Source organism: Paraburkholderia sp. RL17-347-BIC-D (genome assembly GCF_046027915.1).
In the GTDB taxonomy this organism is placed as follows: domain Bacteria; phylum Pseudomonadota; class Gammaproteobacteria; order Burkholderiales; family Burkholderiaceae; genus Paraburkholderia.
The window spans coordinates 112,591-170,261 of sequence record NZ_JARESS010000016.1; the positions used below are offsets into that span (position 1 = coordinate 112,591).

46 protein-coding genes (2 of these 46 only partly in view) are annotated in these 57,671 nt (G+C 64.0%); 23 read left to right on the forward strand and 23 right to left on the reverse strand.

Going from position 1 to position 57,671, the window contains the following annotated elements; all coding sequences use genetic code 11:
* A protein-coding gene (gene msbA, locus P0D96_RS22425; protein WP_408315333.1) for a lipid A export permease/ATP-binding protein MsbA crosses the window boundary here: on the reverse strand, positions 1-1,635 show its 5' portion. It extends 159 nt beyond the left edge of the window; only the first 1,635 of its 1,794 coding nucleotides appear in the window; it begins with the start codon at positions 1,633-1,635; the stop codon falls past the left edge of the window.
* Positions 1,636-1,835: 200 nt separating this feature from the next.
* Here msbA and P0D96_RS22430 point away from each other — a divergent pair, with 200 nt between their 5' ends.
* Entirely contained in the window at positions 1,836-2,597 is a 762-nt protein-coding gene (locus P0D96_RS22430; RefSeq protein WP_408315335.1) for a glycosyltransferase family 2 protein, read from the forward strand.
* 173 nt (positions 2,598-2,770) lie between these two features.
* On the opposite strand, the gene dnaE is transcribed toward P0D96_RS22430, so the two are convergent.
* Entirely contained in the window at positions 2,771-6,340 is a 3,570-nt protein-coding gene (gene dnaE / locus P0D96_RS22435) for a DNA polymerase III subunit alpha (protein ID WP_408315337.1), read from the reverse strand.
* A gap of 332 nt (positions 6,341-6,672) precedes the next feature.
* Between dnaE and P0D96_RS22440 the strand changes: the two genes are divergently transcribed.
* On the forward strand, positions 6,673-7,536 hold the full coding sequence (locus tag P0D96_RS22440) for a sulfurtransferase (RefSeq protein ID WP_408315339.1): 864 nt from the start codon (positions 6,673-6,675) through the stop codon (positions 7,534-7,536).
* Positions 7,537-7,567: 31 nt separating this feature from the next.
* Entirely contained in the window at positions 7,568-8,458 is an 891-nt protein-coding gene (gene gluQRS / locus P0D96_RS22445; RefSeq protein WP_408315340.1) for a tRNA glutamyl-Q(34) synthetase GluQRS, read from the forward strand.
* 203 nt (positions 8,459-8,661) lie between these two features.
* Here gluQRS and P0D96_RS22450 read toward each other — a convergent pair whose 3' ends face one another.
* The 6 genes from P0D96_RS22450 to purT form a co-directional block, all read right to left on the reverse strand.
* The gene (locus P0D96_RS22450) at positions 8,662-10,131 is read right to left on the reverse strand and encodes a DEAD/DEAH box helicase (protein WP_408177982.1); all 1,470 of its coding nucleotides are present in this window, start codon (positions 10,129-10,131) and stop codon (positions 8,662-8,664) included.
* Between the two features lie 430 nt (positions 10,132-10,561).
* A complete protein-coding gene (locus tag P0D96_RS22455) occupies positions 10,562-11,998 on the reverse strand; it encodes an aldehyde dehydrogenase family protein (RefSeq protein WP_408315342.1) in 1,437 nt (478 codons plus the stop codon).
* A 31-nt stretch (positions 11,999-12,029) separates the two neighbouring features.
* Positions 12,030-13,682, reverse strand: a complete 1,653-nt coding sequence (locus P0D96_RS22460) for an acetolactate synthase large subunit (RefSeq protein WP_408315344.1) — start codon at positions 13,680-13,682, stop codon at positions 12,030-12,032.
* 258 nt (positions 13,683-13,940) lie between these two features.
* Positions 13,941-14,309 carry an MliC family protein gene (locus P0D96_RS22465; protein ID WP_132375359.1) on the reverse strand — a complete coding sequence of 123 codons (369 nt, stop codon included), beginning with the start codon at positions 14,307-14,309 and terminating at the stop codon, positions 13,941-13,943.
* 93 nt (positions 14,310-14,402) lie between these two features.
* Entirely contained in the window at positions 14,403-14,615 is a 213-nt protein-coding gene (locus tag P0D96_RS22470; protein ID WP_408177979.1) for a DUF6726 family protein, read from the reverse strand.
* Between the two features lie 137 nt (positions 14,616-14,752).
* A complete protein-coding gene (gene purT / locus P0D96_RS22475; protein ID WP_408177978.1) occupies positions 14,753-15,967 on the reverse strand; it encodes a formate-dependent phosphoribosylglycinamide formyltransferase in 1,215 nt (404 codons plus the stop codon).
* Between the two features lie 252 nt (positions 15,968-16,219).
* Between purT and P0D96_RS22480 the strand changes: the two genes are divergently transcribed.
* Together P0D96_RS22480 and P0D96_RS22485 are read left to right on the forward strand one after the other, a co-directional pair.
* Positions 16,220-16,759, forward strand: coding sequence for an META domain-containing protein (locus P0D96_RS22480; RefSeq protein ID WP_408177977.1), 540 nt, complete (start codon positions 16,220-16,222; stop codon positions 16,757-16,759).
* A 263-nt stretch (positions 16,760-17,022) separates the two neighbouring features.
* Complete coding sequence (locus P0D96_RS22485; RefSeq protein ID WP_408315347.1) at positions 17,023-21,294, forward strand: FtsK/SpoIIIE family DNA translocase; 4,272 nt, start codon at positions 17,023-17,025, stop codon at positions 21,292-21,294.
* Positions 21,295-21,412: 118 nt separating this feature from the next.
* Here the strand turns inward: P0D96_RS22485 and P0D96_RS22490 are convergent, their stop codons facing one another.
* Positions 21,413-22,708, reverse strand: coding sequence for a lactonase family protein (locus P0D96_RS22490; protein WP_408287308.1), 1,296 nt, complete (start codon positions 22,706-22,708; stop codon positions 21,413-21,415).
* Between the two features lie 231 nt (positions 22,709-22,939).
* On the opposite strand from P0D96_RS22490, the gene P0D96_RS22495 reads away from it, so the two are divergent.
* On the forward strand, positions 22,940-23,092 hold the full coding sequence (locus P0D96_RS22495) for a DUF3096 domain-containing protein (RefSeq protein ID WP_007175701.1): 153 nt from the start codon (positions 22,940-22,942) through the stop codon (positions 23,090-23,092).
* Positions 23,093-23,335: 243 nt separating this feature from the next.
* On the opposite strand, the gene P0D96_RS22500 is transcribed toward P0D96_RS22495, so the two are convergent.
* Complete coding sequence (locus P0D96_RS22500; RefSeq protein ID WP_132375371.1) at positions 23,336-23,581, reverse strand: hypothetical protein; 246 nt, start codon at positions 23,579-23,581, stop codon at positions 23,336-23,338.
* A 252-nt stretch (positions 23,582-23,833) separates the two neighbouring features.
* On the opposite strand from P0D96_RS22500, the gene P0D96_RS22505 reads away from it, so the two are divergent.
* Positions 23,834-25,714 (forward strand): glycoside hydrolase family 15 protein, encoded by a 1,881-nt coding sequence (locus P0D96_RS22505; protein WP_408315349.1) that lies wholly within the window; start codon positions 23,834-23,836, stop codon positions 25,712-25,714.
* Between the two features lie 180 nt (positions 25,715-25,894).
* Positions 25,895-27,172, forward strand: coding sequence for a polyhydroxyalkanoate depolymerase (locus P0D96_RS22510; protein WP_132375373.1), 1,278 nt, complete (start codon positions 25,895-25,897; stop codon positions 27,170-27,172).
* Positions 27,173-27,266: 94 nt separating this feature from the next.
* Here P0D96_RS22510 and P0D96_RS22515 read toward each other — a convergent pair whose 3' ends face one another.
* Complete coding sequence (locus tag P0D96_RS22515) at positions 27,267-27,899, reverse strand: TetR/AcrR family transcriptional regulator (RefSeq protein ID WP_012432273.1); 633 nt, start codon at positions 27,897-27,899, stop codon at positions 27,267-27,269.
* Between the two features lie 231 nt (positions 27,900-28,130).
* Between P0D96_RS22515 and rsxB the strand changes: the two genes are divergently transcribed.
* From rsxB to P0D96_RS22530, 3 genes are all read left to right on the forward strand, one after another.
* Positions 28,131-28,964: an electron transport complex subunit RsxB gene (gene rsxB, locus P0D96_RS22520; RefSeq protein ID WP_408315351.1), complete on the forward strand. Its 834-nt coding sequence runs from the start codon at positions 28,131-28,133 to the stop codon at positions 28,962-28,964.
* 19 nt (positions 28,965-28,983) lie between these two features.
* On the forward strand, positions 28,984-29,628 hold the full coding sequence (gene nth, locus P0D96_RS22525) for an endonuclease III (protein ID WP_132375375.1): 645 nt from the start codon (positions 28,984-28,986) through the stop codon (positions 29,626-29,628).
* 145 nt (positions 29,629-29,773) lie between these two features.
* Entirely contained in the window at positions 29,774-30,208 is a 435-nt protein-coding gene (locus tag P0D96_RS22530; protein WP_012432270.1) for a DUF1841 family protein, read from the forward strand.
* A 105-nt stretch (positions 30,209-30,313) separates the two neighbouring features.
* On the opposite strand, the gene P0D96_RS22535 is transcribed toward P0D96_RS22530, so the two are convergent.
* The gene (locus P0D96_RS22535) at positions 30,314-30,697 is read right to left on the reverse strand and encodes a c-type cytochrome (protein ID WP_132375377.1); all 384 of its coding nucleotides are present in this window, start codon (positions 30,695-30,697) and stop codon (positions 30,314-30,316) included.
* A 56-nt stretch (positions 30,698-30,753) separates the two neighbouring features.
* Positions 30,754-31,122: a c-type cytochrome gene (locus P0D96_RS22540; RefSeq protein WP_132375378.1), complete on the reverse strand. Its 369-nt coding sequence runs from the start codon at positions 31,120-31,122 to the stop codon at positions 30,754-30,756.
* 460 nt (positions 31,123-31,582) lie between these two features.
* Between P0D96_RS22540 and P0D96_RS22545 the strand changes: the two genes are divergently transcribed.
* The 5 genes from P0D96_RS22545 to P0D96_RS22565 all read left to right on the forward strand — a co-directional run bounded on the left by P0D96_RS22545 (position 31,583) and on the right by P0D96_RS22565 (position 37,099).
* The gene (locus tag P0D96_RS22545; protein ID WP_132375379.1) at positions 31,583-32,425 is read left to right on the forward strand and encodes an AAA family ATPase; all 843 of its coding nucleotides are present in this window, start codon (positions 31,583-31,585) and stop codon (positions 32,423-32,425) included.
* A gap of 101 nt (positions 32,426-32,526) precedes the next feature.
* Positions 32,527-33,702: a vWA domain-containing protein gene (locus P0D96_RS22550; RefSeq protein ID WP_132375380.1), complete on the forward strand. Its 1,176-nt coding sequence runs from the start codon at positions 32,527-32,529 to the stop codon at positions 33,700-33,702.
* A gap of 40 nt (positions 33,703-33,742) precedes the next feature.
* The gene (locus tag P0D96_RS22555) at positions 33,743-34,963 is read left to right on the forward strand and encodes a benzoate/H(+) symporter BenE family transporter (RefSeq protein WP_408315352.1); all 1,221 of its coding nucleotides are present in this window, start codon (positions 33,743-33,745) and stop codon (positions 34,961-34,963) included.
* 287 nt (positions 34,964-35,250) lie between these two features.
* Complete coding sequence (gene tal / locus P0D96_RS22560; RefSeq protein WP_408177971.1) at positions 35,251-36,204, forward strand: transaldolase; 954 nt, start codon at positions 35,251-35,253, stop codon at positions 36,202-36,204.
* A gap of 481 nt (positions 36,205-36,685) precedes the next feature.
* Complete coding sequence (locus P0D96_RS22565; RefSeq protein WP_132375383.1) at positions 36,686-37,099, forward strand: VOC family protein; 414 nt, start codon at positions 36,686-36,688, stop codon at positions 37,097-37,099.
* Between the two features lie 22 nt (positions 37,100-37,121).
* On the opposite strand, the gene P0D96_RS22570 is transcribed toward P0D96_RS22565, so the two are convergent.
* The 6 genes from P0D96_RS22570 to P0D96_RS22595 form a co-directional block, all read right to left on the reverse strand.
* Positions 37,122-38,246: an FUSC family protein gene (locus P0D96_RS22570; RefSeq protein ID WP_408315353.1), complete on the reverse strand. Its 1,125-nt coding sequence runs from the start codon at positions 38,244-38,246 to the stop codon at positions 37,122-37,124.
* Positions 38,247-38,410: 164 nt separating this feature from the next.
* Positions 38,411-39,961 (reverse strand): monocarboxylate uptake permease MctP, encoded by a 1,551-nt coding sequence (gene mctP / locus P0D96_RS22575; protein ID WP_408315354.1) that lies wholly within the window; start codon positions 39,959-39,961, stop codon positions 38,411-38,413.
* Positions 39,961-40,200: a DUF3311 domain-containing protein gene (locus tag P0D96_RS22580; RefSeq protein ID WP_132375386.1), complete on the reverse strand. Its 240-nt coding sequence runs from the start codon at positions 40,198-40,200 to the stop codon at positions 39,961-39,963. Before P0D96_RS22580 ends, mctP begins: the two co-directional genes overlap by 1 nt.
* A 408-nt stretch (positions 40,201-40,608) precedes the next feature.
* Entirely contained in the window at positions 40,609-41,541 is a 933-nt protein-coding gene (locus P0D96_RS22585; protein ID WP_408315355.1) for a class I SAM-dependent methyltransferase, read from the reverse strand.
* On the reverse strand, positions 41,538-42,011 hold the full coding sequence (locus P0D96_RS22590; protein ID WP_132375388.1) for a DNA-deoxyinosine glycosylase: 474 nt from the start codon (positions 42,009-42,011) through the stop codon (positions 41,538-41,540). Before P0D96_RS22590 ends, P0D96_RS22585 begins: the two co-directional genes overlap by 4 nt.
* Positions 42,011-42,694 (reverse strand): chorismate--pyruvate lyase family protein, encoded by a 684-nt coding sequence (locus tag P0D96_RS22595; protein ID WP_408315357.1) that lies wholly within the window; start codon positions 42,692-42,694, stop codon positions 42,011-42,013. The genes P0D96_RS22590 and P0D96_RS22595 overlap by 1 nt, the downstream gene beginning before the upstream one ends.
* Positions 42,695-42,934: 240 nt before the next feature.
* Between P0D96_RS22595 and P0D96_RS22600 the strand changes: the two genes are divergently transcribed.
* Positions 42,935-43,441, forward strand: coding sequence for an OmpA family protein (locus P0D96_RS22600; RefSeq protein ID WP_408315359.1), 507 nt, complete (start codon positions 42,935-42,937; stop codon positions 43,439-43,441).
* Positions 43,442-43,504: 63 nt separating this feature from the next.
* On the opposite strand, the gene P0D96_RS22605 is transcribed toward P0D96_RS22600, so the two are convergent.
* Both P0D96_RS22605 and P0D96_RS22610 read right to left on the reverse strand, forming a co-directional pair.
* The gene (locus tag P0D96_RS22605) at positions 43,505-45,328 is read right to left on the reverse strand and encodes a tetratricopeptide repeat protein (RefSeq protein WP_408315361.1); all 1,824 of its coding nucleotides are present in this window, start codon (positions 45,326-45,328) and stop codon (positions 43,505-43,507) included.
* A gap of 44 nt (positions 45,329-45,372) precedes the next feature.
* Positions 45,373-47,181 carry a tetratricopeptide repeat protein gene (locus P0D96_RS22610; protein WP_408315362.1) on the reverse strand — a complete coding sequence of 603 codons (1,809 nt, stop codon included), beginning with the start codon at positions 47,179-47,181 and terminating at the stop codon, positions 45,373-45,375.
* Between the two features lie 261 nt (positions 47,182-47,442).
* On the opposite strand from P0D96_RS22610, the gene P0D96_RS22615 reads away from it, so the two are divergent.
* Positions 47,443-47,724: a hypothetical protein gene (locus P0D96_RS22615; RefSeq protein WP_408315363.1), complete on the forward strand. Its 282-nt coding sequence runs from the start codon at positions 47,443-47,445 to the stop codon at positions 47,722-47,724.
* 155 nt (positions 47,725-47,879) lie between these two features.
* Here P0D96_RS22615 and htpG read toward each other — a convergent pair whose 3' ends face one another.
* Both htpG and P0D96_RS22625 read right to left on the reverse strand, forming a co-directional pair.
* Entirely contained in the window at positions 47,880-49,778 is a 1,899-nt protein-coding gene (gene htpG / locus P0D96_RS22620; RefSeq protein ID WP_132375394.1) for a molecular chaperone HtpG, read from the reverse strand.
* A 180-nt stretch (positions 49,779-49,958) separates the two neighbouring features.
* Entirely contained in the window at positions 49,959-51,413 is a 1,455-nt protein-coding gene (locus tag P0D96_RS22625) for an aminotransferase-like domain-containing protein (protein WP_408287342.1), read from the reverse strand.
* A gap of 264 nt (positions 51,414-51,677) precedes the next feature.
* Here P0D96_RS22625 and P0D96_RS22630 point away from each other — a divergent pair, with 264 nt between their 5' ends.
* The 5 genes from P0D96_RS22630 to P0D96_RS22650 all read left to right on the forward strand — a co-directional run.
* Positions 51,678-52,379: a VOC family protein gene (locus P0D96_RS22630; protein ID WP_408315365.1), complete on the forward strand. Its 702-nt coding sequence runs from the start codon at positions 51,678-51,680 to the stop codon at positions 52,377-52,379.
* A 72-nt stretch (positions 52,380-52,451) separates the two neighbouring features.
* Positions 52,452-53,648, forward strand: a complete 1,197-nt coding sequence (locus P0D96_RS22635; protein WP_408315367.1) for an aminotransferase-like domain-containing protein — start codon at positions 52,452-52,454, stop codon at positions 53,646-53,648.
* Positions 53,649-53,736: 88 nt separating this feature from the next.
* On the forward strand, positions 53,737-54,201 hold the full coding sequence (locus P0D96_RS22640) for a RidA family protein (RefSeq protein ID WP_132375398.1): 465 nt from the start codon (positions 53,737-53,739) through the stop codon (positions 54,199-54,201).
* A 166-nt stretch (positions 54,202-54,367) separates the two neighbouring features.
* A complete protein-coding gene (locus tag P0D96_RS22645; protein ID WP_408315369.1) occupies positions 54,368-55,258 on the forward strand; it encodes a PhzF family phenazine biosynthesis protein in 891 nt (296 codons plus the stop codon).
* A gap of 493 nt (positions 55,259-55,751) precedes the next feature.
* On the forward strand, positions 55,752-57,671 hold the 5' portion of the coding sequence (locus P0D96_RS22650; RefSeq protein WP_342960554.1) for a bifunctional diguanylate cyclase/phosphodiesterase. It continues 435 nt past the right edge of the window; the window shows 1,920 of its 2,355 coding nt (coding positions 1-1,920); its start codon is at positions 55,752-55,754; its stop codon lies off the right edge, out of view.

The following is a 57,671-nucleotide window of genomic DNA, read 5'->3' on the forward strand; positions in this document are numbered from 1 at the left end:
GAGTGTCGTGCGGCCCTTCATCAAAGTTTCCAGCGCGGCCTGCACGTGGCGCTCGGACTCGGAATCCAGCGCCGAGGTCGCCTCGTCGAGGATCAGGATCGGCGCATCCTTGTAGATTGCGCGCGCAATTGCCAGACGCTGCCGCTGGCCACCCGAGAGCATCAGGCCGTTGTCGCCGACCAGCGTATCGATGCCTTTCGGCATTGCCTCGACGGTGTCCCACAAGTTGGCCGCGCGCAGCGCCGCCTTGACCTTGTCAGGATCGGCGGCCTGGCCGTACGCGACGTTATTCGCGACCGTGTCGTTGAACAGCACCACGTCCTGGCTCACCATCGCGATCTGACTACGCAATGCGTGCAGGTCGTATTCGGGGATCGCCACGCCGTCGACCAGGATCTGGCCGCCGGTCGGATCGAAAAAGCGCGGCAGCAGATTCACCAGCGTGGTCTTGCCGCTGCCCGACGGACCCGCGAGTGCGACCATTTCGCCCGGCGCCACTCTGAACGACACCTGGTCGAGCGTGTGGCGGTTGTGCGTGGCGTTGGTGCTGTAGTTGAACGAGACGCCCCGGAATTCCACTTCGCCGCGCGCGCGCTCGAGCGGCTTGCCGCCGCCTTCCGGTTCGGACGGCTCGTCGATCAGACCGAAGATCAGCTCGCACGCCGTCATGCCGCGTTGCAGCGGCTGGTTCACGTCCATCAGATGCTTGAGCGGCGAGATGATCAACAGCATCGACGTGACGAAGGCGACGAAGCCGCCGACCGTGGTCTGATCCGACGACGACTGCACCACCGCGATCGTAATCACGACGGCGAGCGCGATCGACGCGAGGAACTGCGTCAGCGGCTGCGCGAGGCCGCCGGACACGGTCATGCGCATGGCATAGCCGCGCAGACGCTTGCTCATCGCCTCGAAGCGGTTCATCTCATACTGCTCGCCGTTGTGCACCTTGACGACCTTGTAGCCGCCCACCGATTCTTCGACGATGTACGACAGTTCATTGGTCAGCAGTTGATGCTCGCGGTTCAAACGACGCAACCGGCGGTTGATCTTGCCGACCAGCCAGCCGATCGCCGGCAGCAGCACCGCGACGATCAGCGTCAGACGCCAGTTCAGATAGAACAGATAGCCGAGCAGGAAGACCACGGTGAGCGAATCGCGCACCAGCGTGACCAGCACACTCAGCAGCACGTTGAGAATCTGGTTCACCTCGAAGACGATCGCGTTGATCACCGTACTCGCGGTTTCGCGCTGGAAGAACGCGACGCTCGTGTGAATCATGCGGCTGAACATCTTCAGGCGCAGATCGAGCAGGATCTTGTTCGTCACGTAGGCAAGCAGATACCCGGACGCGTATTGCGACACGCTGCGCACCAGTGCGAGGCCGATCACCGCGGCCGGCACGAACCACTTGGTCTTGTCGTTGGCATGCGCGCCGAAGCCCTTGTCCAGCAGGGGCTTGAGCAAGGCGGGGATCGCCGCGTCGGTCGCGGCGCTGACGGCCATCGCGACGATTGCGCCGAGGAGAACCCACATCAACGGCTTGATATACGGCCATAGCCGTTTAAAGACGACGGCGGCCGATGACGCCTCACCTGAACCGATGGGTTTGCTTAACGTTGGCTTCGCGCTCAAGGAATCCTCTGAGAATGCGGAACGGCAACCGCACGGCGGACGGAATGCCGGCCGGGCGGAATATCAAAAAAGAGCATTGTAAACGGTTGGGGGTGGGCGTCGGCGGATAGAGGCTGGCTGTGTATACTCCTCGTGCCACTCGCCTGGCGCCACCCGCTTGCGCGATTCGTTCCGTCATTCCGCCCTCACGCTACTCAGGTATGCAAGAAACCACCCTCGGCGTCGCCATCATCACCAAAAACGCGGCGGCGCGGCTGGCTGAATGCCTGCAAGCCGTGGCCTTCGCCGATCAGATCGTCGTGATCGACGGCGGCAGCACCGACGGCACCGCCGAGATCGCCCACGCGCACGGCGCCCGCGTGATCGAAGAGACCGACTGGCCGGGCTTCGGCCCGCAAAAGAATCGCGCGGTCGACGCGCTCAGCACCAGCTGGATTCTTTCAATCGACGCCGACGAGATCGTGTCGCCGGAACTGGCGGCGGCGATTCGCGCGGCGCTTACCGCCCCCACCGCCGATGTCTACGCGGTAGACCGGTTGTCGAGCTTTTGCGGCCACTGGATTCATCACAGCGGCTGGTATCCCGACTGGATTCCGCGCCTCTTCAAACGCGGCGCGGCGCGTTTCTCCGATGACCTGGTGCACGAGCGGCTGGTGTTCGATACACCGGCCCAGCGCCTCACCGGAAAGCTGATGCATTACTCCTACGAGGACTTCGAAGGCGTGTTGCGCAAGCTCGATGCGTATTCGACAGCAGGCGCCGAGCAACGTCATGCGGCGGGTCAGCGCGGCAGCTTCGGCAAGGCGCTCGGGCGCGGCGCGTGGGCCTTCGTGCGGACTTACTTGCTGCGCCGTGGATTTATGGACGGCCGTGCCGGTTTTATGATCGCGGTGTTCAATGCGGAGACGGTGTATTACCGGTTTTTGAAGCTGGCGCGGTTGGGGGAGAAGGCGCGGCGGTAGGCGTCGGCACGTGCGTCGCCAAACGCCAGCAGCCTTGCCGCGACGCCGGGCGCCCGCGCCAGTGATCTCCGCCTGATAACGGGCATGCGCAACGTCATTCGCTCCGCAATGCTTCGACGCGCACAGTGCGCCATCAGCTCTGCCCGCGCCAGTGCCGCGGGCGCCACCACCGATCAATAGACGATCTCGATCGAGCTTCCCGCGAACTCGCCACGCAAGGCCGCGAGCAGTTCGTCGGTCGGCTTCACACGCCATGCGTCGCCCAGACGCATTTCACCTTCCGCATTCTGGCTGCGATAGACCACCTGCACGGCAAGCCCATTCGGAATCTGTACCGCCTGACGCTGGCCACCCCCGCCATAGCCGCCACCATTACGGCCACCGCCGTTCCCACCACGCGATGAAGCCGCCGGCGCCGCTGCCGCTTGCGGCTCGTCTTTGCCGGCGCTATGCGCCTCAAGCACGCGACGCAACGCCAGCGCGTCCGCATTGCCGTTCATCTGCACCTTCACCGCCTCCGCGTAACGGCAGCGCGCGCGGCCGAGATCCATGACGGTGTCGACGGTGAAGCGGATGCCGCCCGTGAACGCGTCGTTACGCGCCTGGCCCTGCACGACTAGCAGTTCGTCTTCCTTGAACAGCTGCTTGTGCGCTTCGAACGTCTCGTTGAACACCGTGACTTCGCATTGGCCGGTGCCGTCGTCGAGGAGCGCGATCAGCATCTTGCCGCGCTGGGTCATCTGCGTGCGCAGCGACGCGATCACACCCGCAACCAGCTTGTCGCGCCCTTCTTTCAGCTCGCCGATCTTCTGGCGCACGAAGCGGCGCACTTCGTCTTTGTACGCGTCGAACAGATGGCCCGACAGGTAGAAGCCGAGCGCGGCCTTCTCTTCCTGCAGCTTTTTCTTTTCCGGCCACTCCGGCTCGTCGACCAGTTCGTGACCTTGCGAGGGAGCGTCACCCATGTCGAACAAACCCGCCTGCAGCGCATTGGCGCTCGCCTGCTCGGCGACTTCCATGGCGAGCGAGACGGACGCGATCAGTTGCGCGCGATTCGCATGCAAGGTGTCGAACGCGCCGGCGCGGATCAAGGCTTCGACCGTGCGGCGATTGACGATGCGGCGATCGACCCGGTTGCAGAAATCAAAGATGTCGATGAACGGACCTTCTTCACGCGCGCGCAGGATTTCCTCGATCGCGTTCTGGCCGCTGCCCTTGATTGCACCGAGTCCGTAACGGATCGTTTTCGAGCGCTTGCCATCAGGCTCGGCCACCGGCTCGAAGCGGTACGCGGACAGATTGACGTCCGGCGGCAGCACCGCCATTTTGTTCGTGAGACAGTCTTCGAACAGGATCTTGACCTTGTCCGTGTCGTCCATGGCGAGCGACATATTCGCCGCCATGAATTCCGCCGGATGGTGCGCCTTCAGCCACGCGGTGTAGTACGCGAGCAGCGCATACGCGGCCGCGTGCGACTTGTTGAAGCCGTAGCCCGCGAACTTCTCCATCAAGTCGAAGATTTCGTCGGCTTTCTCGCCGGTCAGCCCGTTTTTCGAGGCGCCCTGGCGGAACAGCTCGCGGTGCTCGGCCATTTCCTCGGCCTTCTTCTTACCCATCGCGCGACGCAGCAAGTCGGCGCCGCCCAGCGAGTAGCCGCCGATAATCTGCGCCATCTGCATCACCTGCTCCTGGTAGACCATGATGCCGTAGGTCTCTTTCAGAACAGGTTCGACACGCGGATCCGGATACTCCACCACTTCGCGGCCATGCTTACGCGCGCAGAAGCTCGGGATCAGGTCCATTGGGCCCGGACGGTACAGCGCGACCAGCGCGATGATGTCCTCGAAACGGTCAGGCTGCGCGTCTTTCAGCATGCCTTGCATGCCGCGGCTTTCCAGCTGGAACACGGCGACCGTATTCGCTTTCTTCAGGATCGAGAACGACGCCGGGTCGTCGAGCGGCACCTGCGCGAGCGACCAGTCCTGCTTGGACGGATCGAGGCGGCGGATATAGCGCTCGGCCCAGTCGAGAATCGTCAGCGTGGTCAGACCCAGGAAGTCGAACTTCACGAGGCCGACGGCTTCGACGTCGTCCTTGTCGTACTGGCTCACGACGCCGCTTTCATCGCCCTGCGTGTACAGCGGGCAGAAATCCGTCAGCTTGCCGGGCGCGATCAGCACGCCGCCCGCGTGCATGCCGACGTTACGCGTCAGGCCTTCCACGCGCTGCGCGAGTTCGAGCAGCTGATGCACTTCGTCTTCGTTGTCGAAACGCTCCTGCAGGAGCGGCTCTTCTTTCATCGCGTCGGCGATGGTGACATGCTTGCCCGGTTTGAACGGAATCAGCTTGGCGATGCCGTCCGTGAACATGTAGCCGAGATCGAGCACCCGGCCGATGTCGCGCACCGCCGCCTTCGCCGCCATCGTGCCGAACGTGGCGATCTGCGACACCGCGTCCGCGCCGTACTTTTCCTTCACGTACTGGATCACGCGATCGCGGCCGTGCTGGCAGAAGTCGATATCGAAGTCGGGCATGGACACCCGCTCCGGATTCAGGAAACGTTCGAACAGCAGGTTGTAGCGCAGCGGATCGAGGTCGGTCACGCCGAGCGCGTACGCGACCAGCGAGCCCGCGCCCGAGCCCCGGCCCGGTCCAACCGGCACGCCGTTGTTCTTCGCCCAGTTGATGAAGTCCGCCACGATCAGGAAGTAGCCGGGAAAGCCCATCTTGATGATCGTGCCGCACTCGAATTCGAGGCGCTCGTAATACGTCGCGCGTTGCGCAGTGCGCTCGGCTTCATCCGGATACAACTGTTCGAGACGCTTTTCGAGGCCCTCTTTCGACAGATGCACGAGGTAGTCGTCGAGCGACATGCCGTCGGGCGTCGGGAACAGCGGCAGCTTGGGCTTGCCGAGTTCGAGCGTGAGGTTGCAACGCTTGGCGATTTCAACCGAGTTGGCAAGCGCCGACGGAATGTCCGCGAACAGCGCCGCCATCTCTTCCTGCGTGCGGAAGTACTGCTCGGACGTGAAGCGCTTCGAGCGGCGCGGATTCGCCAGAATGTCGCCTTCGGAAATGCACACGCGCGCTTCGTGCGCGGTGAAGTCGTCCGGCGTCATGAACTGCATGGGATGGGTGGCGACCACCGGCAATTTCAGCGACGCCGCGAGCGCGACCGCCTGCTGCACGTACTGCTCGCCGCCCGGCAGACCACAGCGCTGCAACTCGATATAGAAACCGCCCGGGAACACCTTCGCCCAATGCAACGCGTTGCGTTTGGCCGCTTCTTCATTGCCCGCCGCGAGCGCGAGGCCGATGTCGCCCTGCTGCGCGCCGGACAATGCAAGCAGCCCAGCGCCCAGGCCGGATTCGAGCCAGCCGGCCTCGATCTCCGCGCGACCGCGATACTGATTCGTGAGCGACGCCTTGCTGAGCAGTTCGCACAGGTTCAGATAGCCGAGCCGGTCTTTCACCAGCAGCAGCAAACGGGAAGGCTTGTCGCGGTCGTCTGGATTGGTGATCCAGACGTCGCAGCCGGCAATGGGTTTGACCCCTTTGCCGCGGGCTTCCTTGTAGAAACGGACGAGGCCGAATGCGTTGCCGAGATCGGTGAGGGCGAGCGCGCCCTGGCCGTCTTTGGCCGCGGCCTTGACGATGTCGTCAAGACGCACGATGCCATCGGCAATCGAGAATTCGGAGTGAACGCGGAGATGAACGAAGCGGGGATCTGACATGGGCGACATTGTAACTCCACCCTTCCGGAGTTTTCAGGCCAAAACCACGCGTTAGCCGATCGGCTTAGGACGCGAGCGCGCGAGCCGCGTGCGCAGGCGTTCCTGAGGTGGCGGACCATGCGAACGGCCGCTCGGGCGAAGCGAATCGGCAGCAAGTTCACGAACGGTTTGCGCTACCGCAACCCATTGGCCATTCGGCCGAGTCGGGGAAAGCGCCGGGTTGAGAGATAATACGGGTTTCGCCCTATTCGACGTGGCCGCGCCGCATGGCGTTTGAAGGCGGGCAGCCCAACGCGCCCCGTTTTCCGCAAGGCCCGGCCACTTCTTACCGCTGGACACTCATGAATATCGTCAATCTCTCTTCGTACCATTTCGCGACTATCGAAGACACCGCTGCCTGGCGCCCGTTCGTCACGGAACGCTGCAACGCGCTTGGCCTGAAGGGCACCGTTCTGCTCGCGCCGGAAGGCATCAACCTGTTCGTCGCCGGCACGCGCGAAGCCACGGACGCGTTTATCGACTACATCCGTCACGACGCCCTGTTCGACGGCAAGTTCGTGAATCTGCAGTTCAAGGAAAGCCTGTCGGACAAGCAGCCGTTCACCCGCATGCTGGTCAAGCTCAAGCGCGAGATCATCACGATGAAAAAGCCGGCCATCCGGCCGGAGCTCGGCCGCGCGCCGTTCGTCGACGCGCCCACGCTGAAACACTGGCTGGACCGCGGTCACGACGATCAGGGCCGTCCGGTCGTGATGCTCGACACGCGCAACGCGTTCGAAGTCGACGTCGGCACGTTCGACAACGCGCTCGACTACCGCATTACGAAATTCAGCGAGTTTCCCGAAGTGATCGAGCAAAATCGCGCCGACCTGGAAGGCAAGACGGTCGTGTCGTTCTGCACGGGCGGGATTCGCTGCGAAAAGGCCGCGATCCACATGAAGGAAGTCGGCATCGAGAACGTGTACCAGCTCGAAGGCGGCATTCTGAAGTACTTCGAGGAAGTAGGCGGCGCGCATTATCACGGCGACTGCTTCGTGTTCGACTACCGCACCGCGCTCAATCCGCAACTCGAGCCCAGCAAGACCACGCAATGCTTCGGTTGCCGCGCGGTGGTCCCGCAGGAAGCGCAAGAATCGCCGTTGTACGTGGCGGGCAAGACGTGTCCGGAATGCCATCCGGACAGCAAGGCGGCGCGCGCCGCGTGATGGTGGCGGCGCAAAACGCCACCACTCGACCATGACCTATCGCGGACGTTTCGCGCCCTCGCCCACCGGGCCGTTGCATTTCGGCTCGCTGGTGAGCGCGCTCGCGAGCTGGCTGGACGCACGCGCTCATCGGGGCGCATGGCTCGTTCGCGTTGAAGACATCGACGGCCCGCGCACCGTGCCGGGCGCCGCCGAAGACATCCTCGCCACCCTCGAACGCTTCGGCATGCATGCCGATGAACCGCCCGTCTGGCAAAGCACGCTGACGGCGCGCTACCAGCAAGGGCTGGAGCAATTGAAGGCCGCCGGCATGATCTATCCGTGTGGCTGCACGCGCAAGGAAATCGCCGACTCGCTGCTCAACGCGCACGCGCGCAATACGACCCTCGCCTATCCCGGCACCTGTCGCGACGGCCTGCACGGCAAACCGGCGCGCGCATGGCGCCTGCGCGTGCCCGACGGCGACAGCGCGGTCATCACGTTTGAGGATCGCTGGCAGGGCAAGCAGACGCAGAATCTCGCCACCGAGGTCGGCGATTTCGTGCTGAAACGCGCGGACGACCAATGGGCTTATCAACTGGCGGTGGTCGTGGACGATGCGGACGCGGGCATCACGCACATCGTGCGCGGCGCGGATTTGATGGATTCAACGGCGCGGCAGATCTATTTGCAGCGTTGCCTCGGCGTGCCGACGCCGGAGTATTTGCATGTGCCCGTTGTCACGAACGAACAGGGCGAAAAACTCAGCAAGCAGAACGGCGCCACGGCACTGGATATCGACAAGCCGCTTGAAGCGCTATGCGCAGCGGCACAGCATCTTGGGCTCGACTTGGAAAGCGCTGCGGCCCATACGACGCTTGACGGCTTTTATGCTGCCGCCACGGTGGCATGGGCAAAGCGGGTGGGCTTACCAGCAGCGTGAACGCGGTTCACGCCTAACAATGATCTCGCCGTGCGCGGCGTGCATCGAGCAGATTAGCTGCGGCAACCAGCGCGCTTGCGAGCTGCGGGGCGAGCTTTCGAAGCGCCCGAACTATTGCCGCGCCGCCGGCGGCCCCACTACCGGCGCAAGCCCAGCCCGCGCCCCAGGCGAACCGCACCCGAGCCACTCCAGCGAACCAAAAATCAGGAAGAAGACGACGACTTCCTCGGCATCCCAAATCCGCCCAGCAGAGCTGCCAAAGGCTGCTTGGAAGCCGTCTTTTGCGGCGCAGCGGAAGCGGCGGCCTCCTCGATTTTACGAACCGAAGAAGGCGACGGCTCATAAGGCTTCAGGAAGAAATCATCCACGGGCTGAGCGCGATGATGATGCGGCCGGTCGAACGTACCCGACGACGCACCCGTGCGCCGGCGGCTGCCGCGGTCCTCACGGCCCTCGCTGCTGCGTTCACGACGCGGCGCGCGTTCTTCATGGTGATGCCGCACCGGCGCTTCCACCGTCAGGCGTTGCACGTCCAGAGGACGCTTGATCAGCTTCTCGATATCGGCAAGCTGCTTGCGCTCGTTCGGGCTGCACAGCGACAACGCATCACCCGAAGCACCCGCGCGGCCGGTACGGCCGATCCGGTGCACGTAGTCCTCCGCGTTGAACGGCAGATCGAAGTTGATCACCGCCGGCAGTTCGGCGATATCCAGGCCGCGCGCGGCGACATCCGTCGCCACCAGCGCTTCGATCTCGCCGCGCTTGAACGCGTCGAGTGCCTGCATCCGCTCATTCTGCGTGCGGTCGCCGTGAATCGCGGTCGCGACCACGCCGTCGCGCTCGAGGCTGCGCGCCAGACGGCTCGCGCCGATCTTGCTGTTGCAGAACACGATCACCTGCTTGAGGCCGCGTTCGCGAATCAGTTGCACGACCGCGCCGGTCTTGTCGCCCTCCGCCACTTCGTACACGACCTGCGTCACGTTGGTCGCGGTGGAGTTGCTGCGCGCGACTTCGATGGTTTGCGGGTTGCGCAGATACGTGGCGGCAAGCTTCTTGATTTCGCCTGAGAACGTGGCCGAAAACAGCAGCGTCTGACGTTCTTTCGGCAGCAGGTTCAGGATGCGCTGCAGATCCGGCAGGAAGCCCATGTCGAGCATCCGGTCGGCTTCGTCGAGCACGAGAATCTGCACCTGGCCGAGATTGGCTGTTTTCTGTTGCACGTGATCGAGCAGACGGCCCGGCGTGGCGATCAGAATCTCGACGCCGCGGCGCAGTTGCTCGGATTGCGGATTCATATCCACGCCGCCGAACACCACGGCGCTGCGCAGCGCCGTGTGCTTCGCATACGCCTGCACGTTCGCGGCGACCTGGTCGGCCAGTTCGCGAGTCGGCGTGAGGATCAGCGCGCGCACCGGATGGCGGGCGGGCGAAGCGCTCGTGCTCGCCTGCGGCAACAGACGCTGGATGATCGGCAGCGAGAAGCTCGCGGTCTTGCCGGTGCCGGTTTGCGCGGCGCCCATCATGTCACGGCCGGCCAGCACGACAGGGATCGCCTGCTCCTGGATCGGCGTAGGGATGGTGTAGCCCGACTCTTTGACGGCTTTCAGGATATCGGGCGCGAGGCCGAATTGATCAAAAGTCGCAGTGCTGGGCGTGACGGCTGTGTCGGACATGGTGGCTTTCGCTAAAAATGCGCTTGGCGCGTACGCGCGGCAGCGGTCGGAACCGCAGAGGGCATTGTGATGAAGGCGGAGCCACGGCGTTCCGCACGGGACCCGTCAATATTGCGGGAAAAAATGCGGCCGGCTCCGGCCGGCGGAAACACCCGCCGGAAAGGCCGGTATTGTAGCACTTCAGCAAAAACACTCATGGCGCATGCGCCGGCTTTCTGCTTACGGCGGAGAAAGCCGGGTGCCGGCAGACTGCGCACCCGCCGGCGAATCGCGGCAAAGCACCGGCGCGCCTCGCTCGCGAGCGTAGTTGGTGGAGACGACAGTTGCGTGACAGCGAGCTGGATCGGCGGCGCGGCGATCGGCGCGCGATGCCGCGTCCGGCCGTGCGGGCGGCCCCGATGCCCCTCAGCCGCCACGCCGCCACATCGTCTCACCATGTCTCGCGCATCACCATCAACCGGATCTCGGTCATGTCCTCGATCGCGTAGCGCACGCCTTCACGCCCCAGCCCGGAATCCTTCACGCCGCCATACGGCATGTTGTCGACCCGGAACGACGGCACGTCGTTGATCACCACGCCGCCCACGTCGAGTTCATCCCACGCGCGATGCGCGTGCGCGAGCGAATCCGTGAACACGCCGGCTTGCAGGCCGAAGTCGCTGTCGTTGACGGTCGCGAGCGCGGCGCCGAAATCGTCGAAGCGCTCCAAAATCGCCACCGGCCCGAAGGCTTCCTTGCGATACAGATCCGTGTCGCGTTTCACGCCTTCGAGCAACGTAGCCTCGAACATCGCGCCGTCGACCTTGCCGCCCGCGACGATTTTCGCGCCGGCCTGCACCCCGCTTTCCATCCAGCCGGCGAGGCGCTTGGACTCCGATTCGGAGATCATCGGCCCGACAAAGGTCTTTTCGTCTTTCGGATCGCCCATCACCAGCGACTTCGTCTTGGCGATCAGCTTCTCGCGCAGCGCATCATAAACCTTCGCGTGGACCAGAATCCGCTGCACACCGATGCAGCTCTGCCCCGACTGATAGAACGCGCCGAACGCCAGCCGATCAACCACGTAATCGAGCTTCTCGCCCTGATCGCCGTCGACGATCGCGGCCGCGTTGCCGCCCAACTCCAGAATCACCTTCTTCTTGCCCGCTTTCTTTTTCAGCTCCCAACCTACAGCGGGCGAGCCGGTGAAGGACAGCAATTTGAAGCGCTCGTCGGTGGTAAATAGATCGGCGCCGTCGCGATGCGCGGGAAGAATCGAGAATGCGCCTTTCGGCAAATCGGTTTCCGCCAGAATCTCGCCCATGATGAGCGCGCCGACCGGCGTGCGGCTCGCCGGCTTCAAGACGAACGGCACGCCCGCCGCGATGGCCGGCGCGACCTTGTGCGCGGTCAGGTTCAGCGGAAAGTTGAACGGCGAAATAAACGAGCACGGTCCGATCGGCACACGCTTCACATAGCCGTGATAGCCCTTGGCGCGCGGCGAAATCTCCAGATTGACGATCTCGCCGTCGATGCGCACCGATTCCTCCGCGGCCACCTTGAACGTGTCGATCAGGCGCGTGACCTCGCCTTTCGAGTCGTTGATCGGCTTGCCGGCTTCGATGCACAGCGCGAGCGCCAGTTCGTCGTAGCGCTCGCGAAAGCGCTTCACGCAATGTTCGAGCACCGCCTGACGCTTGAACGGGGGAAAGACGCGCATGGCGGGCATGGCATCGACGGCATGGCCGATCGCTTTGTCGATCGCGGTGGCGTCGGCCATCGCGACGCGGGTGGCGACTTCGCCGCTGAATTTATCGGTGACTTCGAGATCGGTGTTGGCGGCCACCGCAACGTTCGCCAGGTAGTACGGGTAAGTCTTTTGCAACATGACGCGTCTCCTTGATCCGATGCGTGACAGTTCACAATTGCGCCGAAAGCCGCTTGATCTCGCGATTCAGCACGCGCTCATTGTCCGAATAGTCGATCGGCAGATCGATCACATGCACGCCGGGCGTCGCGAAACATTCGCGCAGTAAGGGCGCGAATTCCGCAGCCGATTCGATGCGGTGTCCCTTCGCCCCGTAGCTCTCTGCATACGCCACGAAATCCGGATTGCTCAGCGTCATGCCGTAGTCCGGGAAGTTCATGTTTTCCTGCTTCCAACGGATCATGCCGAACGCGTCGTCGCGCACGATCAGGATCACCAGATCCAGCTTCAGACGCACCGCCGTTTCCAGTTCCTGCGAATTCATCATGAAGCCGCCGTCGCCGCACACGGCCATGACTTTGCGGTCCGGGTGCACGATCTTGGTGGCGATCGCGGACGGCAGGCCCGCGCCCATCGACGCCAACGCATTGTCGAGCAACAGCGAATTCGGTTCGTGCGCGCGGTAGTAGCGGGCGAACCAGATCTTGTACATGCCGTTGTCCAGACACACGATGCCGTCCACCGGCGTGGTCTCATACACGTCGTTGACGACGCGCACCGGATACATAGGAAAGCGGTCGTCGTGCTGGCCTTTGGCCAGATGCGCCTCGAAGTGCTCCTTGATCTCCTTGAAGCGCGTGAAGTCCCAATGCTTCTGGCGCTCCTTGAGACTTTCCTTGAGTTGCCACACGGCGTTGGCGATGTCGCCAACCACTTCGATCTGCGGGAAGTACACCGTATCCACTTCCGCGCCGAGGAAGTTGACGTGAATCACCGTTTTCTCGCCGGCGTCGCCGCTGCGCATGAAAAACGGCGGCTTCTCGATCACGTCGTGGCCGACGTTGATGATGCAGTCCGCGTGGTCGATCGCGCGATGCACGAAGTCGCCGTCGGACAGCGTCGCATTGCCGAGCCACATGGGATGCGATTCATCGATCACGCCTTTGCCCATCTGCGTCGTGAAGAACGGAATGCCGATCTGGTCGACGAACTCGCGCAGCATCTTGGTGGTGGTCTTGCGGTTGCCGCCCGCGCCGATCATCAAGAGCGGATGCTTCGCGCTGGTGATCGCCTCGACCGCGCGCGCCACGGCTTTTTCCTCGGCCACGGGACGGCGGCTGAAGCTTTTCGGAATCGGCTTGCCATCGCCCTCTTCATGCGCGACATCTTCGGGCAATTCGAGGTGCGTGGCGCCGGGCCGTTCTTCTTCGGCCTGACGGACCGCCTCGCGCACCGCAGCCGGAATATTGGCAACCGATACGATCTGCCGCGTGTATTTGGTGAGCGGCTCCATCATGCGCACCACGTCGACGATCTGGAAATGCCCCTGCTTGCTCGACTTGATCGGCTTTTGCCCGGTGACCATCAGCATCGGCATGCCGCCGAGCTGCGCATACGCCGCGGCGGTCACGAAGTTGGTCGCGCCCGGCCCGAGAGTGGCCAGACACACGCCGGTGCGGCCGGTGAGACGGCCATATGTGGCGGCCATGAAACCGGCCGCCTGTTCGTGGCGCGTGAGAATCAGACGGATTTTCGAGCGGCGCAGCGATTCGAGCAGATCGAGATTTTCTTCACCGGGAATGCCGAACACGTACTCGACACCTTCGGCTTCCAGCGATTTGACGAACAGGTCCGATGCTTTCATTGAGGGTCTCGCTTGATGATACGGACGCGGGCCGTGACTCCATCGCTGGAGCCCGGAAACGGACGATCGAAAACGACCCCGGCCACGCCGACAGTGCCTGGGATGGCACGGATGGCATGACGCGGTGGCACGGCGGCAAATGCCATGCGGGACAGCTTACTACTCGAATGGAAACGGCGTGCGCCGGCGGACAATGCGGCGAAGCGGAAGGCGGTGAGACAAGCGGCGGCATGGGAAGGGAAAGCCGCCGCATCGCGCTCAGCGATTAATGGTGATGCAGTCGGAGAGCATGGGTGGCGCGTTTTCGCCGGCCATTGCGTCATACAGGTCGGCGCGCGGCCCCTTGGTCCACCATGTGTAGCTGCCGGCCTGATATTTCGCGCCCGACGCCGACAGCGTATTGACGAACAGCAGTTGCTTGCCCTTCACCGGCACGAGGGCGAAGCTTTGTCCGTTCGCCGTGTTCCAGTAAGTGACATGCAGAATCTTGCCGGTCGCGCAGGTGTATTTGTGCGTCTGACGGTTTTTGGCCTGAATCTCCGAGAACTGCAACGGCGCGGCCCACGCATGGCCGTACAGCGCCGCGAGACCCGCCGCCGTGGTGACTGTAACAAGCCATTTCTTCATGAGATGCCTCGATCGTTGCGGCAAATCGAACACGGGCGGCGCGCCGCACGTTGCGCCTCTGGAACTGCGGCTGAAAGGCGGACGACGGGCCGGTTATGGGTCGATCACGTCGGCGCACGCGTCGGTCGGCGCGGCGGCCACATGCCCGACCACCGGCACGATCTTCAACCCTGCCGACGCGATCCGGCACGGCGCAGCCGCGAGGCCGCAGCCCGTCAACCCGACGCACAGCGCGAGCAGCACGCCGAGTGCGCCGAGACGGCTGGTCCAACCGCGCCGCGTGTTGTTGCGCAATTCCAGCGCCATACGTACCTCTACTCCGATGGGCTCGACGAGCCCCAATCATTCAGATTGCGCGCGGCGATGGGTGCCGGGCACGCGGGTTGGGCGAGTCACGGCGAATTGCTTCAGCTGCAGCAGTTCGCCGTGCACGGCGCCGTCACTTACTTCGCCGACACCGGCCGCACTGCTGCCGCGGCCTGCTTCGCGCGCGAACGTGCTTCGTCGGTGTTCTCGCCGGTGGCGAGCGCCACGCCCATGCGGCGCTTGACGAAACTCTCCGGCTTGCCGAACAGACGCAGATCCGCGTTCGGCACCGCCAACGCCGCGGCGACGCCTTCGAACGCAATGCCGGTCTCGTCGAGCCCGCCGTAAATCACCGCCGACGCGCCCGGCGCCCGCAGCGACGTATCCACCGGCAAACCGAGGATTGCGCGCGCGTGCAATTCGAATTCCGAAAAGCGCTGCGAGCACAGCGTGACGAGCCCCGTATCGTGCGGACGCGGACTCACTTCCGAAAACCATACGTCATCGCCGCGCACGAAAAGTTCCACGCCGAAGAGACCCCGGCCGCCAAGCGCGGCCGTCACCTTGTGCGCGACTTCGCGCGAACGTTCGAGCGCGAGCGGGCTCATGGGCTGCGGCTGCCACGATTCGACGTAGTCGCCCGCCACCTGCACGTGGCCAATCGGGTCGCAGAAATAGGTGCTGACTTCGCCGCTCGCCGGGTCGATGGCGCGCACGGTCAATTGCGTGATTTCGTATTCGAAGTCGATAAACCCTTCGACGATCACGCGGCCATGATTCACCCGGCCGCCGGCCATCGCGTATTGCCATGCGGGTTCGACGTCCGCGTCGCTTCTGAGCACCGACTGCCCCTTGCCCGACGACGACATGACCGGCTTCACCACGCACGGATAGCCGACTTTGGCGATGCCCGCGCGCAGTTCGTCGAGCGAATCGGCGAACGCGTACGGCGAGGTCGGCAAGCCGAGTTCCTCAGCGGCGAGACGGCGGATGCCTTCGCGGTTCATGGTGAGCTGCGTGGCGCGCGCGGTCGGGATCACTTCGGCGAGACCGTCGCTTTCAATGGCGGCGAGGGCGTCGGTTGCGATCGCTTCGATCTCGGGGACGATCAGATGCGGCCGCTCCTGTTCGACCAGCGCGCGCAACGCCGCGCGGTCGGTCATGTCGATTACGTGCGCGCGGTGCGCCACCTGGTGGCCCGGCGCATTCGGATAACGGTCGACGGCGATCACCTCGACGCCCAGCCGCTGCAGCGCGATGATCACTTCCTTGCCGAGCTCGCCGGCGCCGAGCAGCATGACACGCGTGGCGGATTCAGAAAGGGGCGTGCCGATCCGTTGGCCGATCTGCATGAGGTCTCCAGATAAAAGTCGGATGAGGGTGGGATTGAGTAGAACACGATGTTAACATGCGGGCCCCTCGCCGCGCCTTGCTCGCGGCGGCCGCATCCTGATCTGCGCGTGAAGGGCAACGGCGGAGCACGACGGCGGCGCGCAAGGGCGCCGCGGCGCACCGAATAAGCGCTCCGCCCGCCAATGCTCTCGCGTGCGGCAAGCTTAGTGCGTTACCCTTACGCCTTCGCCAGTTTGAAGAGGAACGACGCCATGCTCCAAAGCTCCTCCGCGCGACGTGTTGCGCGCTTCACCCCGTATCTGCGCACCGCCCTCGCCGCGTTGAGCGTCGCCGCGCTGTTGAGCGCCTGTGCGATCCCGAAACATCCCGACTCGGAAGCCACCGCGCCCGATCCATTCAATCCCGCCGCCGCGCAACTGCTCGACGACACCAGCTGGGTGCTGAGCGCCTGGAAACAGGCAGACGGCACGGCACGCGCGATTCCGGCCGCGGACCAGGACGCGCCGATCACGCTCACGCTCTCCACCTCGACCGGCCAGCGCCATGCCAGCGGCTTTTCCGGCTGCAACCGCTACATGGGCTCGTACGCGCTGAAAGACGGCAAGCTGAGCTTCGGCACGCTGGGCGGCACGCGCATGGCGTGCATGACGCCCGGCGGACAGATCGAAGGCGCGTATCTCAATGCGCTGACGCACATCGACCGCACCGGCGTGCAGATGCGCGCGCCACAGCAAATGCAACTGGTGCTCGACAACGGCGACACGCTGACCTTCGACCGCAGCACGAAATGAACGAGTCGCGGATCGTCCGGTCGATGCTCGAGGTCGCTGATGAGCGAACCGGACCGCGGAGCGGAGCGCCTCGATCGGGACGGGCCACATGACGGATGAAGGCTGTCCCGCCAGCCGTTGTTTTTCACCGACGGCGGGCCGCGCGCCGGTCTGCTTTCCAATTGACGCAAGCATACTTGCGTCTGCCTTCGAAGCATCGGGCTTCGCCGGTTTAAACTCGACGGATTGCGTTTTTGCGCGTCCGTCATTCGTTGATGTCTAGTATGCACACGGTAGTTTTCGGCTGGTTCGGCGGGTCAGCCGTCTGGTTCATTCCTCTTTTGTGGCGTCTCGTAAAGTCGGCACTGCCGGGCGGCGCGGGTCTGCGCGGCCCCGGCACGATCCGGCTGTGGCTCGGCTTCGTCTGTGTGCTGGTGGCGAGCTGCACACTCGAGGCGTCGCTGATCGGCGTGGCCGGCGTGAATGACTTCGGCCATGCGCTGGCTGCGGGATTCGGCCATCTGCTCGGGCATATCGGCACGCCCCTGGCGGCGCTCGCGCTGCTTTTCATCAGCCTGCCGTGGCTGATCGACTTCCGCTGGCGCGACTTCGCCGCCTGGGCCGACGGCGCGTTCGGCCTCGGCCTGTCGCGCGGCCTCGCCAAACGCGACGAGGAAGCGCGCCGTCATCGCAGCGTCGATGATGGTTTGCCGTCGCATGTTTCGCCGGCCACCAATACGATGGCGCCTAAAACCAATGGCCGTTATGCGCGCCCGACGGTCTGGCGTCCGCCGGCGCGTGGACGCGACGCGGCTGCGGCCGGCGCCGCGGCGAGCGCGGCGGGTAAGGATGCGGCGGCGCGTGGCGCTGCGGCGAGCTGGCGTGCTGGCGCGGCCACGCCGCGCCGTCAGGCAATACAGGCTGAGCCGGTGCTGCGCACGGGGGCCGCGACGACACCGCCGCGACAAGTGCCGATGCAGACGCAACCACTTAAAGCGGACAAGGCGGCATGGATGCCGGCGGAGCCGGTCGCGCCGGCTGGATGGTTGCGCGAGTCTGGGCCGCGCGCCGCTGCGTCGGGTGCGTCCGGTGCGGCGGCTCGCGATGGGGCGTCGCAGATTGGACGTCGCTCGGCTGGTGAACAACGGCCGGCGGGATCTTTGGGGGGCGGCGCGGGTTTGGCTGCGGGTGCTGCCTTTGCGGCGGGTGCGGTGGGGGCGGCAGGTAAAGCGGCGCAAGCTGCGGCGCACACGACAGCGGCGGCGCGAGCAGTGTCCGGCGGCGCGGGCTCTCATGCGGCCGTAGGTCCCGCAGGAAATGCAACGACCGGTGCAGGTCGTCCTGCGACGACGGCTCAAGGCTCGGCGGCCCCGGCGGCTCCAGTCAGTCGCGCGCCGGCGCCCCGGCAAGGTTTCTCGCCTGGACCGCATTCAAACGATGTCACGCCGACGCCGGCCACGCGCCGTCCGCCGCCGAGCTACACGCGGCCGATGCCGGCGACGCAGAAAGTTACGCCACCCGCCAGCGTCCAGGAGACGCTACGCAGCATCGCAGAAAACGCCGCTCGCTGGACCGACATTGCGGGCGTCAGCCTCGCGCGCAGCACCGGCACGGAAAACGCAAAGGTGACGAGCGCGCCGAACGCCGCGCCGTCGTTCGAGGCTGAGCGGTCGAGTGTGGATGTGCCGCGAGCGGATGCGGTTGAACCGGCTTTGCCGCCGGATGAGAATGTGCCTTCGCTGGGTGTTACCGGCAATGCTAATGCTGCGGCTGATCGCGCGATAGAAACGCCGACCGATGCGCCGCGCATGGAAGCCGCGTTCGAAGTGCCGCCCGAAGTCAGCCACGAGCCCGTCGTGCAATGGCCGATCGAGCCGCCGATTATGCAAGCTCCGTTGACGGAGGCGCCGGTGGTCGCACCTGCACCTGCACCTACGTCGCAGTATGTGCCGCCGGTCGCCACGCCGACGCCGTTCCAGGTTTTTGCCGCGCAGTTGCAAGCAAGCGAAGCGACCGAGGATGAATCGCCGTGCGAAGACGATTCGATGGCATCGACAACTCACACCGACAGTCACGCGAGCCCGAGCGTTGAAACCGCGCAGACGCTCAGCAAGTCTGCGGACCATTCGGAAGTCACCGCACCGAAAGTCACCGAACACGTGACTGAGCCGGCAATCACGGAACACGTGGAAGAAGCCGCACCGTTTGTCGAACCGCAACCCGCCGCGCTTGCGCCGGTTGCTGGAATCGTGATCGATAAAACGCACGCGCCTTGGGAAGCCGAACTCGATGCGGTCCTAGCGCAACACGCGGCTTCGTCATCGAGTGCGCCGGCTGTCGGCAGCGTCGTTGTGTCGAGCGGGGCAGTGCCGACGCGTGACGCCACGCCATCGCCGAGTATCGCGCGCCAAAGCGAATTCGCCACGCCGGTCGAAACGGAAACGGTGGACTCCCCTGCCCTCTCGGACGCACTTGAAGCATCGGACTCGTCGGTCACCACGCACGCTGCAAACATAACCGCCGCAGTAACGCCGCAAAACTTCACGCCGCGCTCTTCGGAGTCGTCGGCCACCGCGCACGCGGCGAACATAACCACGGCAGCGGCGCCGCAAAGCATCACACCGCATGCTTCGGGCTCGCCGACCACCGCACACGCGGCGAACATAACCACGGCAGCGGCGCCGCAAAGCATCGCACCGCATGCTTCGGACTCGTCCGCCCCCGCGCAAGCTACAAACATAACCACCGCAGCACCGCCGCAACCCATCGCGCCGCAAGCATCGAACGTAGTCCGCTTTCCGGGCTTTGTGGTTCAGGCCACGCCCATGGCATCCGACGTCATCGCCGACGCACCCTTCGCCGTCGAAGACCGTACCAACGAGACCGCCATCCCTCCGCTAGCACCGCCAGCGCCGGCAACATCGGCACCGCTCGCCGCACCGTACGCAACCGCGGTCCCATCCACGGAGCCCACGGAAGCCACGGAGCCCACCGAACCCGCCACCCAACCACGCCCACCCCTGCGCGGCCACAGCCCCACCAACGGCTTCGAGTTCCACGCGCCCGCGGCATCGATGGTCGAACTGCCTACGCTCGACCTGCTCGCGCCCGCGGACATCGACGTCGAACCGGTCTCCGAAGAAAAGCTCATCGAAACCGGCCTGCTGATCGAACAGCGGCTGCAGGAATTCAAGGTGCCGGTCACCGTCGTCGGTGCGTCGGCCGGCCCGGTCATCACACGCTTCGAAGTCGAGCCGGCGCTCGGCGTGCGCGGCAGTCAGATCGTCGGCTTGATGAAGGATCTGTCGCGCGGCCTCGGCCTAACGTCCATCCGCGTGGTCGAGACGATTCCGGGCAAGACCTGCATGGGCCTCGAATTGCCGAACGCCAAACGGCAGACCATCCGCCTGTCCGAAATCCTCGAAGCCAGCGTCTATCAGAACTCGCATTCGCAGTTGACGCTCGCCATGGGCAAGGACATCACCGGCCACCCGGTGGTCGCCGATCTGGCCAAGGCGCCGCACATGCTGGTCGCCGGCACGACCGGTTCGGGCAAGTCGGTGGCGATCAACGCGATGATCTGCTCGCTGCTCTACAAGGCGACGCCCGAAGAAGTCCGCCTCATCATGATCGACCCGAAGATGCTCGAGCTGTCGGTCTACGAAGGCATTCCGCATCTGCTCGCGCCGGTCGTCACAGACATGAAGCTCGCCGCCAACGCGCTGAACTGGTGCGTCGGCGAAATGGAAAAGCGCTATCGCCTGATGTCGGCGGTCGGGGTGCGCAACCTGGCCGGCTTCAACCAGAAAATCCGCGACACCGAAGCCAAGGGCAAGAAGCTCGGCAACCCGTTCTCGCTGACGCCGGAAGCGCCCGAACCGCTCGCGCCGCTGCCGCTGATCGTAGTCGTGATCGACGAACTCGCCGACCTGATGATGGTGGCCGGCAAGAAGATCGAAGAGCTGATCGCGCGGCTCGCGCAGAAGGCGCGCGCCGCCGGCATCCATTTGATTCTGGCGACGCAGCGTCCTTCGGTGGACGTGATCACCGGCCTCATCAAGGCGAACATTCCGACGCGCGTGGCGTTCCAGGTGTCGTCGAAGATCGACTCGCGCACGATTCTCGATCAGATGGGCGCCGAGTCGCTGCTCGGCCAGGGCGACATGCTGTTCCTGCCGCCCGGCACGGGCTATCCGCAACGGGTGCACGGCGCGTTCGTCGCCGACGAGGAAGTGCATCGGATCGTCGAGTATCTGAAGCAGTTCGGCGAGCCGCAGTACGAGGAAGGCATTCTCGACGGCCCGGCCACCGACGGCGGCGCGGCGCAGGATCTGTTCGGCGAATCGCCGGATGCGGAAGCCGATCCGCTCTACGACGAAGCCGTCGCTTTCGTGGTGCGCACGCGGCGCGCGTCGATCTCGTCGGTGCAGCGGCAGTTGCGCATCGGTTATAACCGCGCGGCGCGTCTGGTCGAGCAGATGGAAACGGCGGGCCTCGTGTCGGCTATGGGCATCAACGGCAGCCGCGAAGTGCTCGCGCCTGGGCCGGCGGAATAAGCAACTATTGTTGGCCACCGCCAGTGCGAAACCACCCACCGCAAGAAAATGGGCCGCTTGAAAAAGCGGCCCATTTTTCATCCGGCGCGCGCCGTCACATCACGCGCTTCGCCCACACTTACGACGGCGAGACCAGCTTGAAATCCACCGGCGAACCGAGTTCGAAACGCTTCGGATTCGCTTCGAGCATACCGCTCTGCTGATTGCGCTTGAACACGTACACGGTATCGCTGTTCTGATTGCCGACGATCAGCCAGTTGCCGGTCGGGTCGATTGCGAATTCACGCGGCGACTTGCCCATGCTGGATTGATGGCCGATCTTCTTCAGGTGCCCGTTGGTGGGGTCGACCGAAAAGATCACGATGTCGTTCGCGTCGCCGCGATTGGTGGCATACAGAAAGCGCCCGTCCGGCGACAGATGAATCGCCGCCGCGCCCACCGCGCCCTTGAAGCCCGGCTCGGTCAGCGAAAGCGTTTGCACCTGCGTGAGCTTGCCGTCGTTGTAATTGAACGTGCTGACCGTTGCCGCCATTTCGCTCGTCAGATACGCATGTTTGCCGTCGGCGCCGAACACCAGATGGCGCGGACCCGAGCCGGCTTTCTCCTGGTTGTAGCGCCAGTCGGTCGGGCCGAACAGCCCGCGGCTGCCGTCAGGCGTGTAGCGATATGAGTACAGCTTGTCCGCGCCGAGATCCTGCGCGAACAGATAGTGGCCGTCCGGCGAGAACACGGTGGAGTGAACGTGCGAGTTGTCCTGCCGGCCCTTCACCGGACCGCCGCCTTCGTGATGCACCGTGAGCACCGACGGGCCGACCTGACCGTCGGCCTGCAACGGGAACACCGCGAAGCTGCCGCCCGGATCGGCGGCCACCGAGTAGTTCGCGGTCAGCAAATACTTGCCGTCCGGCGACAGGCTCAGATAGCACGGATCATTGCCGTCCGAAGAGACCTTGTTGAGGAACGTCAGCTGGCCGCTCGCGGCGTCGAAACGAAACGCGCTGATGCCGCCGCGCTGCGTGGCCGGGCCGTTGTCGCCGGGCATTTCGTTGACCGCGTAGACGAAGCGGCGATCGCGGCTCACCACGAGGTAGGACGGGTTGACCGTCTGCGCGACCGAGACGCGCGTCGCTTCGCCCGTCCTGGTGTCGAAGCGATAGACATACAGGCCTTCGCTCTTCGGGCCGGTATAGGTGCCGACCACCATGTCATAGACGCCGTCGGCGGGGGCCGGGCCGGAATCTTGCGCAAACGCCTGCGAAGCAACAATCGAGACCATGAGCACGAAACCTTTTATTATCGAACGGGCGGAGCGCAATGGAGCAGGGTGCGCCGCGCGCCATGAGGTGGAATCAGCAGCAGAAGGCAAGCGGGAATCTGCAACGGCAGGCATCGCGGCCCGGTGACGACGAAGCATATGACCTCCTCTACATCGGTTATTTGGTTGATTCGGTTGTCATGGTGTCTCTGGTCTGCCGCGCAGTCGTTCGTGCGTTGTTCTTATCGAAAGAAGTATAAAAGCGTTGTGTCGGATCATGCAGCGAATCCGGTGACCGCTATCCGGTCAGGCGGCAATCGGCAGCATGAGTGGCAATTGTCCCGCCTGACGGGGCGTTTTTTCAATCGCGTCTCACACTACGGAGTCTTCATGAACGTCACACTCAGCCTGGGCCCGCTGGTTTCGTTGATCGCCGGTATTCTGATTCTCGTCATGCCGCGCCTGTTGAACTACATCGTCGCGCTCTATCTGATCATCATCGGCATCATTGGGATCTTCGGCGTGGGGTCGTCGCACTTCTGAGCGGCGGCGGCAATCGGCTATGCAAGCACGGGACGCACGACCGGGCGCAGCGCCGGCCCGGCGGCGCCTCGCGTCGAGGCAGGACATAAGACGTGCGCAAGCGTCACGCGCCAATGGCCGTGAAGCTCGAGGCAAGCAAGAAAACCGGATGGCACGGCGAAGCGGCGTAGGCTCGCCCGAAGCACGGTGAGTGTGCGGTCAGTGCGGTGCAGCAACCATCCGGCGTGCGCGAAGCGCCGTCAGTCAGCCGTTCGAAAGCTGGTCGAGACGCAAGCGTCCCTGCAGCGAGAGAGCGCCAACGGCATAATGGCCATCGCCTTCCTTATAGCGCCGGAAGCAGGCCCGTTCGACCAGAAAGGCGGCGGCGGTCAGCATGCCGTTGCGGCTTAGCCCTAGCCGGCCATAATCGAGCGGTAACATCGAATCGTCGGCAAGTTCGCTGGCGGCCGAGAGAATCGTAATGCAATCGGATTTCGACGGGTTCAGCATAGCTTTGGTCCTCGGAAACGGCGTCTGTATGCGCCATGGGCGGGGCCGGTTCATAATCCGGAAAGCTCCGGGCGTCGGCTTGAAATCTGATTGTAGGCATTGATTTGACAATTACCAACCCGCGTTTCGCTGCATTGCATGATGAACCAAAGCGCATCGCGCAAGTCCGGTAACAACAACGACACCTCGACGACACCTCGACGACACCTTGCGCGGCGCCTCCTCGCCGCGCGCCATACTGACTCGCTCCTCATGCCCGCACTCATCGAAGACTATGCGCTCATCGGCGACGGCCATACGGCCGCGCTCGTTTCCCGCGAAGGTTCCGTCGACTGGCTCTGCTGGCCGCGCTTCGATTCCGGCGCCTGCTTCGCCGCCCTGCTCGGCACGCCCGAGAACGGCCGCTGGCTGATCTCGCCGGTCTCGGACACGCCGCCGACCATCACCCGCCGTTATCGCGGCGAAACGCTGATCCTCGAAACCGACTTCGAGACGCCCGAGGGCGCCGTCACGCTGATCGATTTCATGCCGCCGGGTAACGGCTGGTCGGAAATGGTGCGGCTCGTCGTAGGCAAACGCGGCACGGTGCGCATGAAGATGGAACTGGTGCTGCGTTTCGACTACGGCTTCTCGGTTCCGTGGGTCGACCGCCTGAAGCACGACAGCGGCATCAAGGCGATCGTCGGACCGGACACCGCCGTGTTGCGCACGCCGGTCGAGTTGCGTGGCGAAGACATGAAGACGGTCGCCGAATTCACCGTCAGCGAAGGCGCACGGGTGCCGTTCTCGCTCGCTTACTCGCCCTCGCATCTGCGCATTCCGCCGGCGCGCGATCCGCACACCTCGCTGGCGCGCACCGAGAATCACTGGCTCGAATGGTCGGCGCGCGGCACGGTCGAAGGGCGCTGGGCCGAGCCGATCCGCCGTTCGCTGATCACGCTGAAGGCGCTCGCTTACGAACCGACCGGCGGCATCGTCGCCGCGCCCACGACCTCGCTGCCGGAGCAGCTCGGCGGCATGCGCAACTGGGACTACCGCTACTGCTGGCTACGCGACGCCACGATCACACTGCTCGCGATGATGCGCGGCGGCTATTACGACGAAGCTCGCGCGTGGCGCACGTGGCTCGGCCGGGTGATGGCCGGTGCGCCGGACCAGTTGCAGATCATGTATGGCATCGCGGGCGAGCGGCGCTTGCCCGAATTCGAAATCGACTGGCTGCCGGGCTATCAGGACGCGAAACCGGTGCGGATCGGCAATAACGCGGTCGGCCAGCGCCAGCTCGACGTCTATGGCGAAGTGATGAATGCGCTGCATCTCGCGCGCGTCGGCGGCCTGCAGGCGGACGACACCGCGTGGAACGTGCAGTGCGCGTTGCTCAAGCACCTCGACACGATCTGGCAGGAACCCGACGAAGGCATCTGGGAAACGCGCGGCGGCCGCCAGCATTTCACCTTCTCGAAGGTGATGGCGTGGGTCGCCTACGATCGCGCCATCAAGTCGGCGGAAATGTTCAAGCTCGACGGCCCGCTCGACGAATGGCGCGCCACCCGCGCGCAAATCCACGCGGAAGTCTGCGAGAAGGCCTGGAATCCCGCGCTCAACGCGTTCTCGCAGTGCTACGGCACCGACCAGCTCGACGCGAGCGTGCTGCTGATGCCGCTGGTCGCGTTCCTGCCGCCGAACGATCCGCGCGTCAAAGGCACGGTGGCGGCGATCGAGCGGGACCTGATGCGCGACGGCTTCGTGATGCGCTATCGCACCACCGAATACGACGACGGCCTGCCGCCGGGGGAAGGCACGTTTCTCGCTTGCTCGTTCTGGATGGTGGACAACCTGGCGTTGCAAGGCCGCCTCGACGAAGCAATCGCGATGTACGAACGTCTGCTCGCGCTCTGCAACGATGTCGGTTTGCTCGCGGAAGAGTACGATCCGGCTGCGAAGCGCCTCGTGGGCAATTTCCCGCAGGCGTTTTCGCATGTGGCGCTCGTGCACACCGGCCTGAACCTGATGAAACACGAGCAGGCGATGGCGCAGGCGACCGGGCAACCGCCCCATGACGGCACCGGAGAACCAGAACTTGATGCTGCTGCAACCCCCGATAGCGGCGCGGCAACATCGCCAGTAGCATGATTTAATGACAGTTTGCGTGATAGCCGCGCGCAAAATGCTGCATTGCACAAGTACGCTTTGTTCGATATGATCGACTAGACTGTCGGCCGAAAAACAATGTGCCCACAACCAAATTGGCCCGCCGCAACGCCACACGCGTGTTTGCGAAGCCCCATGCGAACCGCTTAGAACGGAGCACCCATGCTCTACCAACTGCACGAATTCCAGCGGGCGATGTTGAGCCCCCTTACCGCCTGGGCCCAGGCCGCGTCGAAATCCTTCGCGAATCCCGCCAGCCCTTTGGCCTACGTGCCTGGCGCCACGCGCCTCTCAGCCGGTTACGAACTACTCTACCGGCTCGGTAAAGATTACGAAAAGCCCGAGTTCAATCTTCATCAGATTGTCAAAGACGGTCATAACATTCCGATCATTGAACAGACGATCATCGAGAAGCCGTTTTGCCGCCTGATGCGCTTCAAGCGTTTCGCCGACGATAGCGACGCTGTTACCCAATTGAAAGACGAACCGGTCGTGCTGGTATGCGCACCGTTGTCGGGACACCACGCCACGCTGCTGCGTGACACCGTGCGCACGTTGTTGCAAGACCACAAGGTTTACCTGACCGACTGGATCGACGCACGCATGGTGCCGCTCGAAGCCGGCGAGTTTCATCTGGACGACTACGTCGCCTACATTCAGGAATTCATCCGCCACATCGGCGCGAAGAATCTGCACGTGATCTCGGTGTGTCAGCCGACCGTGCCGGTGCTTGCCGCCATTTCGCTGCTGGCGAGCCGCGGCGAAGACACGCCGCGCACCATGACGATGATGGGTGGCCCGATCGACGCGCGCAAGAGCCCGACATCGGTCAACTCGCTCGCCACGCAACACTCGTACGAGTGGTTCGACAACAACGTGATCTTCACGGTGCCGCCGAATTATCCGGGCGTGGGCCGTAAGGTTTACCCGGGCTTTTTGCAGCACACCGGTTTTGTCGCCATGAATCCGGAACGTCACGCGGCGTCGCACTGGGATTTCTACCAGAGCCTGCTGCGCGGCGACGAAGACGACGCGGAAGCGCACCGCCGCTTCTACGACGAGTACAACGCCGTGCTCGACATGGATGCGGACTATTACCTCGACACGATCCGCGTGGTGTTCCAGGAATTCCGCCTCGCCGAAGGCACGTGGGACGTTTCCGGCGAACGGGTGAAGCCGCAGGACATCACGAAAACCGCGCTCTTCACGATCGAAGGCGAACTGGACGACATCTCCGGCGACGGCCAGACCTTTGCCGCGCATGAGCTGTGCACGGGCATTCCGGAAGAGCACAAACGTCACTTCACCGCGGAGAAGTGCGGACACTACGGCATTTTCTCCGGACGTCGCTGGCGCACCATCATCTATCCGCAGTTGCGCGACTTCATCCTCGAGCACAACAAGGCGCCGAAGGTAGCGAAGGAAAAAGTCGAAGCCTGAGCGTCGCACGCGTAGTCGGCAAACAACGGCCTCTTCGGAGGCCGTTGTCGTTCATGAGGATCCCGAAGCCTCAGTGCGCCGCTTTTGACGCAGCCTACTTGCGCAACAGATACGCGAGCAGCAACTCGGTGTTCATCTGAATCACTTCACTGCGCTCGCTCGCGCTGCTGAAATCGCGGCCGAGTGTGGCTTCGAGTGTGAAGCGGTTCGACACGATGTAGTAGCCCATGCCCGAGAGCGTGACGTAGAAGCGCAGCGGATCGACGTTGGTGCGGAACAGCCCCGCACGTTGACCGCGCTCGAGAATGCCGCCGAGCGTGGCGACGATCGGCGAGATCATTTCGCGGATGCGCGTCGACTTCTGCATATAGCGTGCTTCATGCAGATTCTCGTTATTGATGAGACGCAGCAACTCGGGATGATCGCGGTAGTAATCCCAAACAAAATGCGCGAGACGCGTGATCGCCTCGACCGGGGCTATGCCATTGAGTTCGAGCGTGCGCTCCGCTTCATTGAGCGCGCTGAACGCGTGCTCGAGTACGGCGGTAAAAAGCTGCTCCTTGCTACCGAAGTAGTAATAGAGCATGCGCTCATTCGTTTCCGCGCGGCGGGCGATCTGATCGACGCGCGCGCCGAATAGCCCACCATTTGCAAACTCTTCGGCCGCCGCAAGCAGAATGCGGCGCCGTGTGCCTTCAGGATCTCTTTTGATTTTCGGCTGATTCATGGTGGCATCGTCTTCGTGAGCCGCGTTATCCGGATCGCGCCGCCGGCCTCTCCTCGGGCCTTGCACCGACAGCACTGAACGGGCTGGTTGGGGGAATACCCTTCTGCGGTCTTTCGAAAAAAGCGCTTCGATTATGGCACATGGATTGCGGATGGCAATTGGGGAAATCGGCGATAATGTGCTATTTAGTTCAAGCTGTGCGGCCGCAAGCCAAAGCCCCACGTCGTGACCGTGACAGATACCAAAACACTCGCAGACCGCATCGAAGATCTGCTCCCCCAGACGCAATGCACCAAGTGCGGTTACCCCGCATGCCGTCCCTATGCCGAAGCCGTTGCAAGCGGTGAGGCCAACTACAATCAATGCCCGCCGGGCGGCGCCGAAGGCATCGCACGGCTTGCCGCTTTGCTCGGCAAGCCCGTGATTCCGCTCAATTCCGCCAACGGCGTCGAACGGCCGCGTCCGTTGGCGGTTATCGACGAACAAGTTTGCATTGGCTGCACGTTGTGCATGCAGGCCTGTCCGGTCGATGCAATAGTTGGCGCACCGAAACAGATGCACACGGTGATCGCCGAACTCTGCACCGGTTGCGATTTGTGTGTGCCGCCCTGCCCCGTCGATTGCATTGCCTTGCCGCCGGTCACCGGCGAAGCGACCGGTTGGGACGCGTGGAGCCAGGCGCAGGCCGACGCCGCGCGCGAGCGCCATGACCGGCGCGAAGCGCGTCTCGCCCGCGAGCGCGAGGCTGCCGAAGCACGTGCTGCAGCGCGGCGGGCCGGCAGCGCTGCCGCTGCTCAGGTTACCGAAACAACGCAAGCCAACGCTGCGGCGCCATCGGCCGCGCCCGCCGCGGACGATGCCGAAGCAAAGAAACGCGCGATTATCCAGGCCGCGCTCGACCGTGCTCGCAAGAAGAAAGAGGAACTGGCCGCCAAAGGCCAGGGCCCGCTGAACACCGAACGTGTGAGCGCGGACGTGCAGGCGCAGATCGATGCCGCCGAAGCACGCCGCCGCCGTCTCGGCCTCGCCGCGGACAACCCCGATACACCGTCCGATAAGCACTAACCGCACCGTCACGCCCAGCATGAACGCGAACAAACGCCGCGCCATCTACGAGACGTTTCAGAGTCTCACGCCTCATCCGACAACCGAACTCGAGTACACCACTCCGTTCGAACTGCTGATCGCCGTGCTGCTGTCGGCGCAGGCCACCGACGTGTCGGTCAACAAGGCCATGCGCAAGATGTTCCCGGTCGCGAACACGCCGCAGAAAGTTTTCGATCTCGGCGAAGAAGGCGTGACCGGCTACATCAAGACCATCGGCCTCTATCGCACCAAGGCGAAGAACGTCATCGCGACCTGCCGCATTCTGCTCGACCAGTACGGCGGCGAAGTGCCAGAGGATCGCGAAGCGCTCGAAAGCCTGCCGGGCGTCGGCCGGAAAACGGCCAATGTGATTCTGAACACCGCGTTCGGTCATCCGACCATCGCGGTCGACACGCACATCTTTCGGGTTGCGAATCGAACCGGTCTTGCGCCCGGCAAGGACGTTCGCGCGGTCGAAGCGGCGCTGGAGAAATTCACGCCCGCTGAGTTCAAGCAGGACGCGCACCACTGGTTGATCCTGCACGGCCGTTATGTATGCAAGGCGCGCCGGCCTGAATGCTGGCATTGCGTGATCGAGCCGCTGTGCGAGTTCCGGCCGAAAACCCCGCCGCCGGATCTGTAGGCGGAACCGGGACCTCATGCAACGCCAAAGCGCCGCCAGCAGCCCGCGCCGCCCCGGCGTAAAATGACGCCCTGCCTCGTCGGCTTCACAGGCTGACGCTTTACAGGCTCGCGTCACACGCCCCACTCAACGCACCGGTCTCACGATGTTCAATCCCAGCCGCGACGAAGTCCGTCTCTTCTTCACCGACACCTGGCGCAAGCAGCGCAAAGGCGAGATTCTGACGCCGCTGGAGGCGATCGCCGCCGACTGGATCGTCGAGCATCCCGAATACCACGCCGACCTGACCGACGGCGACGCCGCCCAGGCACAGGACTACTCGCCCGAACGCGGCCAGACCAATCCGTTCCTGCATCTATCTATGCATCTGGCGATCACCGAACAGCTGTCGATCGACCAGCCGCCCGGCATTCGCGCGGCGCACGAACGCCTTGCCGCACGCCTCGGCTCGACCCACGAGGCGCAGCACGCCATCATGGACTGCCTCGGCGAAACCATCTGGGAAGCGCAGCGCACCGGCACGCCGCCCGACACGGACGCATACCTGCAGCGCATCGAGCGGCGCGCCACGCGCGACTGAAGCTGGCACATCCGCCAGTCGGAACCAAGCGCCCAAAAGCACGACACCCCGCCGAAGCGGGGTGTCGTTCAATCCAAAAGCAGCGCGAAGACTTATGCGGCGCGCTTACTTCTTCTGCACCAGATCGCCGTTCAGCGATTCGACGTAAGCGGCAATGTCTTTCATGTCGCTTTGCGACAGGCTTTGCACCTGCGCCTGCATGATCGGGTTGTTGCGACCGAGGTGCGGGTTGCCGTTGCCCATCTGGTATTGGCGCAGCGCCCAGTAGACGTAATCGGAATGCTGACCCGCGAGCTTGGGATACTCCGGGCTCACCGGCTTGTTCAGGTTCACGCCGTGGCAAGCCGCGCAGTTGTGGCTGTCGGACAGCACCTTGCCGTTGCCGGCGTCGGCGGCGTGCGCGACGTTCGCTGCAACCAGACCGATCACTGCCGCCGACGCGCATGCAGCCTTGAACACCGTGTGGAGTGCCTGTTGGGGCTTATTCATGAATTCTCCTATCCCGCGAATTTATTTGCCGAGTGACTGGATGGACAAGCCGCCGGTCACTTGTCGGGATTGCTCTTCGAAGAGGAATTTTGCGCTGCGTAGTAGGCAGCGATGTCGGCGATGTCCTGATCCGACAGCGACGCGGTGATGGCGCGCATTGTTTCGAAATGGCGGTCGCCCTTCTTGTAGCCATGCAGGGCGTTCTCGAGGTACGCCTGGTTCTGCCCGCCGAGCATCGGCACGCGGTAGACCTCAGGGTAAGCCGTGCGGTATTCAGGGATGCCGTGGCAGCCAATACACATCGCGACCTTGCCTTGGCCCGCCTTCGCGTTGCCGACGACATCCGCTGCCTGCGCACCGGCCGTATAGCCCGCGAGCACCGACAGCGCTGCGATCACGACGTGTTTGCCAACGAATTTATTCATAGCATGTAACCTGGCTTGAGGGGAAACGGGCGACCAAAAAGGCAACGGCCCGCGCCGTTATTCTTATAGGGAGCCACGCAGGCCAAAAAAATCGGGCTAATTGTACCGCGACGCCGCGCCGAACGTCCACCGCGCGGGGCCGCGGCGCATCCGGCCACCGCAAAGCCACGGCTAGCGCCGGTTTGCTCCGCCGCGCCCGATCCGCAAGGCATGGCGGCCACCGCCGCATGCCAGCCGCTCGCGCCGGATCGACACCGCATCCGACACCGCATTCAGCCCGCTCTCGCCCGGCGCGCCCGCCCACCAGGCCCGCCGGGCGAACGTTCGGGCCGCTCGCCGGCGCCGCGTGCGCACTGGCTTCGCGCTACGGCACCGCGGGTGACACCTTACGCGAGGCGGTTTCAGGCCAACAGGCCTTCTGACTTATACTGGGTTTTTTCCCGAAAAAGAGCATCTCGCCATGCGTTTCGAAGGCTCATCGCAGTACGTCGCCACCGACGACCTCAAGCTCGCGGTCAACGCCGCGATGACGCTCAAGCGCCCGTTGCTGATCAAGGGCGAACCCGGTACGGGCAAAACCATGCTCGCCGAAGAGGTCGCCGCCGCGCTCGGCATGCCGCTTTTGCAGTGGCACATCAAGTCCACCACCAAGGCGCAGCAGGGTCTGTACGAGTACGACGCGGTGTCGCGCCTGCGCGATTCGCAACTCGGCGACGAACGCGTCAAGGACATCGGCAACTACATCGTCAAGGGCGTGCTGTGGCAGGCGTTCGAGTCGGAGGAGCAAACGGTGCTGCTGATCGACGAGATCGACAAGGCCGACATCGAATTCCCCAACGACCTGCTGCGCGAACTCGACCGCATGGAGTTCTACGTGTACGAGACGCACGAGCTGATCCGCGCGAAACAGCGCCCGCTCGTGATCATCACGTCGAACAACGAGAAGGAGCTGCCCGACGCGTTCCTGCGCCGCTGCTTCTTCCATTACATCAAGTTCCCCGATCCGGTCACCATGCAGCAGATCGTCGAGGTGCACTATCCGGGCATCAAGAAGGAACTGCTCGCGGCCGCCATGCAGAGCTTTTTCGAACTGCGCAACGTCGCCGGATTGAAGAAAAAGCCGTCCACCTCGGAACTGCTCGACTGGCTCAAGCTGCTGCTCGCCGAAGACATTCCCCCCGAAGCGCTGCGCTCGTCCGACCAGAAGCAGATCATTCCGCCGCTGCATGGCGCGCTGCTGAAGAACGAGCAGGACGTGAATCTGTTCGAGCGGCTGATCTTCATGAACCGCAACAACCGTTGAACCACCGTTGATTGATCGTTGATTGAGCGCCGGATGGTCGCCAAGCCGCCATTGAAGCGCGCGGCGCCCCGACCACCCGCCGCCGCCGCAGAGGACCCAGCATGCTGATCGACTTCTTCTACTCGCTGCGCGCCGCCAAACTGCCGGTGTCGGTGAAGGAATACCTGACGCTGCTCGAGGCGCTCAAAGCCAACGTGATCGCGCCGTCACTCGACGAGTTCTACTATCTCGCGCGCATCACGCTGGTCAAGGACGAGCAGTACTTCGACAAGTTCGACCAGGCGTTCGGCGCGTATTTCAAAGGCGTCGCGCAAGCCTCGGAGCTCGCCTTCGACGTCCCGCTCGACTGGCTGAAGAAGAAGCTGCAACGCGATCTGTCGCCGGAAGAAAAAGCGCAGATCGAGGCGATGGGCGGCCTCGACAAGCTCATGGAGCGCCTGAAGGAACTGTTCGACGAACAGAAGGAGCGCCACGAAGGCGGCAACAAGTGGATCGGCACGGGCGGCACGTCGCCGTTCGGCAATGGCGGCTACAACCCGGAAGGCGTGCGCATCGGCGGCGACGCGGCGGGCAACCGCACCGCCGTCAAGGTCTGGGAAGCGCGCGCCTATCGCGATTACGACGACCAGGTCGAAATCGGCACGCGCAACATCAAGATCGCGCTGCGCCGCCTGCGCCGTTTCGCCCGCGAGGGCGCCGCCGAAGAACTCGACCTGCCCGACACGATCCGCAGCACCGCCGCGAACGCCGGCTGGCTCGACCTGAAGATGGTGCCCGAGCGGCACAACAAGGTGAAAGTGCTGATGCTGCTCGACGTGGGCGGCTCGATGGACGATCACATCAAGCGCACCGAAGAGCTGTTCTCCGCCGCCAAAGCCGAGTTCAAGCACCTGGAGTTCTACTATTTCCACAACTGCGTGTACGACTTCCTGTGGAAGAACAACCGCCGCCGTCACGCCGAGCGCATGCCGACGTGGGATGTGCTGCACAAATTCACGTCCGACTACAAGCTGATCTTCGTCGGCGACGCGACGATGAGCCCGTACGAAGTGCTGCAGCCAGGCGGCTCGGTGGAGTACAACAACGCCGAAGCCGGCGCGGTATGGCTGCGCCGGCTCGCCGATCATTTCCCGCACCACGCGTGGCTCAATCCCGAACCGGAAGGCTTGTGGGCGTACCGGCAGTCGGTCAGCGCGATCCGCGAGGTGCTCGGCCACCGCATGTACCCGCTCACGCTCGCCGGCCTTGAGACCGCGATGCGCACGCTGAGCAAATAGTCCGCTCGAGTTTTACCTTCAACGATAAGAAAGCATCTGCATGAGTCCGTCTTCCACGCCCGATTTGTCCCCTGCCGTCACTCCGCCCGGGCGCCTCAACCCTTTCGCCGACACTTCGCTGTCCGCCATCGTCGCCGGTTTCGTCGCGATGATGACGGGCTACACCAGTTCGCTCGTGCTGATGTTCCAGGCGGGCCAGGCCGCGCATCTGAGCGACGCGCAGATTTCGTCGTGGATCTGGGCCTTGTCGATCGGCATGGCCGTCTGCACGATCGGCCTCTCGCTGCGGTTTCGCGCGCCGATCGTGATCGCCTGGTCGACGCCCGGCGCGGCGCTGCTGGTGTCGTCGCTGCCGCACGTGGCTTATGGAGAGGCGATCGGCGCGTTTATCGTCTGCGCGCTGCTGCTCACGCTGGTCGGCCTGACCGGCTGGTTTGACACGCTGATGAAGAAGATTCCGGCGGGCATCGCCTCGGCCTTGCTGGCGGGCATCCTGTTCGAGATCGGCATCGAGATTTTCCGCGCCGCGCAGTTCCAGACCGCGCTCGTGCTGACCATGTTCTTCACCTACCTGGTCGTCAAACGGCTCGCTCCGCGCTATGCGATCGTCACGACGCTGATCGTCGGCACGGCGGCCTCCGGCGGGCTCGGACTGCTCGACTTCAGCCGCTTCCACGTCGCGCTGGCGCATCCGGTGTTCACGATGCCGGTGTTTTCGGCGGCGGCCAGCGTCAGCATCGGGATTCCGCTTTTCGTCGTCGCGATGGCGTCGCAGAACGTGCCGGGCATCGCCGTGCTGCGCGCGGACGGCTACAGCACGCCCTCGGCGCCGCTGATTTCGACCACCGGCATCGCCTCGCTGCTGCTCGCGCCGTTCGGCTCGCACGGCATCAATCTTGCGGCAATCACCGCGGCGATCTGCACCGGCCCCGAAGCGCACGAAAACCGCAACAAGCGCTATATGGCGGCGGTATGGTGCGGCATCTTCTACCTGATCGCCGGGGTTTTCGGCGCGACCATCGCCGCGCTGTTCACGGCCTTGCCGAAGGCGCTGGTGGTCTCCGTCGCGGCGCTGGCGCTGTTCGGCTCGATCATGAGCGGCCTCGCCAACGCCATGCAGGACCTGAAGCAGCGCGAGGCGGCGCTGGTCACGTTCATGGTGACCGCGTCCGGGCTGACTTTGTTGTCCATCGGCTCGGCTTTCTGGGGGCTGGTGGCGGGCGTGCTGACGCAAGTGGTGTTGAACGCGCGGCGCGCCTGATCAGTCGGCAAAAAGCGCTCGGCGGAATCGGTCAGCGCCGGATCGGTCGGCGGAAAATGCCGCCTGAAACCGCGCGAACGGATCGCCGTGGGCAACTGTCAATACCGCATCAGCCGATCCGCCATAGAATAGAAGCATCCGGCAGCGCTTTCCGTCAAAATTCCCCGGCAAGATGGCGGGCAGCGTTGCAGCGTGACCCGCGGCCGCCGGATCTGGTTAGCGTTTCAGGCCGGTGGCAACCTCATTTCTCCTGAACCACGGCGCGCACGCGCCCTGAAGGCTCGAACATGACAACCGCACTCGATCAACTCAAGCAATACACCACCGTCGTGGCCGATACCGGCGACTTCCAGCAGCTTGCCCAGTACAAGCCGCAGGACGCGACCACCAATCCGTCGCTGATTCTGAAAGCGGTGCAGAAAGACGACTACAAGCCGCTGCTCGAAAAGACCGTGAAGGCGCACGCGTCGAAGCCGGTCGGCGCGATCATCGACCAGTTGCTGATCGCCTTCGGCACCGAAATTCTCAAGATCATTCCGGGCCGCGTGTCGACGGAAGTGGACGCGCGCCTCTCGTTCGACACGCAAGCCTCGATCGCCAAGGGCCGCGAACTGATCTCACTGTACAAGGAGCACGGCATAGGCCGCGAACGCGTGCTGATCAAGCTGGCTTCCACTTGGGAAGGCGTCCGCGCGGCGGAAGTGCTGCAGAAGGAAGGCATCCACTGCAACATGACACTGCTGTTCTCGCTCGCCCAGGCGGCCGCCTGCGCCGAAGCGGGCGCGCAACTGATCTCGCCGTTCGTCGGCCGGATTTACGACTGGTACAAAAAGAATGCCGGCAGCGCGTGGGACGAAGCGAAAGACGGCGGCGCCAACGACCCGGGCGTCAAATCGGTGCGCCGCATTTACGCGTACTACAAGAAGTTCGGCTACAAGACCGAGGTGATGGGCGCGAGCTTCCGCACGCCGGGTCAGGTTCTGGAACTGGCCGGCTGCGACCTGCTGACCATCAGCCCGGATTTGCTGCAAAAGCTGCAGGACAGCACCGATAAGGTGGAGCGCAAGCTGTCGCCGGATATCGCCAAAGGTGCGGATATCGAACGCGTGCCGGTCGACGAAGCGTCGTTCCGTTTCCTCGTCAATGACGAAGCCATGGCAACTGAAAAGCTCGCCGAAGGGATTCGCGCCTTCGCTGCGGACGCGGTCAAGCTGGAAAAGCTGATCGAAGCGTTGCGTTAAGCTTTGCTCGCGCCGCTTGGCTGGCGCTCAAAACACACGGCCTTGGACTTCACGGTTCCGGGCCGTGTGCCGTTTACCGACCTTCGGCGGTTGTGGTTGCGTTTGACCCGCGTCATGGACCGCCGCGCCTACGACATATAGTCACAAGTAACGCCTGACGGGCGACTAGAATCTTCTGCAAGGGCGATTCACGGTGGTCTATTAGCGTTGCCCCTGTGCGGGGCGGCACCTACTTTCTTTGCCGCGGCAAAGAAAGTAGGCAAAGAAAGCCGCTTTACACCGCCAACCCTTAAGCGGGCTCCCCGCGTAGCCACGGTAGTGGTGCATCTGGAATCGGTGCCCTCGCGCATTGTGCGCTCGTGACAAGGCACTCATTCTTCCGGCGGCGCTGCGCGCGCCGTCGCGGTACTTCTTCAACCCTAGGGCTCTTGCGTTGCTTGTTGCGGGGATATCGCGCTGCTCACCCTTTCCGGAGACGATCATGCTGGTTCAACCTTACGTATTTTTTAACGGGCGCTGCGAAGAAGCGCTCGACTATTACTGCGCGAAACTCGGCGCTCAGGTGACCTTCAAGATGCGCTACAAGGAGGCGCCGCCCGATCCGCAAAACCAGCCGCGGCCGGGTCTCGAAGAAAAGATCATGCACGCTAACGTGCGGATGGGTTCGACCGACTGGATGGCATCCGACGGACATTGCGATCCCTCGGCTACGATGAACGGCTTCAGCCTGTCACTCACCGCCGACGACGCCGCCTCCGCCGAAAAGTACTTCAATGCGCTCGCCGACGGCGGCCAGGTGACGCTGCCGTTTCAGCCGACTTTCTGGAGCAAGGGCTTCGGGATGGTGGTCGATCGCTTCGGTCTCATGTGGATGGTGACGGTGCCGGAGGGCTGAGCGTTGAGGGTCGCAGCCGCACCTAAGCCTTCAGCAAAGTCCTTGAATGCCGTTCGATGTTCCAGTTCGGCTCGGTTTCCAGCAACAACTCGCGCAGCCGGTCCACTTGTTCGGCAAGCCGCTGTCCGAGCCAATACGGCCCCTGAAATTCGGTCGGCAGCTTGAGCGCCGCGTCGCCGTGCCTCTGCGCGAGCGGCGATGCGGCCGGAATGCCGAAGTGTGTCGCCCGGCCAAAGCGCAGGCCGCGCGCCATCGCCAGCAGAATCGAGCGCACGGTGCGCACCTCCACGCCGCATTGCTCGGCGTACGCGGCGCGCGCCGTGGCGTCGGCGTGCATCAGCGGACCCGTGGCGAGCAGCTCCAGCGAACTGAGCACCGAGCGGTGCAGCCGCTGAATCTCTTCGAGCTTCGACTGCGGCACGTCGATTTCCTTCGCCACCGAAGGCATCAGCGAGCGCAATTGCACGAGCCGCTTGTTGATCGCCAGAAAGCGCTTGACCTGCTCTTCCTCGCTGATCGTCTCGCCTTCCAGCAGCCGCGTGTAGACGCGCGCGCATTCGCGCAGATTCGTCGCGAGCCCGTAGCGCCACGAATAGGTGGCATGCAGCGGCAGCGCGAACGAAAACGCCAGCGCGATCACAATCCCGATCAGCACGTTCAGCGTGCGCCACAGGCCGACGTCGATCAGATTGTCGCCGTGACCCGCGACGATGCACATGGTGATCGCCGTCAACAGCCCGATATAGCCTGACGAGCCGATCGCGAACCACGCGCAGATGCCCGCGACGATCGACATCAACACATAGGTGAGCGGCGCCGACCCGGTGAGGTTCTGCAACACGATCAGCGAAAGCCCGATCGACGCCCCGAGCAACGTGCCCGCCGCCCGTTCGGCTGCCTTCTTGCGGATATTGCCGTGATGCTGCAAGCCGCCGATCACCACCAGCAAAGTGACCGACGACCAGATGCCGTGCGGAATGTCGATCCCGGTGGTCGCCAGAATCGAAACCAGCATGGCCAGCCCGACGCGCAGGCTGTGCAGCACCTTGGCGTGGCGATAGCGGTAGTAAGGCGACGTAACCGCGCGAACCATCCGGCTAAGGGCCGAGCGGCGTGGAATCACGGTGTGGGAATCGGCAGAAGCCATGGCGGCGCGCTCGATGCGGTGAAGGACGGTTCCGCTATCCTGCCCTGGAGTGCCTCATTAGGACAAACGTCGGCAAGACAAACGCCCGCACACTTTCGTGTGCGGGCGTTGCGGTTTTCAGTTTGTCGAACCCCGTGAAGCGGCACGACATCAAGCAGGCGTGATCAGCTTTCGACCACGTCCAGATAGTCTTCCGGACGGGTGCGGTCTTCGGCGCGCTGCATGCCGGCCGCGCGCACCAGCAGGCTCACCACCACCGCCACCACCAGGTTTACGATCAGCGACCACACCGCGGCATAGCCCGGAATCGCCATGCCGAACAGGTGGATCGTGAAGATCGAGCCGGCCAGCTTCAGCGAAATCGCCATCCACGTGCCGGTTGCGATGCCGACCGCCCAGCCGATCAGCAGGCCCCGGTAGTCGAGCACGCGCGTGTACAGACCCAGCACGATCGCCGGCAACGTCTGGATGATCCAGATACCGCCGAGCAGCTGCAACTGGATCGCGTACGTGAGCGGCAGGCCGAGAATGAACGCCACCGCGCCGACCTTGACGATCAGCGAGACCAGCTTTGCGACATTGGTCTCCTGTTCATGCGTCATGTTGCGGTTGACGAACTCCTTGTGGATGTTGCGCGTGTACAGGTTCGCGGCCGCGATCGACATGATCGCCGCCGGCACCAGCGCGCCGATGCCGATCGCTGCGAACGCCACACCGACGAACCACGACGGGAAGTAATGCAGGAACAGCGCCGGCACCGCGAAGTTCGGGCCGAATGCCTTGAAGTACGGCGCAAACTCCGGCATGTCCTTCACACCCGAGGCAAGCGCCATGTAGCCGAGCAGCGCGAGCAGGCCGAGCACCAGCGAATAAGCCGGCAGCATCGCCATATTGTGGCGGATCGTGTTACCCGACTTCGACGACAGCACCGCCGTGATCGAGTGCGGGTACAGGAACAGCGCGAGCGCCGAACCCACCGCGAGCGTCGCGTACGCGCTGTAGCCGTTCAGGCTCGAGACGTCCGGCGCTTTGAGCAGCAGCTTGGCCGGCGGCACCACGCTGAAGATGTGGCCGAAGCCGCCCAGTTGCGGCGGAATCACGATGATCGCGGCGAAGATCGTGATGTAGATCAGCACGTCCTTGACCACCGCGATCATGGCCGGCGCGCGCAGACCCGAGGTGTACGTGTACGCCGCCAGGATCGCGAACGCGATGATCAGCGGCAGATCGCCGACGAAACCCTGGGTGTCGAAACCCAGCGCGCCGATCACCACTTCGATACCGACCAGTTGCAGCGCGATGTACGGCATGGTCGCGACGATGCCGGTCACGGCGATCGCCAGAGCGAGCATACGGCTGCCATAGCGCGCCGAAACGAAGTCCGCCGACGTGACGTAGCCCTGACGTTTGGCGATGCTCCACAGTTTCGGGAACACCACGAACGCGAACGGATAGATCAGGATCGTGTACGGCAACGCGAAGAAACCGGTTGCGCCCGCACCGAACACCAGCGCCGGCACGGCGATGAAGGTGTACGCGGTGTACAGGTCGCCGCCCAGCAGGAACCACGTGACGATGGTGCCGAAGCGCCGCCCGCCGAGGCCCCACTCTTCCAGATGCGCGAGATCGCCGCGCCGCCAGTGAGCCGCGATAAAGCCGAGAATCGTGACGCCGATGAAAAACAGAACGAAGACGAAAGTTGCAATGGCGTTCATTATCGTGCGCCCCCCTGCGGACGGCCGCTGGAGCGCGTCTTGGTCTTGAAGTACACGAGCGCCGTGATGACGGCGCTGATCAGCACCCACAGGAGCTGATACCAGTAGAAGAACGGAAAGTCGAACAGCACGGGTTCGACCTTGTTATATGACGGCACCCAGATCATCGCGATCCAGGGCAACAGCAGCAGCCAGAGCCAGTGCTTACTGGCCTTGTTCGCGTCGGCGTCGTGAGCCATGACGTCTCCTCTTCCCTATTATTGAAATGTTGGCCCGTGTTTGACGGGAGGTGGATCCCATAGCGGATGGCCACGGGCGCCCCGAAAGCTTCGAAAGAGTATAGGAGCGGCGAACGCGCGGTCAAGCAGGGACGACCCCAGCACGAGCGTGCTTTCAGGGGCCAGTGGGACGCTGTTTCGACGGGCGTATTTGAAGCGCTGCAGCGGGGCGCGTAAGGCCGCGTGGCTTGGGTCTGACAGGCCGGCCCGCTTCGCGAGGAAGAGGACCGGCTGTTCAATGCGCGATGGATGACGGCGGCGAGCGTCGCGTGGGCGCAACGGCGAGCGGCACGCCGACGGCGGTGTTCAGTCCATGCACTGCTTTGGATCGGACCGGCTTGCGCGGCCCGACCGCCCAGGTCGTCGCAATCAGACCGAGAACGAGACGCCGGTCTGCCCGGTCGATTCCTGCAGACCCTTGATCCACTTGCGCGCGGGCAGACCGAGTTCCGCTTCGATCAACTTGGCGCGCGCTTGCAGCGCCGTGAACGGCACCTCGAGCGCCGGACCCGAAAACGCGATCGCGATGCGGTTGCCGTCGTGCACTTCCGGCAGCGCGACCACGCGGCCGTCGAAGGCTTCGTTCAAACGCTTCATATTGCGCACGAAGCTCGGGTGATCGCCGAACAGGTTCACCGTCACCACGCCCGCGTCGGTCAGGCACGCGCGCACCGCGCGATAGAAGCCGACGCTGTCGAGCACCGGACCGCGCGCCGTCGCGTCATAGACGTCGATCTGCAGCGCGCCGATCGTGCCGTGATTGGCGCGGTCGTTGACGAAGTCCCATGCGTCGGTTTCATGCACCGTCAGACGAGCGTCGTCGTGCGGCAATTCGAACATCGTGCGCGCGGCCACCACGACCGCCGGGTTCACTTCCACCGCCTCGACCTTCGCGCGTTTCAGGAAACGGTGCGCGAACTTGGTCAGCGCCGCGGCGCCCAGACCGAGCTGGACGATGCGCTTGGGCGTTTCGATGAAGAGCAGCCAGGCCATCATCTGCTGCGCGTATTCGAGTTCGATGTGATCCGGCTTGCGCAGACGCATTGCGCCCTGCACCCACTCCGTGCCGAAATGCAGAAAGCGCACGCCGCCCTCTTCCGAGAACGTCACCGGCGCGAAACGCGGCTTGCGCGGCGCTTCGATTTGCGGCGCATCGTGCAGATCGTCGTCGTGCGAGACGCGCTGTTTGTTGCGCGCGGCGTTCTGCTTTTTCTGTGTTTTTTGTTTCCCGTCGGCGACGTCAGCGTCGCGGTTGCGGAAGGCACGCGCTTCAGCCGAAGCGCGCTTGATCAATTTCGTCATGTAAGGATGTCGCGCCAAAGACGCAATTTTTGGTCGAACGAGAGCATAGCATTCGCCGGACTCGACGAAGGCAATACCAGGGTGACGTAGCCCGCCGCACCGATCACCGGCGCGAAACGGCCCGCCGTCTTGCCGTTGAAGCAGACTTTCGCGAGCTTCGGCGCGTGGGCGCGCAACGAAGCGAAATCATTGGGGCTGGCATTGCGGATCGCCGCGTCGAGACTGCCTTCGCGCGTACAGGCGGCAAGCACGTCCCACACGCCGATGCCGTGCGCGAGCACGCGGCGCAGACGCTCTTCGTAGCTGAGTTCGGCGAGCGGTTCGTCGAGCACGGTGCCGATGAGGCGCCAGAACTGGTTGCGTGGATGCGCGTAGTACTGCGTCGCGGCAAGCGACGCCTCGCCGGGAAAGCTGCCGAGAATCAGTGTATGCGTGTCCGCGGCGACGACGGGAGGAAAGCCGCGCAGCATCAGCGGCTCCGTTCGTCGGATGCACGCGTTGCGGGATGCGCGCGCGATGCGGTGTGCTCGAGCGGGCGGCCGTGTTCGCGCACCCGCGGATGCGCCAGCCACTCATCCGACTTGCTCGCGCCGGACAGAGTCGCCAGATGCGTCCATAACGCCGGCAACATGCACTCGGTGACCATCAGCGGCGCACTGCGGCGCTCGAACACGGAGCGGCGCGCGACCAGCGCATGCGGCGGCGGCCCGTCGACCTCATGTGCCGCGAGGTGATAGAGCGGATGCCGCGCGGTCAACCTGCGGCTCACCAGCGACGAACGCGCCACACTGCTATCGCTATACAGCAACTCGGCCAGCGGCCGCGTCCGCAGACGCCGCATGGCCTGCCACACGCCCGCGCTCGCGGCGAGCGGCGCGATGCTATGCGCGGCGACAAACGGCACGCCGTCGACGCACAGCACGACTTCCCGAACCCAGACCGGCGCACGCGGCGCAAGGCCGAGCGCGGCGCTCTCGTCGGCCCACGGCAGCGCGACGCCTTCGCGCGTCACGCGTACCGCGACCGCGCCGAGCGCACGCAGATGCGCGGTCAGTGAACCACCACGGGTCAGCCAGTCTTTCTGGGCGGCGCTCAAGCCGGGTAAGGGCGCGACGCGCCAGTGGGCGTCGGCGGCATCGAAACGGATAGACATGGTGTCGGATTATAACGGCGCGGCTGTCGGACCATTCGCCAGCGCGCAGGCCTTTCCCTTCAGCAGATTCCATCGACTACGACGGCGGTCGTGCAGCACTTCCACGGGCGCGTCGATTTCAGATAGTTCCGATTCTCCGCGGCTCGCGTCGCGCGATAAAACCTCCGTGCTTTGCAAAGCCGGCCGCCGCCGATCGAATGGCGCGCCATGTGAACGAATAATCAAGGAGAAAACACCAAGATGAAGCACATCCTGAGCACCACCGCATGCGCGATTTCTGTCCTGCTGATGGCAGGTTGCGCGGCGCAACTGAACCGCGATACCGAGACGTCGTTGAACAAGGCCGTTGGTATCGAGGTGGCGCCGGTTGCCGGCGGTGTCGCGGTCAAGCTGCCCGAAACCGCCCTGTTCGATTTCAACAAATCCAACGTGCGCAGCGACGCCGCCGCGGTCATCGATCGTTCGGCCGTGCTGCTCAAGCGCAGCAAGAAACCGATTGTCGTGGAAGGCTACACCGACAACGTCGGCACCCTCGAATATAACCAGCAACTGTCCGAAGCGCGCGCGACCGCGGTGGGCTACGCGCTGGTGGCGCGCGGCATCCCGATGAGCCGCATTCGCACGAAGGGCAACGCGTACAACGATCCGGTGGCGAGCAACGATACGCCCGAAGGCCGCGCGCTGAATCGTCGCACCGAGATCGTCGTGCGTGGCGAGACGATGGATACGTTGATGGGAAAGAAGTAGACGGCCACCAGTTCCAGGCCAGCTCTAAATAAAAACCCGGGCGCGTGTGAGCCCGCCCGGTTTTCAATCAGCGACAAAATCGCGCAATGCTCGTGCGACCTCGTCGAGCACCGTATCCCAACGCCCCAACTCGCGCTGCCTGAACAGACGCGCCGACGGATACCACGGACTATCGTCGCGCTCCGTCATCCAGCGCCAGTCGGTGAACGTGGGCACCAGCACCCAGACCGGCGTGCCGCATGCGCCGGCCAGATGGGCAACCGCCGTGTCCACCGTAATCACCAGATCGAGCGACTGCAGGATCGCCAGCGTGTCGGCGAACGTGCCGATCTCCGGCCCGAGCCTGTGCATGCCGATATCCGCGTGCCACGCCACCGCCTCGTTCTGTGCCTCGCCCTTTTGCAGCGCGAACCATTGCAGGCCAGTCTGCTGCAAAACCGGCAGCCATTCGCGTAACGGAATCGAACGATAGCGATCGAGCCCGTACGCCGGATTGCCGGCCCAGACAATGCCGACGCGTTTTCCGAGCGGACCGCGCGCATCGGCCGCACAGATTGCATCGAGGTGGTTCTGCCAACGTTGCACTTGCGCCGGCTCCGCTCGCAGATAGGACGTCGCGAGCGGCAGCATCGGCAGGTCCAGCTTCATATGCTCCGGCATTCTGAGCATGCGGCACCAGTAGTCGTACGGTCCGGGCGGCGCCGTGGTCCACGCGGCATGCACGCCGGCCGCTCCGCGCGCTACTTCGCTCAGCGGAGCCTCGACCCAGACGTCGACCTGCGCGCCGCGCCGATGCAACCACTCGGCCATGCGCAAGAACTGCAGTTGATCGCCCAGCCCCTGCTCGCCGACGAGCAGAAAGCGCCGGCCCGTCACCCGCTCGCCTTGCCACTCCGGATATGGCGGGCGAACCAGATCGTGATTTTCCGGCAGCGCCTCATGCCAGCGGTATTGCATCCAGCCGTTTTCGTAGTCGCCCGCGCGCAGTTGTGCCGCGGCGAGGTTGAACTGCATCGACGGATGATCGGGCATCAGCCGCGCGGCTTCGACGGCATGCGCATACATGGCCGGAAAGTCGCCCAGCATATTGAACGCAAATGACGCGTTGTGATGCAGCCAGCCGTTGTGCGGATCGACGCCGAGGCCTTCGGTGGCGACGCTGATTGCATCCCTGAAACGCTCCACGCCGTTCAATGCGAAGGCCACCTGTTGCAGCGCGGATGCGTCGCCGCCGAAGCGAGCGCGCAGCTCGACGAGCACGCCGTCGATCCCCGCACCGCGCTGCGCTCTCGACAACGCCGCAATCAGTTCGAGCGCGTCCGTCAGGTGCGTCGAGTCGAGCGTCCACGCATGCAGCCAGTAGTCCGCGGCGTCCTGATAACGTTCGAGCTCCGTACTGATCTGTGCGAGCGCGCGAACGGCATGATGCAATGCCGGCTCGAGTTCGAGCGCCTCGAGGTAGTGTCCGCGCGCTTCGACGAGACGCTTCGCAAGCTTCAGGCAATCGCCGAGATTCCGATGCAGGCTCGCAGTGCCGCCATCCAGGTCCATCGCGCGATGGTAAAACGCTTCGGCGGCCGTCAGCTCGCCGCCCAGCGCGGCGATCAAGCCGCGATGCTCCCAGATATCCGCGCGCTCAGGCGCGACGCTCAATGCCTGATCGAGATACTCGCGCGAAAGTTCGGGCCGCTCGACGCGAAATGAGGCGAGGCCGAGACGATGGAGCGCGTGCACGTTGCGCGGTTGTTCGGCGAGAACGCGCTCGTAGCCGGCAATCGCTTCGCGATGGCGCCCCGCGGCGAAGCAGGCATCGGCACGCGCGGTGATCGCGCCGACATCGTTGGAGGCGCTGGTATGGAGTGGGAATTCGGGTTCGTGCATCGACATCGATCAGTTGCGTGAGTTGCTCAACGTGGGGTGGCTTGCGCCGCTCAAGCTGTCCGGTCCGGCGCCATCATCGTCTTCAGACGCGTGGCCACGCGCTCGACCACCGGCGCCCACTGGGCAGGCTGCGGCTGTCGGAACAGTTCGACCGAGTCATACCAGGGCTGCGTCTCCTCGTTGCCCCACGACCAATGCGAAACGTGATCGAGCATTGCGAACACGCGATGCCCTAACGCGCCGCCGAGATGCAACGGTGCGCTGTCGATAGTCACGAGTGCGTCTAGTGCGGCGAGATGCGCCGCCACATCGGCGAAGCCGTCTTCGTAATCGCCGGTCAGATCGCACAGACGAAAACCCTGCGCGGCCAGCGCCGTCACATCGGCGTGGCGTCCAGGCGTGAGCGGATGGAATACGACATCCGGCAGCCTCAGCAACGGCGCCAGTGCCGCGAGCGGAATCGATCGCTTGGCGTCGCGCCGATGCGTCGGGCTGCCCGACCACACGAAACCGATGTGCCACATCGCAGCGGGCGCCTGCGCGCTGATCCGTTCGCGCCACGCCGCGACCTTCGACGCATCGGCCTGCAGGTAAGGCGCGCCGCGGATCTGCTCCGGTTCCAGACCGAGCACGAGTGGCAGGCTCATGAGCGGCAAAGCGTAATCCGGTGAGCCGAGCGGACCTTCTTCGATCGACACGCAGTCCGCGTAGGAACGCGCAAACAGCGGTTGCAACGCGCGACGCACGGCGAGCGCCAGCCGTCCGCCTTCGTCACGCACACGTGCCGCCAGATACGGAACCAAGCGGACCATCTGGATGTCGTCGCCGCTGCCCTGCTCGCTGTGCACGACCAGGGTCTTGCCGCTGAGCGCTTCGCCATGCCAGCGCGGACACAAACGCATCATCACGCTGACGATGTTGTTCTGCTGGCGGTCTTCGCGCGCAAGACGCGCCTCGAAACGCGGCCACGCGCTCGACCAATCGCCGCGCCGTAATTCCAGGTCCGCGAGATCGACCGCTGCCTGCACCGCCGACGGATCGATCGCGAGCGCCGCACGCAGTGCCGCCTCGCTGCCCTCGTAGCGCGCCTGCTCGTTCAGATACATGCCGATGGCCGCCAGCACGTCCGCGTTGCCGGGCGCGACGGCGTCCACGGCGCGCATGGTGGCCTGCGCCGCTGGCGCGTCGTTGCACTGCCATTGCGCGTGACTGAGTTGCCACGCCATCTCCGCATCGGCGGGATTGCGCGCAAGCCTTTCGCGGCAGATACGCTCGACCATCGGCCAATCGCGCACTTCGCGTAACGCCAGCACGAGTTGCAGCGGCACCGCCGGATCGACCGAGGGGTCGAGCGCGTACGCCCGCAACAACGCGGCGCGACGCTCGTCCCGCGCGCTCGTGTCAGGCAGCGCCGCCAACGCGATCGACAACCACCACGGCGCGCGCGCGTCCTGCGGCGCTCGACGCTCATAGGCACGCAAGATCCGCGCGGCCGCCGACTGCGCGCCGCACGTCTCGATCAACCACACGACCCAGTCGATCGTTGCCTCGACCGGCTGCACGGCCACCGCGCGCTCGCTGTTGCGCTGCGCGGCGCTGGTGTAGCCGAGCGCGTCGGCGAACAGTGCGACCCGCGCATGGCGCGCTCCGTTCGCGCACGCTTGCGCCTGCGACGCGCTGTGATACGCCTCTTCGAAACGCCCCGCGCTCGCGCACAAGTCGGCGTGCAACTGCGGCGTTGCGCCGGCCACGGCGAATTCGACCGCGCGACGCGCGGCGGCATCGAAACCTTGCTCGCGCAGGATCGACCACAGGAGATGAACGGAATCGAGAGATACTGCCAGGGCGGAATCGGACATGGGAGTTCAGTGCGTTGTTGTTGTCATGCGCGAAGGCGTAATCACAAAAATAAGACCTGGTGATTTCAACGCCTAGAGATTGGAAATAATCCTTCAAGCCTCCGAATAAAAATCGCGCGAGCATAAGACAAAACCGCGTTTTCACATCTCATAAATCAATCTCAATTTAATGACGTTGATTCTATTTAGTTAGTTAACCATAATTAATTTCAGTCGACTACGAGTAATGCCCGTTAGTCGATCAGTTTGATCAACTACAGCATGGAGCAATGTTTGAATACTGAAAAATTGAAGGAAACGTCCGACCGCATCGCTCATCTGGCTGCGATCGTTCTACGGCGCGCGGGTGTCGCGCAACTGGAAAAGGAACTGGCGGGCTCAGCGCTGGCGCAACACCACACGTCGAAACAGACCAGCAAGGCCATCGGCAGTCTCGCGGCGAAAGTGCTGGCCGATCACACGTCGTGTCACGAGGCAAAAGAGTTGGCCGGTTGCGTGCTCTCGCAAGCGCGCCATCTGGATGAATCGGTGCCCGCGCGTTAAGCACCCGTCCTGAGGCGGCCTAAGCGGAGTCAACTGCGCTTCGCTCCGTCACGCCGCACCAGGCCGCACCAGGCAAAAAAAATGCGCTGCGGAAGCAGCGCATCTTTCAACTCCAGGCGTCAGTAAGACGCCGCGTAATCAAACTCGACCCACGCTCAATTCGCGCGCGCCAGCAGCAGCGCATTGGTGCGCTTCACGAAGCTCGCCGGATCGTCCAGCGCGCCGCCTTCGGCGAGCAATGCCTGATCGAACAGCAGATGGCACCAGTCGTCGAAGTTCGCGCTGTCCGCATGCAAGCCCTTCACCAGCGCGTGCTCCGGATTCACTTCGAGAATCGGATGGAACGACGGCGCTTGCTGGCCCGCGGCCTTGAGCATGCGTTGCAGATAGCCGCTCATTTCGCCGTCGTCGGCAACGAGGCAAGACGGCGAATCGGTCAGGCGGAACGTGAGACGCACGTCCTTGGCCTTGTCCTTCAGCGCTTCCTTCATTTTCTCGACGAGCGGCTTGAACTCTTCGCCGACCTTCTCCTGCGCCTGCTTTTCCTCGTCGTTCAGCGCGCCCAGATCGAGATCGCCGCGCGCCACGCTTTGCAGCGGCTTGCCTTCGAATTCGTTCAGGAACGACAGGATCCACTCATCCACGCGATCGGTCAGCAGCAGCACTTCCACGCCCTTCTTGCGGAACACTTCGAGGTGCGGGCTGTGGGTCGCGGCCTGCCAGGTGTCGGCGGTCACGTAGTAGATCTTGGTCTGCTCGGGTTTCATACGCGCGACGTAGTCGGCCAGCGACACGGTCTGCTCCGGCGTGTCCGTATGCGTCGACGCAAAGCGCACGAGCTTCGCGATCCGCTCGCGATTGGCAAAGTCTTCGCCGATGCCTTCCTTCAGCACCTGGCCGAATTCCTTCCAGAAACCGGCGTACTTTTCCTTGTCCGCCTCGTTATCGGAGTTGGCCAGTTCTTCGAGCATCGACAGCGAACGCTTGGTCACGCCTTCGCGGATCGCCTTCACGTCGCGGCTTTCCTGCAGGATTTCGCGCGACACGTTTAGCGGCAAATCCGCCGAATCGACCACGCCCTTCACGAAGCGCAGATACGCCGGCAGCAGTTGCTCGGCGTCGTCCATGATGAACACGCGCTTCACGTACAGCTTCAGGCCGCCGCGATAGTCGCGGTTGAACATGTCGAACGGCGCGTGGGTCGGCACGTACAGCAATTGCGTATACTCGCTGCGGCCTTCCACGCGATTATGCGTCCACGTGAGCGGATCCTGATGGTCGTGCGAGAGATGCTGATAGAACTGCTTGTACTGTTCGTCGGTGATGTCGTTCTTCGCGCGGGTCCACAGCGCACTGGCCTGATTGACGGTCTCGTCCTCGTCCTTGGTGACCATCTCGCTCTTTTCCGCGTCCCACTCTTCCTTCTGCATCAGGATCGGCAGCGCGACGTGGTCGGAGTACTTCTGGATGATCGATTTCAGACGATGCGACGACAGCAGGTCGTCTTCATCCGCACGCAGATGCAGCGTGATGGTCGTGCCGCGCGCGGCGCGCTCGATCTGCTCGACGGCGAAGTCGCCCTCGCCCGCGCTTTCCCAGCGCACGCCTTCCGAGGCCGGCAAACCGGCGCGGCGCGTTTCGACCGTGATCTTGTCCGCGACGATAAAGCCCGAATAGAAGCCCACGCCGAACTGGCCGATCAGCGCCGCGTCTTTCTGCTGGTCGCCGGAGAGCTTGCCGAAGAATTCCTTGGTGCCCGAGCGCGCAATCGTGCCGAGGTTGGCGATCGCTTCGTCGCGACTCATGCCGATGCCGTTGTCGTCGAGCGTGATGGTGCGCGCGGCCTTGTCGTACGACACGCGAATCCGCAGGTTCGGATCGTTTTCGTACAACGCGCTGTTTTCGATCGCTTCGAAGCGCAGCTTGTCGGCCGCGTCGGACGCGTTCGAAATCAGCTCGCGCAGGAAAATTTCCTTGTTGCTGTACAGCGAATGGATCATCAGGTGCAGAAGCTGTTTCACTTCTGCCTGAAAGCTCATGGTTTCTTGTGCCATGGTCGGACTTCCTCTCTGTTGCGAATGGGGGTTCAAGTCGGGCGCGGCGCCGTTCGTTGCGGCCTGCCGGCTTGCCGCCGGCGGAACGCCGGTGGGCCGCCGCCGCTGGGCCGAAGCGCCGGCCGCCGGATGCGCCGGCCGCCGGATTGTCCGCGTAATTGGGGGCAAGCCGGCGCGGTTTCAAGAGGCGCGGCGCGCCACGCTGTCGAGATAACGGCACAAAAAGGTTGCCAGCTCCGGATCGCCGCAGTTGGAAATATTGAAGCGCATCCAGGTGGTCGACGACTGCTGCGGGGAAAACAGGCTGCCGGGCGTCAGCAGAAAACCGGCCTCGTGGCCGGCGGCCGCCAGCGCGTCGGCGTCGACGCCCGTGTCGGCCCACAGGAACATGCCAGCCATGGGCGTCAGGAACAGCTTCAGGCCGGTCTTCTCCAGCATCCGCACGGATTTCTCGCGCACGCCGTCGAGCCGCACACGCAGCCGTTCGACATGCCGCCGGTAGTGGCCCTCGGTCAGGATCTTGTACAGCACACGCTCATTCAGTTCCGGGCTCGTCATGCCGACCAGCATCTTCTGGTCGCTGACCGCCGTGGCCACTTCAGGCGCGCAGGCGACGAAACCGACCCGCAGATTCGGCGCGAGCGTCTTCGAAAAACTGCCGAGGTAGATCACGCGCTTCAACTGGTCGAGGCTCGCCAGGCGCGTGCCCGGATAGCTCGGCGGACATAGATCGCCATAAATATCATCCTCGACGACGATGAAATCGTACGCTTCGGCAAGACGCAGAATGCGGAACGCCTGGGCCGCTGTGAGTGACGTGCCGGTCGGGTTTTGCAGCACCGAATTGATCACCAGCATTTTCGGCCGCCACGTCTGCACGAGCGACTCGAGCGAGTCGAGATCCGGGCCGTCCGGCGTATACGGCATGCCGACCAGCCGCGCCCCCTGCGACGCGAAACGCCCGAACATCTGAAACCACGCCGGATCGCCGACGATCACGGCATCGCCCGGCTTGACGTAGATGCGCGAGATCAGGTCGATGGCCTGCGTGATGCCGGACACCATCACGATTTGATCCGGCGATGCGCCGATCTCCAGTTCCTCGAGCCGCGTCTGCAATTGCTGGCGCAGCGGCAAGAAACCCAGCGGCGTGCCGATGCCGAGCATCTGCGCGCCGCTTTGCCGGCCGAGCGTGCGCAGCGCGTTGGTGATCAGGTCGCCGTCGAGCCAGCGCGCCGGCAGATAACCCAGACCGGGACTGCGTTCTGGCCGCGCGCCGGTGTGCAGCATGTTGCGCAGCAGCCAGACCACGTCGATCGTGGCAGGCGCCGGCGCCGCCTCGGTGAGCGGATGAATCTCGGTGCTGGCCGACGCGCCCAGCCGCTCGCGCACATAGAACCCGGAGCCGCGCCGCGACTCCAGAAAACCCTGCGCCACCAGCCGTTCGTACGCCTCGACCACGGTGAAGCGCGACACGCCCTTGTCGAGCGCGAGCTTGCGGATCGACGGCATGCGCATGCCGGGGCGGAACACGCGCTCCTCGATGCGGCGGCGCGCCCACTGGACGAGCTGCTCGACCAGCGTCAGCGACGCCGTGTCGTGCGGGGCGGGAATCTGGGCGAGCGGGACGGACATGACGGGCTCCAACTGTACCGAACAGTATCGAATGGATTGTACCGTTACTGTGCCGGTCGGCGTCGTTACATTTGAGAGCAGTAAAGGATGGAATGCGGCACGGCAAGCCTCACCACGCCTACGCGCTCTCCGGCAAAACCCTGCCGAACACCCATCCGCATGGCCCGCCGATCCGGCAAACGGTTATGCTTACGGCCCCGGCAGCGTTGCCGCGACACCCGGCACGCTCCGGTTTACCGCAGAAACCGTTTTCCCCGATCCGTCATGACTGCTCATCCGCTCCGCCTCGATCACCTCGTGATTTCCGCCCGCACCCTCGACGAGGGCACGCGGTACGTCGCCGATACGCTCGGCGTCGCACCGGCCGGCGGCGGCGCGCATCCGCTGATGCGCACGCACAACCGCCTGCTGAACTTGTGGGGCGGCGTGTACCTGGAAGTGATCGCGGTCGATCCGCAGGCCGCATCGTTGGCCACTGCGCCAGCCGACGGCAGCGCGCCACGCCCGCGCCTCTTTGCCCTCGACGACCCGGCAACGCACGCGCGGCTCGAAAACGGACCGTATCTGTCGCACTGGGTCGCCCGGGTCGAGCGGCCGAAACATCTGCCGACGTGGCAGGCGCAGTATCCGCAGCGCATTCCACCCGTCGTGCCGATGACGCGCGGCGATTTCACGTGGGGCCTGACCGTGTCCGACGACGGCGCGTTCCCCGCCTGGCAAGGCATCGGCGACGGCGTGCTGCCCTCGTTGATCCAGTGGGATACGACGAACCATCCGTCCACGGCCTTGCCGGAAACGGAGATTTCGCTGAGAGCCTTGAAAGGCGCGCATCCGCAAGCCGATACTATGGCGGCGCAACTGCGTTGGCTCGGCGCAGCGCATCTGATCGAGTTGCAGCCCACGCAAGGCGCCCCGGCGCTCAGCGCCGAATTTGAGACGCCCGACGGTCTACGGACCCTTAAATAAGCAGCGCGCGCGGGTCGCCGACTCGCGCGATAATTGAAGTTTTGACCGGTTCCAGTACCAGCAGAGGAGACCATGGACCAAAGCGACTTGAAAGCCCCCACGTGGCAATTGTCCGAACGCGCACGCAAGCTCACGAGCTCGGCGATCCGCGAGATTCTGAAGGTCACGGAGCGGCCCGAAGTCATTTCGTTCGCGGGCGGCCTGCCTTCGCCGGCGACCTTCCCGGCCGAACGCATGCGCGCGGCAGCGGACCGCATTCTGCGCGACGAACCCGCCGCGGCGCTGCAATACAGCGCGACCGAAGGCTTTCTGCCGCTGCGTGAATGGGTCGCGAAGCGCTATTCGGTGAACGGCGCGCAGATTCGTCCGACTCAGGTGCTGATCACGACCGGCTCGCAGCAGGCGCTCGACCTTCTCGGCAAGGTGCTGGTATGTCCGGACAGCCCGGTGCTGGTCGAAACGCCGACCTACCTCGGCGCGCTGCAATCGTTCTCCATGTACGAGCCGCGCTACGTGCAAGTGCCGACCGACGAACAAGGCCTCGTCCCCGAAGGGCTCACGCCCGAACTGACGGCCGGCGCGCGCCTCCTGTACGCGCAACCCAATTTCCAGAACCCGACGGGGCGCCGCCTGCCGGTCGAACGCCGTCGCGCGCTCGCCGAATTCGCGAAGACCGCGCCGTTCCCGGTGATCGAAGACGATCCGTACGGCGCGCTCGACTACGCGGGCGAACCGCTGCCCACCATGCTGTCGATGGCGCCTGACCACATCGTCCATCTCGGTTCTTTCTCGAAGGTGCTGGCGCCGGGCCTGCGGGTCGGCTACATCATCGCGCCGGAAGAGTTGATCTTCAAACTCGTGCAAGCCAAGCAAGCCACGGATCTGCACACGCCGAGCTTCACGCAGCGCATCGTGTACGAAGTGATCAAGGACGGCTTCCTCGACACGCACGTACCGACCATCCGCGAACTGTATCGTGATCAATGCGCGGCCATGCTGGCCTCGCTCGAACGCTACATGCCGGAAGGCGTAAGCTGGAACCGCCCGGAAGGCGGCATGTTCGTGTGGGTGAATCTGCCCGCGCAGATCGACAGCATGAAGCTGCTGGAAGAAGCTGTCGCGCAGAACGTCGCGTTCGTGCCGGGCGGTCCGTTCTTCGCGAGCGAAGCGCAACACAACACGCTGCGCCTGTCGTTCGTGACGGTGCCGCCGGCCAAAATCGACGAAGGCGTGTCGCGTCTCGGCGCGCTGATCCGCGCGAAAATCTAAACGCTGCCGCGCGCTTGTTTGCGCGCGGTTTGCGCGATTTTCGCCCGGCCCGCATCCAGCGAATTCCACTACTGACGAAGGACACACCATGGCTCAAACGAATATTTACGACAGGCTCGAGGAACTGGGCATCGAACTGCCGACCGCCGGCGCACCGGCTGCCGCGTATGTGATGAGCGCGCAAAGCGGCAACACGGTGTATCTCTCCGGACATATCGCCAAGAAGGACGGCAAGGTGTGGACCGGCAAGCTCGGCGCCACCCTCACGACCGAGGAAGGCAAAGCCGCCGCACGCTCGATCGCCATCGACCTGCTCGCCACGCTGCACGCGCATGTCGGCGATCTGAACCGCGTCACGCGCATCGTCAAGCTGATGAGCCTCGTCAACTCGACGCTCGAGTTTACCGAACAGCATCTGGTCACCAACGGCGCGTCCGAACTGGTCGCCGACGTGTTCGGCGAACGCGGCAAGCATGCGCGTTCGGCATTCGGCGTCGCCCAGATTCCGCTCGGCGCGTGCGTCGAGATCGAGATGATCGCCGAAGTCGAGTAACGCAGTCGACGCCGCCGGTTCATCCGGCGCAGCGGAACAGGAACGCGTCGCGAGGTGTCAGCCACCCGCGGCGCGTTTTGCATTTGTGGCGAGGTAGATCGTTCCGCCGTCAACGGATAGAATCCGCCAACCCTATCCATCCGTTTGATTCGCTGGACCGCGCCCGATGCCCGCTCACACTGTCCGTTTCAAACAAGTCGACGTGTTCACGTCGGTGCCGTTCAAAGGCAATCCGCTTGCCGTCGTGTTCGATGCCGATGCACTCGATGCGAATCAGATGCAGGCCATCGCCCACTGGACCAATCTCTCCGAAACGACTTTCCTGTTGAAGCCGACCGACCCGGCCGCCGACTATCGCGTGCGCATTTTCACCACGCATGGCGAACTGCCGTTCGCGGGTCATCCGACGCTCGGCACCGCGCACGCGCTGCGCGAAAGCGGCTATCAGCCGAAGCAGGCCGGCAAGCTCGTGCAGCAATGCGGCGTGGGACTCGTCGAACTCGAGGCGCTGCCGGGAGCGGACGGCGCGTGGGCCTTCGCCGCGCCGCCCGCGCGAGTCAAGCCGCTTGCCGAGGATCGCTACGCGGCACTCTCTACGGCTTTACGTAGCGACGCGATCGATTTCAGCGCGACGCCCTGCGCGGTCGACAATGGTGCGCCGTGGCTCGTGGTGCGCGTCAATTCGGCGCGTGAATGCCTCGCGCTGGAACCCGATGCCGCCGCGTTAGCCGACATCGTGCGTTCGGTCAATACGCATGGCCTCGCCGTCTACGGCCCGCACGAGGCCGGCGGCCCGGCCACTTTCGAGGTACGCTGCCTGATGGCCGGCGGTAGTTTCGGCATCGGTGAAGACCCTGTGACAGGCAGCGCCAATGCGGCGCTCGCCGGCCTGCTGAGCGCCCAGCAGTTGCGCCCGGGCACGCACTATTCAGCCCGTCAAGGCACCGCGCTGGGCCGAGCCGGCCAGGTTTCCGTGCACTACGACGACGCACGCCGCAAGACATGGATCGGCGGCCCGTCGGTGACGATTGTCGACGGCACGTTTCGCTTGCCCTGATCGGCACGCCCCTTGCCTCGTTCATGTGTCAGGCATGCAACCGGAAGCGGCATAGGGTTCGCCCTGCCTGGCCGCGCTTGACCACAAAACGCCGCATCGTTTGCGCGATTAAATGCGCCTTGCATTGGGAGAGGCCTGTTAAAGGCCTGGCACACCTGAATGCCGGCGCGCCTCGCCGCCGATTCCCGATGAAATACTCGAACACGACAGCGCAGCGGCCGCCTCAAGATTGGCCGGACGGGGTGTCAAAATCGCCGCACCGGGCAGCTTGCCGCGCCCTCGTATACCCGATGCCCGGCCTCTTCCTTAATCCAGTGGCATTAAGTAATATCGAGACGTACCCGATGACCTGCGGATGGTCAGGCACGGCGCCACGCTTATCTCTTCTGCGCAGCAGTTCCGGCACCTTGGTCACCATGCAGCCACTCATGAAATCAGCGCAGTCGACGCTCGTTCGTTTGCAACCGGCCGGCACCCACGCACGGGCCGCCCGATGAGTCAATCCCGCTTCTCCGACCAGCGCGAAGCCAAAGCACGGCGCGATCCCGCAGTGTCGCGCCGGCGCGCTTTGCTCGCGATTCCCGCGCTCGGCGTATTGGTCCTGATCCTGCTTTGGACGGTGATCTTCGCGCGTCTGTCGGTCGAGAAAGAAGCCACTTATCGTGAAGCCATGGCCTCTGCTGCGATTCTCTCCGCGGCGCTGGAGCAGCACACGGTCAAGGCGATTCACCAGGTCGATCAGATCACCCGCTTTGTCAAATTCGAGTTCGAGAAGACGCCGAATCATTTCGATCTCGCCAGCACAGTGGAAAAAGGCGTAGTGCAAAGCGAGACGCTGGTGCAGGTGTCCTTGATCGACGAGCACGGCACGCTGATCGCCAACACCGCCGAACTCAATCCCAGGCGCATCGATCTATCCGACCGTGAACACTTCAAGGTCCACGAACACGAGAACGACGACCAGTTGTATATCAGCAAGCCGGTGCTCGGTCGCGTGTCCGGTCACTGGACATTGCAGATGACGCGGCGTCTGAACCATCCGGACGGCTCGTTCGCGGGCGTCGTGGTGGTCTCCGAAGATCCCAGCTATTTCACCACCGACTTCTACAACAACGCGGCCATCGGCCGCGAAGGCGTGATCGCAGTGATCTCGGACAACGGCACCGTGCTCGCGCGGCGCACCGGCAGCGCCGAAACCGCCAACGGCGCGTTCTCTGCGAGCGGCTCGTATCCGACCTCGGAGCATGTGTCGGGCACCTACATCGATTCGATCGACAACGTCACGCGGATCGTGTCGTACCGGCATATCGACGGTTATCCGCTCGGCGTGCTGGTGGGTCTCTCGCAAGCCGAAGAATTCGCCGACTACAACCACACACGCAACGTCTATCTGCTAATGGCGGGTTTCATCTCGCTCGCCATGCTGAGCTTCTTCGCCGTGGCCACCGGCCTGATCGGCAAACTGCTCGGCCGCGAGCGCGAGATGACGCATCTGGTCGAATACGATCTGCTCACCGGTCTGCGCAACCGCTACGCGACCTTGCAAACGCTGCGGCACGACGTGGCGCAGCAGGCCAACCTCGGCCGCCTCGCGATTCTCTTTATCGATCTCGACAACTTCAAGACCGTCAACGACACGCTCGGCCACAACGCCGGCGACATCGTGCTGCAAATGACGGCCTCGCGACTCGCCACCGCGGTCGGCGAAGGCGGCGCGTTGAGCCGCATCGGCGGCGACGAGTTCGTCGTCGTGATCAAGGGCGACGACGTCGAGAAGCGCGCCGTCGCGCTCGCCGAGGCCGCGGCCGAAGCGTTCGCCAAGCCGTTCGAAGTGCGCGGCAGTTCGTTCGTGCTGCATGCGAGCATCGGCATTGCGCTCTACTCCGTCACCAACGAAAGCGAGATCGACCTGCTGAAAAAAGCCGACCTCGCCATGTACAGCGCGAAAGACGCGGGCAAGAACTGCTATCAGTTCTATTCGCCGCAACTGTCGCATCGCGCGGATCATTTGATGAAGTGGGAACAGCAGTTACGCGTCGCGCTCGCCGAAGGGCAACTGTTCCTCGCCTATCAGCCGAAGATCGATCTGACGCGCCGCTGCATTACCGGCTTCGAGGCGCTGGTGCGCTGGAATCATCCGCAGCACGGTTTGATTCCGGCCAACGAGTTCATTCCGGTTGCCGAATCGACCGGCCTGATCGTGCCGATCGGCGACTTCGTGATCGAGACCGCCTGTCGGCAACTCGCGCTGTGGCAGCAACAGGGCTACGACACGCTGTCGCTCGCGGTGAACATCTCGGCGGTGCAATTCTGGCGCGGCGACCTGTACGAAACGATCTCGCACGCCATCGAGGAAAGCGGTATCTCCGCGCGCCGCCTCGAGCTCGAAATCACCGAAACGGCGATGATGGAG

Excerpts from the sequence above, each read along its gene's own strand:
- P0D96_RS22430 (WP_408315335.1), top strand. The coding sequence starts at position 1,836 with ATGCAAGAAACCACCCTCGGCGTCGCCATCATCACCAAAAACGCGGCG.
- dnaE (WP_408315337.1), bottom strand. The coding sequence starts at position 6,340 with ATGTCGCCCATGTCAGATCCCCGCTTCGTTCATCTCCGCGTTCACTCC.
- P0D96_RS22440 (WP_408315339.1), top strand. The coding sequence starts at position 6,673 with ATGAATATCGTCAATCTCTCTTCGTACCATTTCGCGACTATCGAAGAC.
- gluQRS (WP_408315340.1), top strand. The coding sequence starts at position 7,568 with ATGACCTATCGCGGACGTTTCGCGCCCTCGCCCACCGGGCCGTTGCAT.
- P0D96_RS22450 (WP_408177982.1), bottom strand. The coding sequence starts at position 10,131 with ATGTCCGACACAGCCGTCACGCCCAGCACTGCGACTTTTGATCAATTC.
- P0D96_RS22455 (WP_408315342.1), bottom strand. The coding sequence starts at position 11,998 with ATGTTGCAAAAGACTTACCCGTACTACCTGGCGAACGTTGCGGTGGCC.
- P0D96_RS22460 (WP_408315344.1), bottom strand. The coding sequence starts at position 13,682 with ATGAAAGCATCGGACCTGTTCGTCAAATCGCTGGAAGCCGAAGGTGTC.
- P0D96_RS22465 (WP_132375359.1), bottom strand. The coding sequence starts at position 14,309 with ATGAAGAAATGGCTTGTTACAGTCACCACGGCGGCGGGTCTCGCGGCG.
- P0D96_RS22470 (WP_408177979.1), bottom strand. The coding sequence starts at position 14,615 with ATGGCGCTGGAATTGCGCAACAACACGCGGCGCGGTTGGACCAGCCGT.
- purT (WP_408177978.1), bottom strand. The coding sequence starts at position 15,967 with ATGCAGATCGGCCAACGGATCGGCACGCCCCTTTCTGAATCCGCCACG.
- P0D96_RS22480 (WP_408177977.1), top strand. The coding sequence starts at position 16,220 with ATGCTCCAAAGCTCCTCCGCGCGACGTGTTGCGCGCTTCACCCCGTAT.
- P0D96_RS22485 (WP_408315347.1), top strand. The coding sequence starts at position 17,023 with ATGCACACGGTAGTTTTCGGCTGGTTCGGCGGGTCAGCCGTCTGGTTC.
- P0D96_RS22490 (WP_408287308.1), bottom strand. The coding sequence starts at position 22,708 with ATGCTTCGTCGTCACCGGGCCGCGATGCCTGCCGTTGCAGATTCCCGC.
- P0D96_RS22495 (WP_007175701.1), top strand. The coding sequence starts at position 22,940 with ATGAACGTCACACTCAGCCTGGGCCCGCTGGTTTCGTTGATCGCCGGT.
- P0D96_RS22500 (WP_132375371.1), bottom strand. The coding sequence starts at position 23,581 with ATGCTGAACCCGTCGAAATCCGATTGCATTACGATTCTCTCGGCCGCC.
- P0D96_RS22505 (WP_408315349.1), top strand. The coding sequence starts at position 23,834 with ATGCCCGCACTCATCGAAGACTATGCGCTCATCGGCGACGGCCATACG.
- P0D96_RS22510 (WP_132375373.1), top strand. The coding sequence starts at position 25,895 with ATGCTCTACCAACTGCACGAATTCCAGCGGGCGATGTTGAGCCCCCTT.
- P0D96_RS22515 (WP_012432273.1), bottom strand. The coding sequence starts at position 27,899 with ATGAATCAGCCGAAAATCAAAAGAGATCCTGAAGGCACACGGCGCCGC.
- nth (WP_132375375.1), top strand. The coding sequence starts at position 28,984 with ATGAACGCGAACAAACGCCGCGCCATCTACGAGACGTTTCAGAGTCTC.
- P0D96_RS22530 (WP_012432270.1), top strand. The coding sequence starts at position 29,774 with ATGTTCAATCCCAGCCGCGACGAAGTCCGTCTCTTCTTCACCGACACC.
- P0D96_RS22535 (WP_132375377.1), bottom strand. The coding sequence starts at position 30,697 with ATGAATAAGCCCCAACAGGCACTCCACACGGTGTTCAAGGCTGCATGC.
- P0D96_RS22540 (WP_132375378.1), bottom strand. The coding sequence starts at position 31,122 with ATGAATAAATTCGTTGGCAAACACGTCGTGATCGCAGCGCTGTCGGTG.
- P0D96_RS22545 (WP_132375379.1), top strand. The coding sequence starts at position 31,583 with ATGCGTTTCGAAGGCTCATCGCAGTACGTCGCCACCGACGACCTCAAG.
- P0D96_RS22550 (WP_132375380.1), top strand. The coding sequence starts at position 32,527 with ATGCTGATCGACTTCTTCTACTCGCTGCGCGCCGCCAAACTGCCGGTG.
- P0D96_RS22555 (WP_408315352.1), top strand. The coding sequence starts at position 33,743 with ATGAGTCCGTCTTCCACGCCCGATTTGTCCCCTGCCGTCACTCCGCCC.
- tal (WP_408177971.1), top strand. The coding sequence starts at position 35,251 with ATGACAACCGCACTCGATCAACTCAAGCAATACACCACCGTCGTGGCC.
- P0D96_RS22565 (WP_132375383.1), top strand. The coding sequence starts at position 36,686 with ATGCTGGTTCAACCTTACGTATTTTTTAACGGGCGCTGCGAAGAAGCG.
- P0D96_RS22570 (WP_408315353.1), bottom strand. The coding sequence starts at position 38,246 with ATGGCTTCTGCCGATTCCCACACCGTGATTCCACGCCGCTCGGCCCTT.
- mctP (WP_408315354.1), bottom strand. The coding sequence starts at position 39,961 with ATGAACGCCATTGCAACTTTCGTCTTCGTTCTGTTTTTCATCGGCGTC.
- P0D96_RS22580 (WP_132375386.1), bottom strand. The coding sequence starts at position 40,200 with ATGGCTCACGACGCCGACGCGAACAAGGCCAGTAAGCACTGGCTCTGG.
- P0D96_RS22585 (WP_408315355.1), bottom strand. The coding sequence starts at position 41,541 with ATGACGAAATTGATCAAGCGCGCTTCGGCTGAAGCGCGTGCCTTCCGC.
- P0D96_RS22590 (WP_132375388.1), bottom strand. The coding sequence starts at position 42,011 with ATGCTGCGCGGCTTTCCTCCCGTCGTCGCCGCGGACACGCATACACTG.
- P0D96_RS22595 (WP_408315357.1), bottom strand. The coding sequence starts at position 42,694 with ATGTCTATCCGTTTCGATGCCGCCGACGCCCACTGGCGCGTCGCGCCC.
- P0D96_RS22600 (WP_408315359.1), top strand. The coding sequence starts at position 42,935 with ATGAAGCACATCCTGAGCACCACCGCATGCGCGATTTCTGTCCTGCTG.
- P0D96_RS22605 (WP_408315361.1), bottom strand. The coding sequence starts at position 45,328 with ATGTCGATGCACGAACCCGAATTCCCACTCCATACCAGCGCCTCCAAC.
- P0D96_RS22610 (WP_408315362.1), bottom strand. The coding sequence starts at position 47,181 with ATGTCCGATTCCGCCCTGGCAGTATCTCTCGATTCCGTTCATCTCCTG.
- P0D96_RS22615 (WP_408315363.1), top strand. The coding sequence starts at position 47,443 with ATGGAGCAATGTTTGAATACTGAAAAATTGAAGGAAACGTCCGACCGC.
- htpG (WP_132375394.1), bottom strand. The coding sequence starts at position 49,778 with ATGGCACAAGAAACCATGAGCTTTCAGGCAGAAGTGAAACAGCTTCTG.
- P0D96_RS22625 (WP_408287342.1), bottom strand. The coding sequence starts at position 51,413 with ATGTCCGTCCCGCTCGCCCAGATTCCCGCCCCGCACGACACGGCGTCG.
- P0D96_RS22630 (WP_408315365.1), top strand. The coding sequence starts at position 51,678 with ATGACTGCTCATCCGCTCCGCCTCGATCACCTCGTGATTTCCGCCCGC.
- P0D96_RS22635 (WP_408315367.1), top strand. The coding sequence starts at position 52,452 with ATGGACCAAAGCGACTTGAAAGCCCCCACGTGGCAATTGTCCGAACGC.
- P0D96_RS22640 (WP_132375398.1), top strand. The coding sequence starts at position 53,737 with ATGGCTCAAACGAATATTTACGACAGGCTCGAGGAACTGGGCATCGAA.
- P0D96_RS22645 (WP_408315369.1), top strand. The coding sequence starts at position 54,368 with ATGCCCGCTCACACTGTCCGTTTCAAACAAGTCGACGTGTTCACGTCG.